The sequence below is a fragment of the Amaricoccus macauensis genome (assembly GCF_014201905.1).
GTDB classification, from domain to species: domain Bacteria; phylum Pseudomonadota; class Alphaproteobacteria; order Rhodobacterales; family Rhodobacteraceae; genus Amaricoccus; species Amaricoccus macauensis.
The window spans coordinates 1124309-1179993 of record NZ_JACHFM010000001.1; the positions used below are offsets into that span (position 1 = coordinate 1124309).

At 68.4% G+C, this 55685-nt stretch carries 58 protein-coding genes (2 of these 58 running past the window's edge); 27 read left to right on the top strand and 31 right to left on the bottom strand.

What is annotated here, in order from left to right; translation table 11 throughout:
• Positions 1-307, top strand: partial view of an ureidoglycolate lyase gene (locus HNP73_RS05370; RefSeq protein WP_184147562.1) — the 3' portion only. 206 nt of this gene lie to the left of the window's left edge; only the last 307 of its 513 coding nucleotides appear in the window; its start codon lies beyond the left edge, outside the window; the stop codon is at positions 305-307.
• Between the two features lie 82 nt (positions 308-389).
• On the opposite strand, the gene HNP73_RS05375 is transcribed toward HNP73_RS05370, so the two are convergent.
• Positions 390-998 (bottom strand): glutathione S-transferase, encoded by a 609-nt coding sequence (locus HNP73_RS05375; protein WP_184147563.1) that lies wholly within the window; start codon positions 996-998, stop codon positions 390-392.
• A complete protein-coding gene (locus HNP73_RS05380) occupies positions 998-1291 on the bottom strand; it encodes a hypothetical protein (protein WP_184147564.1) in 294 nt (97 codons plus the stop codon). The genes HNP73_RS05375 and HNP73_RS05380 overlap by 1 nt, the downstream gene beginning before the upstream one ends.
• A gap of 179 nt (positions 1292-1470) precedes the next feature.
• Between HNP73_RS05380 and HNP73_RS23615 the strand changes: the two genes are divergently transcribed.
• Together HNP73_RS23615 and HNP73_RS05385 are read left to right on the top strand one after the other, a co-directional pair.
• A complete protein-coding gene (locus HNP73_RS23615; protein WP_281379169.1) occupies positions 1471-1596 on the top strand; it encodes a hypothetical protein in 126 nt (41 codons plus the stop codon).
• A gap of 149 nt (positions 1597-1745) precedes the next feature.
• A complete protein-coding gene (locus tag HNP73_RS05385) occupies positions 1746-1886 on the top strand; it encodes an entericidin A/B family lipoprotein (protein ID WP_184147565.1) in 141 nt (46 codons plus the stop codon).
• A gap of 72 nt (positions 1887-1958) precedes the next feature.
• Here HNP73_RS05385 and HNP73_RS05390 read toward each other — a convergent pair whose 3' ends face one another.
• Both HNP73_RS05390 and HNP73_RS05395 read right to left on the bottom strand, forming a co-directional pair.
• Positions 1959-2594: a TetR/AcrR family transcriptional regulator gene (locus tag HNP73_RS05390; protein ID WP_246399533.1), complete on the bottom strand. Its 636-nt coding sequence runs from the start codon at positions 2592-2594 to the stop codon at positions 1959-1961.
• A 142-nt stretch (positions 2595-2736) separates the two neighbouring features.
• Positions 2737-2967 carry a hypothetical protein gene (locus HNP73_RS05395; protein ID WP_184147567.1) on the bottom strand — a complete coding sequence of 77 codons (231 nt, stop codon included), beginning with the start codon at positions 2965-2967 and terminating at the stop codon, positions 2737-2739.
• 206 nt (positions 2968-3173) lie between these two features.
• Here HNP73_RS05395 and leuD point away from each other — a divergent pair, with 206 nt between their 5' ends.
• Positions 3174-3788 (top strand): 3-isopropylmalate dehydratase small subunit, encoded by a 615-nt coding sequence (gene leuD, locus HNP73_RS05400; protein WP_184147568.1) that lies wholly within the window; start codon positions 3174-3176, stop codon positions 3786-3788.
• On the opposite strand, the gene HNP73_RS05405 is transcribed toward leuD, so the two are convergent.
• From HNP73_RS05405 to HNP73_RS05420, 4 genes are all read right to left on the bottom strand, one after another.
• Complete coding sequence (locus HNP73_RS05405; RefSeq protein WP_184147569.1) at positions 3775-4230, bottom strand: GAF domain-containing protein; 456 nt, start codon at positions 4228-4230, stop codon at positions 3775-3777. The genes leuD and HNP73_RS05405 overlap by 14 nt on opposite strands.
• Position 4231: 1 nt before the next feature.
• Complete coding sequence (locus HNP73_RS05410; RefSeq protein ID WP_184147570.1) at positions 4232-4570, bottom strand: P-II family nitrogen regulator; 339 nt, start codon at positions 4568-4570, stop codon at positions 4232-4234.
• 104 nt (positions 4571-4674) lie between these two features.
• The gene (locus tag HNP73_RS05415) at positions 4675-6000 is read right to left on the bottom strand and encodes an ammonium transporter (RefSeq protein ID WP_221288194.1); all 1326 of its coding nucleotides are present in this window, start codon (positions 5998-6000) and stop codon (positions 4675-4677) included.
• 38 nt (positions 6001-6038) lie between these two features.
• Positions 6039-6377: a P-II family nitrogen regulator gene (locus HNP73_RS05420; protein ID WP_184147572.1), complete on the bottom strand. Its 339-nt coding sequence runs from the start codon at positions 6375-6377 to the stop codon at positions 6039-6041.
• 292 nt (positions 6378-6669) lie between these two features.
• On the opposite strand from HNP73_RS05420, the gene HNP73_RS05425 reads away from it, so the two are divergent.
• Positions 6670-8658 (top strand): transglycosylase domain-containing protein, encoded by a 1989-nt coding sequence (locus HNP73_RS05425; protein ID WP_184147573.1) that lies wholly within the window; start codon positions 6670-6672, stop codon positions 8656-8658.
• Between the two features lie 52 nt (positions 8659-8710).
• Here HNP73_RS05425 and rpe read toward each other — a convergent pair whose 3' ends face one another.
• From rpe to HNP73_RS05465, 8 genes are all read right to left on the bottom strand, one after another.
• Positions 8711-9424, bottom strand: a complete 714-nt coding sequence (gene rpe / locus HNP73_RS05430; protein ID WP_184147574.1) for a ribulose-phosphate 3-epimerase — start codon at positions 9422-9424, stop codon at positions 8711-8713.
• Positions 9421-10347: a CbbX protein gene (gene cbbX / locus HNP73_RS05435; protein ID WP_184147575.1), complete on the bottom strand. Its 927-nt coding sequence runs from the start codon at positions 10345-10347 to the stop codon at positions 9421-9423. The genes rpe and cbbX overlap by 4 nt, the downstream gene beginning before the upstream one ends.
• A 388-nt stretch (positions 10348-10735) precedes the next feature.
• Positions 10736-11155 carry a ribulose bisphosphate carboxylase small subunit gene (locus tag HNP73_RS05440; protein ID WP_184147576.1) on the bottom strand — a complete coding sequence of 140 codons (420 nt, stop codon included), beginning with the start codon at positions 11153-11155 and terminating at the stop codon, positions 10736-10738.
• Positions 11156-11169: 14 nt separating this feature from the next.
• The gene (locus HNP73_RS05445; protein ID WP_184147577.1) at positions 11170-12630 is read right to left on the bottom strand and encodes a form I ribulose bisphosphate carboxylase large subunit; all 1461 of its coding nucleotides are present in this window, start codon (positions 12628-12630) and stop codon (positions 11170-11172) included.
• 21 nt (positions 12631-12651) lie between these two features.
• Complete coding sequence (gene fba, locus HNP73_RS05450) at positions 12652-13731, bottom strand: class II fructose-bisphosphate aldolase (RefSeq protein WP_184147578.1); 1080 nt, start codon at positions 13729-13731, stop codon at positions 12652-12654.
• Between the two features lie 13 nt (positions 13732-13744).
• Positions 13745-15724: a transketolase gene (tkt, locus tag HNP73_RS05455; protein WP_184147579.1), complete on the bottom strand. Its 1980-nt coding sequence runs from the start codon at positions 15722-15724 to the stop codon at positions 13745-13747.
• Between the two features lie 14 nt (positions 15725-15738).
• Positions 15739-16611, bottom strand: coding sequence for a phosphoribulokinase (locus tag HNP73_RS05460; protein WP_184147580.1), 873 nt, complete (start codon positions 16609-16611; stop codon positions 15739-15741).
• Between the two features lie 11 nt (positions 16612-16622).
• Positions 16623-17630: a class 1 fructose-bisphosphatase gene (locus HNP73_RS05465; protein ID WP_184147581.1), complete on the bottom strand. Its 1008-nt coding sequence runs from the start codon at positions 17628-17630 to the stop codon at positions 16623-16625.
• Positions 17631-17722: 92 nt separating this feature from the next.
• On the opposite strand from HNP73_RS05465, the gene HNP73_RS05470 reads away from it, so the two are divergent.
• From HNP73_RS05470 to HNP73_RS05485, 4 genes are all read left to right on the top strand, one after another.
• Entirely contained in the window at positions 17723-18658 is a 936-nt protein-coding gene (locus tag HNP73_RS05470; RefSeq protein ID WP_184147582.1) for a LysR family transcriptional regulator, read from the top strand.
• 388 nt (positions 18659-19046) lie between these two features.
• Positions 19047-19724: an ATP-binding cassette domain-containing protein gene (locus HNP73_RS05475; protein WP_184147583.1), complete on the top strand. Its 678-nt coding sequence runs from the start codon at positions 19047-19049 to the stop codon at positions 19722-19724.
• Entirely contained in the window at positions 19721-20629 is a 909-nt protein-coding gene (locus HNP73_RS05480; protein WP_343063204.1) for a cell division protein FtsX, read from the top strand. The genes HNP73_RS05475 and HNP73_RS05480 overlap by 4 nt, the downstream gene beginning before the upstream one ends.
• Before the next feature lie 5 nt (positions 20630-20634).
• Positions 20635-21399, top strand: coding sequence for a lysophospholipid acyltransferase family protein (locus HNP73_RS05485; protein ID WP_184147584.1), 765 nt, complete (start codon positions 20635-20637; stop codon positions 21397-21399).
• A 64-nt stretch (positions 21400-21463) separates the two neighbouring features.
• On the opposite strand, the gene HNP73_RS05490 is transcribed toward HNP73_RS05485, so the two are convergent.
• From HNP73_RS05490 to HNP73_RS05555, 14 genes are all read right to left on the bottom strand, one after another.
• On the bottom strand, positions 21464-22426 hold the full coding sequence (locus HNP73_RS05490; protein ID WP_184147585.1) for an acetyl-CoA carboxylase carboxyltransferase subunit alpha: 963 nt from the start codon (positions 22424-22426) through the stop codon (positions 21464-21466).
• A gap of 122 nt (positions 22427-22548) precedes the next feature.
• Positions 22549-25104 (bottom strand): TIGR02302 family protein, encoded by a 2556-nt coding sequence (locus HNP73_RS05495; protein WP_184147586.1) that lies wholly within the window; start codon positions 25102-25104, stop codon positions 22549-22551.
• A 10-nt stretch (positions 25105-25114) separates the two neighbouring features.
• Complete coding sequence (gene lysA / locus HNP73_RS05500; RefSeq protein ID WP_184147587.1) at positions 25115-26392, bottom strand: diaminopimelate decarboxylase; 1278 nt, start codon at positions 26390-26392, stop codon at positions 25115-25117.
• Positions 26393-26440: 48 nt separating this feature from the next.
• Positions 26441-27106 (bottom strand): hypothetical protein, encoded by a 666-nt coding sequence (locus HNP73_RS05505; RefSeq protein WP_184147588.1) that lies wholly within the window; start codon positions 27104-27106, stop codon positions 26441-26443.
• Positions 27107-27111: 5 nt separating this feature from the next.
• Positions 27112-27945, bottom strand: a complete 834-nt coding sequence (pstB, locus tag HNP73_RS05510) for a phosphate ABC transporter ATP-binding protein PstB (protein WP_184147589.1) — start codon at positions 27943-27945, stop codon at positions 27112-27114.
• A 24-nt stretch (positions 27946-27969) separates the two neighbouring features.
• Positions 27970-28839 carry a phosphate ABC transporter permease PstA gene (gene pstA, locus HNP73_RS05515; protein WP_184147590.1) on the bottom strand — a complete coding sequence of 290 codons (870 nt, stop codon included), beginning with the start codon at positions 28837-28839 and terminating at the stop codon, positions 27970-27972.
• A gap of 13 nt (positions 28840-28852) precedes the next feature.
• Positions 28853-29821, bottom strand: coding sequence for a phosphate ABC transporter permease subunit PstC (pstC, locus tag HNP73_RS05520; RefSeq protein WP_184147591.1), 969 nt, complete (start codon positions 29819-29821; stop codon positions 28853-28855).
• Between the two features lie 73 nt (positions 29822-29894).
• Complete coding sequence (pstS, locus tag HNP73_RS05525) at positions 29895-30929, bottom strand: phosphate ABC transporter substrate-binding protein PstS (protein WP_184147592.1); 1035 nt, start codon at positions 30927-30929, stop codon at positions 29895-29897.
• A gap of 204 nt (positions 30930-31133) precedes the next feature.
• Positions 31134-32081: a bifunctional riboflavin kinase/FAD synthetase gene (locus HNP73_RS05530; RefSeq protein ID WP_184147593.1), complete on the bottom strand. Its 948-nt coding sequence runs from the start codon at positions 32079-32081 to the stop codon at positions 31134-31136.
• Between the two features lie 37 nt (positions 32082-32118).
• Positions 32119-32574: a MaoC family dehydratase gene (locus HNP73_RS05535; protein ID WP_184147594.1), complete on the bottom strand. Its 456-nt coding sequence runs from the start codon at positions 32572-32574 to the stop codon at positions 32119-32121.
• Between the two features lie 119 nt (positions 32575-32693).
• On the bottom strand, positions 32694-33776 hold the full coding sequence (locus tag HNP73_RS05540) for a threonine aldolase family protein (RefSeq protein ID WP_184147595.1): 1083 nt from the start codon (positions 33774-33776) through the stop codon (positions 32694-32696).
• Positions 33776-34234 carry a YcgN family cysteine cluster protein gene (locus HNP73_RS05545; protein ID WP_184148047.1) on the bottom strand — a complete coding sequence of 153 codons (459 nt, stop codon included), beginning with the start codon at positions 34232-34234 and terminating at the stop codon, positions 33776-33778. The genes HNP73_RS05540 and HNP73_RS05545 overlap by 1 nt, the downstream gene beginning before the upstream one ends.
• Before the next feature lie 5 nt (positions 34235-34239).
• Positions 34240-35070, bottom strand: coding sequence for a ChaN family lipoprotein (locus HNP73_RS05550; protein WP_246399535.1), 831 nt, complete (start codon positions 35068-35070; stop codon positions 34240-34242).
• A 71-nt stretch (positions 35071-35141) separates the two neighbouring features.
• Positions 35142-36023: an RNA polymerase factor sigma-32 gene (locus HNP73_RS05555; RefSeq protein ID WP_184147596.1), complete on the bottom strand. Its 882-nt coding sequence runs from the start codon at positions 36021-36023 to the stop codon at positions 35142-35144.
• 293 nt (positions 36024-36316) lie between these two features.
• Here HNP73_RS05555 and HNP73_RS05560 point away from each other — a divergent pair, with 293 nt between their 5' ends.
• The 11 genes from HNP73_RS05560 to HNP73_RS05610 all read left to right on the top strand — a co-directional run bounded on the left by HNP73_RS05560 (position 36317) and on the right by HNP73_RS05610 (position 48971).
• On the top strand, positions 36317-37012 hold the full coding sequence (locus HNP73_RS05560) for a glutathione S-transferase (protein ID WP_184147597.1): 696 nt from the start codon (positions 36317-36319) through the stop codon (positions 37010-37012).
• A 68-nt stretch (positions 37013-37080) separates the two neighbouring features.
• Entirely contained in the window at positions 37081-38583 is a 1503-nt protein-coding gene (locus tag HNP73_RS05565; RefSeq protein ID WP_184147598.1) for a YifB family Mg chelatase-like AAA ATPase, read from the top strand.
• A gap of 255 nt (positions 38584-38838) precedes the next feature.
• A complete protein-coding gene (gene surE, locus HNP73_RS05570; RefSeq protein WP_184147599.1) occupies positions 38839-39624 on the top strand; it encodes a 5'/3'-nucleotidase SurE in 786 nt (261 codons plus the stop codon).
• A gap of 17 nt (positions 39625-39641) precedes the next feature.
• Positions 39642-40289, top strand: coding sequence for a protein-L-isoaspartate(D-aspartate) O-methyltransferase (locus HNP73_RS05575; protein ID WP_246399537.1), 648 nt, complete (start codon positions 39642-39644; stop codon positions 40287-40289).
• Between the two features lie 29 nt (positions 40290-40318).
• Positions 40319-41530, top strand: a complete 1212-nt coding sequence (locus tag HNP73_RS05580) for a M23 family metallopeptidase (protein WP_184147600.1) — start codon at positions 40319-40321, stop codon at positions 41528-41530.
• Positions 41531-41781: 251 nt separating this feature from the next.
• Positions 41782-42237: an OB-fold nucleic acid binding domain-containing protein gene (locus tag HNP73_RS05585; RefSeq protein WP_184147601.1), complete on the top strand. Its 456-nt coding sequence runs from the start codon at positions 41782-41784 to the stop codon at positions 42235-42237.
• A gap of 53 nt (positions 42238-42290) precedes the next feature.
• Positions 42291-42986 carry a zinc-ribbon domain-containing protein gene (locus HNP73_RS23620; RefSeq protein ID WP_184147602.1) on the top strand — a complete coding sequence of 232 codons (696 nt, stop codon included), beginning with the start codon at positions 42291-42293 and terminating at the stop codon, positions 42984-42986.
• Positions 42987-43099: 113 nt separating this feature from the next.
• The gene (locus HNP73_RS05595) at positions 43100-43885 is read left to right on the top strand and encodes a glycoside hydrolase family 25 protein (RefSeq protein WP_343063222.1); all 786 of its coding nucleotides are present in this window, start codon (positions 43100-43102) and stop codon (positions 43883-43885) included.
• Between the two features lie 172 nt (positions 43886-44057).
• Positions 44058-45632 (top strand): Re/Si-specific NAD(P)(+) transhydrogenase subunit alpha, encoded by a 1575-nt coding sequence (locus tag HNP73_RS05600; RefSeq protein ID WP_184147604.1) that lies wholly within the window; start codon positions 44058-44060, stop codon positions 45630-45632.
• 13 nt (positions 45633-45645) lie between these two features.
• A complete protein-coding gene (locus HNP73_RS05605) occupies positions 45646-47079 on the top strand; it encodes an NAD(P)(+) transhydrogenase (Re/Si-specific) subunit beta (protein ID WP_184147605.1) in 1434 nt (477 codons plus the stop codon).
• A gap of 194 nt (positions 47080-47273) precedes the next feature.
• A complete protein-coding gene (locus tag HNP73_RS05610) occupies positions 47274-48971 on the top strand; it encodes a PAS domain S-box protein (protein ID WP_184147606.1) in 1698 nt (565 codons plus the stop codon).
• Here HNP73_RS05610 and HNP73_RS05615 read toward each other — a convergent pair.
• Positions 48949-49407, bottom strand: a complete 459-nt coding sequence (locus HNP73_RS05615) for an invasion associated locus B family protein (protein ID WP_184147607.1) — start codon at positions 49405-49407, stop codon at positions 48949-48951. The two genes, HNP73_RS05610 and HNP73_RS05615, sit on opposite strands and share 23 nt — an antisense overlap.
• A 250-nt stretch (positions 49408-49657) precedes the next feature.
• Between HNP73_RS05615 and HNP73_RS05620 the strand changes: the two genes are divergently transcribed.
• The 7 genes from HNP73_RS05620 to HNP73_RS05650 form a co-directional block, all read left to right on the top strand.
• On the top strand, positions 49658-50872 hold the full coding sequence (locus HNP73_RS05620) for a flagellin (RefSeq protein ID WP_184147608.1): 1215 nt from the start codon (positions 49658-49660) through the stop codon (positions 50870-50872).
• A gap of 83 nt (positions 50873-50955) precedes the next feature.
• Complete coding sequence (gene flaF, locus HNP73_RS05625) at positions 50956-51333, top strand: flagellar biosynthesis regulator FlaF (protein ID WP_184147609.1); 378 nt, start codon at positions 50956-50958, stop codon at positions 51331-51333.
• On the top strand, positions 51330-51734 hold the full coding sequence (flbT, locus tag HNP73_RS05630) for a flagellar biosynthesis repressor FlbT (protein WP_184147610.1): 405 nt from the start codon (positions 51330-51332) through the stop codon (positions 51732-51734). The genes flaF and flbT overlap by 4 nt, the downstream gene beginning before the upstream one ends.
• A gap of 7 nt (positions 51735-51741) precedes the next feature.
• Positions 51742-52566 carry a DUF1217 domain-containing protein gene (locus tag HNP73_RS05635; RefSeq protein ID WP_184147611.1) on the top strand — a complete coding sequence of 275 codons (825 nt, stop codon included), beginning with the start codon at positions 51742-51744 and terminating at the stop codon, positions 52564-52566.
• Positions 52567-52631: 65 nt separating this feature from the next.
• Positions 52632-53456 (top strand): lysozyme family protein, encoded by an 825-nt coding sequence (locus HNP73_RS05640; protein ID WP_184147612.1) that lies wholly within the window; start codon positions 52632-52634, stop codon positions 53454-53456.
• 1 nt (position 53457) lies between these two features.
• Positions 53458-55533, top strand: a complete 2076-nt coding sequence (gene flhA, locus HNP73_RS05645) for a flagellar biosynthesis protein FlhA (RefSeq protein ID WP_184147613.1) — start codon at positions 53458-53460, stop codon at positions 55531-55533.
• A protein-coding gene (locus HNP73_RS05650; RefSeq protein WP_184147614.1) for a flagellar biosynthetic protein FliR crosses the window boundary here: on the top strand, positions 55533-55685 show its 5' portion. The gene runs 627 nt beyond the window's last position; the window shows 153 of its 780 coding nt (coding positions 1-153); its start codon is at positions 55533-55535; its stop codon lies beyond the right edge, outside the window. Before flhA ends, HNP73_RS05650 begins: the two co-directional genes overlap by 1 nt.

The following is a 55685-nucleotide window of genomic DNA, read 5'->3' on the forward strand; positions in this document are numbered from 1 at the left end:
TCCGCTGCCGCTGAATTTCAACCTCGTCGAGCGCCACCCGCTCGGCAGCCAGGCGTTCATGCCCCTGAGCGAGGATCCGTTCCTCGTGGTCGTGGCACCTGACGAGAATGGCCGCCCGGGTCGCCCGCGCGCCTTCATCACGAAGCCCGGTCAGGGCGTGAACTATATCCGCAACGTCTGGCACGGCGTGCTGACGCCGCTCGGCCGCCCCGGCGCCTTCACGATCGTCGATCGCGTGGGCGGCACCGGCAACAATCTCGAGGAATTCCGCTACGACGCGGAATGGACCATCGTCCCGATGAAGTGACGCGCGACGCCGCGTGACTGCGTTGGCGGGCTTCCGGTCAGACGGGCGCCCGCCAGCACTCTCACCCAAGGGAACGCCGCGACTATTCGACCGGCCGGGTCGCCACCATGGACGGCCGCTCGGCGAACTGCTCGAACCAGCGCGCGACGCCCGGCCGGCCCGCCCGCCAGTTCCGGCCCGCGTGACGGAAATCGAGATATCCGAGCGCGCAGCCGACAGCGATCTGCCCGGCGTCGATCCGACCGGCGAGATGCGCCAGCCAGCGATCCTCCAGCGCGTCGAGCGTCCGGGCGATCTTTGTCCACTGCCCCTCGACCCAGGCCGCGCTCTGCGCCGCCTCCTCGCGCAGCTTCCGCTCGTAGACCATGAGAACCGCCGCCTCGTTGATCCCGTCGCCGGCTGCCTCGAGCGTCAGCGTCTCCCAGACGCGCGGTCCGTCCGGATAGAGGCCGCCCCCGACGATCGAGTCGAGATAGCGGGTGATGACCCGGCTGTCGTAGATCGCCGGTCCGTCCGGGCGCTCCAGCGTCGGAACCTTGCCGAGGGGGTTCACCGCCACCGGCATCGTCCCGGGAGCCACCGGGTTGCCCGCCGCCGACACGAGCTTGACCTGCTCGAGCTGTCCGGTCTCGTGCAGCGTCACCATGACCTTGCGCACGAAGGGCGAGGTCGCGCTGTGATGGAGGCGCATCAGCCGACCCGCCGGAGCCGCACCCGTCCGAGCGCCGACGCGTCGATCTCGAGCGCCGGCCCGCCCGGTTTCAGGCGCAGCACCCGGCGCAGACGCCCGTGGCCATGCACGGCACGCTCATCCTCGGCTCGGTGGGCGTGGCCGCCCATACCTTCGGGAATCCCGTCGAGCACCGCCTGATGCTCGGCATCCTTCGGCTGGGTCGCCGCCCGCGAGGCGACGATCGCCACGGCCGCCACCGCGCCGAAACGAAGCGCGGTCCAGGCGAGGGGTGCAAGCGCGGCAGGAATCATCGGCAGAGATCTCCCCGGAAAGGCCCGACGGATGTCGAAACGCCTGACACATATAGTCCATTGCCCGGCCCAACAAAGCCAGCGGCAAAAATTTCGGCAACATCTGACGCGCCGCAGCGACCCCCTTGAAATCGGCCGCGAAAGTGCTTGATGATGTGGGTAAGCATCGGGAGTACACAATGGCCCACCTGACCCCCCTCCTCGGAATCGCTCTCGGGATCGCGATGACCGCCGGGCTGGCATGGGTCGCCGGCCGCAAGCCCACTCCGGTCCCCGTCCGAACCGACGACCGCAAGCGTCGCTGATACACCGACTTTCGCCCGGCGAATCGCGCTGATAGGCTTCGGGTGAACGCTGGCTCCCGTGGAACTTCTCCGGGACGCGAGCGTTCAACGACAGCGAAATCCGAAGTGCGTCCGATCCATCGGGCGCCCGGCCAACCAAGGAGCCTTTCATGATCCGCACTCTGGCGCTCGTGCTCGCCGCCGCCTTTTCGCTTGCTGCCTGCAACACCATGCAGGGCGCAGGCAAGGATATCTCCTCCGCCGGTGACGCGGTGACCGATACCGCGCACGACACTCAGCAGCAGATGTGAGCCCAGGGCCCAAGGGCTCCGCTACGGACTCGGAAGGCCCGGTCGGTTTCCCGACCGGGCCTTTTCCTGACTTCAGGCCAATGCTGGCTGCGGCGCGGCATAGCGCGCGAGGAAAGTCTTCACCGCTTCCTCGGCAAACTGGGTGATCTCGGCCGCGGACTCCGCGTCCGACATCAGGCGCGCGCCAAGCAGGGCGCGCAGAAAGCCGCCGGCCTTGCAGAGCGCGACGAACTGTTCGGCGGCAATGTCAGGGTCGTCGATGACAAGCTCACCCCGTTCCACGGCGCCCTTGAGGAAATCCGACAGCCGTGCGCGGGCCTGCGCCGGGCCGGCCTCGTAGAACGCCCGCCCGAGGTCGGGGAATCGGCCCGACTCGGCGATGCAGACGCGAAACATCTCCTGCGCCGACGGGGAATAGAGAAAACTCGCAAAGGTATGCGCCATCTGCCGGAGCGTCGCCTCGATCGGGCCGCCCGGGTTGCCGCCGCAGATCACCGCGCCCTGCTGGCTGCAGCGGCTCTGTACCACTGCCTCGAAGAGCCGCCGCTTGTCGGGGAAATAGCTGTACAGAGTGGCCTTTGACGCGCCGGCCGCACGGGCGATCTCATCGACGCTCGCCCCCTCGAAGCCGTGCTCCATGAACACCCTGTAAGCACCGTCGATGAGTTGCTGCCGCTTTGGTGTCAGCCGCCCTTCAGTCTCGCCCATCCGCATTCCCTCACGCCACGGAACACGTTCTGGCGCAAAGAAAACCGTAGCAATTGGTCTCGGACTGGGCAAGCGTCCGGAGCGGCGCGGCAAACCGCTCCCGGGCCAGCGTGACGTGCGAGCCCGGGTACGTACGACCGGGTCAGGTATTGTCGCGGTCGATCTTCTTCTTTGCGAGTTCTTCCAGGCTGAGCTTGCCGCAGTCCTCACCACGGATGCCGTGGATCCGCTCAAGCTGGGTACAGACCGGTGCGGCGCCTGTGCCCGAATACGGTGTCTGGTGCTGTTGGCTCGCCTGCTGGGCGAAGGCTGCGGAGGTGATCGAAAGGCCGAAAATCGCAGCCGCGGCGCTGGAGCGCAGGAGGAATGTCATTGGTAGCAGTCTCCCCATGATCTTCGAAGCACGAATCAAACTGAACCGTTCAGTTCTCCCAACTAACTATACCGAACGGTTCAGCCGTCAACCCCGATAGCGGCAACGCGCGGAATTGCTGTACCAGCCCGCATGGGTCAGCCCCCCGCCTTGCGAGACTGCCGGCCATGTGATTAACGAAACCGACTCGCTCGGGAGGGACGACCATGGACAAGTTCACGAAGCTCACCGGTGTCGCGGCGCCGCTGCCGCTTATCAACGTCGACACCGACATGATCATCCCCAAGCAGTTCCTGAAGACGATCCAGCGCTCCGGGCTCGGCAAGAACCTGTTCGACGAGATGCGCTACGATGCCGACGGCAACGAGAACCCGGACTTCGTCCTCAACAAGCCGGCGTATCGCAACGCCGAGATCCTCGTCTCCGGCGAGAACTTCGGCTGCGGCTCCAGCCGCGAGCACGCGCCGTGGGCGCTGCTCGACTTCGGCATCCGCTGTGTCGTGGCGCCGAGCTTCGCGGACATCTTCTACAACAACTGCTTCAAGAACGGCATCCTGCCCATCGCGCTGCCGCAGGAAGACGTGGACAAGCTGATGGACGACGCCGACCGCGGCTCGAACGCGGTCATCACCGTTGATCTCGAGAACCAGGTCATCACCGGGCCGGACGGTGGCTCGATCGCCTTCGAGGTCGATGCCTTCCGCAAGCACTGCCTGCTGAACGGTCTCGACGACATTGGCCTCACCATGGAGAAGGCCAGTGCGATCGACTCCTACGAGGCGAAGCAGGCGTCCAGCACGCCCTGGCTCAAGGCCGGCTGAACACCGCCGCCACCAGCGCTTCGAGCGCCCGGGCGTCTTCCGCATCAAAGGCGCCCGGCGTGTTGCTGTCCACATCCAGCACCGCCATGAGCGCGCCGGCTCCGTCGAACACCGGCACGACGATCTCGGAACGCGTGCTCGACGCACAGGCGATGTGGCCGGGAAACGCATCGACATCCGGCACCACCTGCGTGCGGCCCTCACGCGCCGCGGCGCCACAGACTCCGCGCTCGAACGGGATGACGAGGCAGCCATGCCCGCCCTGGTACGGGCCGATCTTCAGCATTCCCGGTGTCGTCACCCGGTAGAAGCCCACCCAGTCGAAATCCCCGAAGCCGTGGAAGAGCTCGCATGCGACCGTCGCCATCAGCGCGATCGCGTCGGTCTCGCCTTCCACCACAGCCTCGATCCGCTGCCCCACCTCGTGATAGTCGCGACTCATTTCAGAGCGCCTCGTCGCCGGTCTCGCCGGTGCGAATCCGCATGGCTTCGCCGACTTCCACCACGAAAAGCTTGCCGTCGCCGATCTTGCCGGTCCGCGCCGTCGTCGCGAGCACCTCAATCACCTCCGTGGCGATCGAATCCGGCACAACCATTTCAAGGCGCAGTTTCGGCACGAAGTTCACCTGAAACTCCCCGCCACGGTAGACTTCCGTGTGCCCGGACTGCCGTCCGAAGCCGCGCACCTCGTTGACCATCATCCCCTTCACTCCGACGGCCGAGAGCGCGGCGCGCACTTCGTCGAGCTTGAACGGCTTGATGACGGCAATGACGAGCTTCATGGCTGATCCTCCAGAACGCGCGAACGGGCCGGTAGCACCGACCCGTTCAACCTGACCGTAGCGAGACGCCCTGCACCAGTGGGACGCGCGGGACGTCGTTTCCGTCAGTACACGTAAGCCCGTTCGCCGTGCTCCGCCAGATCGAGGCCTTCGCGTTCGATCTCTGGCGTCACGCGCAGGCCGATCAGCACATCGACGAGCTTGTAGAGGATGAGCGACACGATGCCGCACCATGCGATGGTCACGCAGACCGCCTTCACCTGGACGAGGAGCTGCGCGCCCATGGTGACGCCGTCGGCATAGCCGACCCCGCCGAACGTGCTCGACGCCAGCACGCCGGTCAGGATCGCGCCGACAATGCCGCCGACGCCGTGCACGCCGAAGACGTCGAGGCTGTCGTCATAGCCGAGATGCTCCTTCACCACGTTGACGAAGAAGTAGCAGCAGGCCGAGGCGATGAGGCCGAGAGCGATCGCGCCCACCGGCCCGACGAAGCCCGCGGCCGGCGTGACAGCGACGAGACCCGCCACCGCGCCCGACGCCGCACCGAGCATCGAGGCCTTGCTGCGGAGCACCGCTTCCAGCACCGACCAGCCGACCACGGCGCCCGCCGTGGCAACGAAGGTGTTCATCATCGCGAGCGAGGCGAGCCCACCGGCCGAGAGCGCGGACCCCGCGTTGAAGCCGAACCAGCCCACCCACAGGATCGCAGTGCCGACCATGGTGAGCGTCATGGAATGCGGCGCCATGATCTCCTTCCGGTAGCCAATGCGCGGACCGATCACCAGCGCGCCCACCAGTGCGGCGATGCCGGCGTTGATGTGAACCACCGTGCCGCCGGCGAAGTCCATCGCGCCCCAGTTGAAATAGAGCCCGGCCGGATCCCACGCCATGTGGGCGATCGGGAAGTAGACGAGCGTCACCCAGAGGATCGTGAACAGCATCACCGCCGAGAACCTGATCCGCTCGGCGAAGGCGCCGACGATGAGCGCGGGCGTGATCGCCGCGAACGTCATCTGGAAGGCGGCGAACACCAGCTCCGGGATCGTGCCGGAGGCGGAGTCCGGCGTCACGCCGGACAGGAACACCTTGCCGAGACCGCCCCAGTATGGACTGTCCGACCCGCCGAAGCTCATGGAATAGCCGTAGAAGACGTAGAGGATCATCACCACCGAGGCGACGAGCGTGACCTGCATCAGCACCGAAAGCATGTTCTTGCTGCGGACGAGGCCACCGTAGAACAGCGCGAGCCCCGGGATCGTCATGAAGAGAACCAGCAGCGTCGAGGTCAGCATCCACGCAGTATCGCCGCTGTCGATCGCCGAGGCGACCTCGGTGACGACCTCGGGAGCCGCCGTGTCCTGCGCGAAGACCGGACCGGCGGCCAGAAGGGCAAGCGCCACCCAGGGCAGCTTGGGGAACATTCTCATGAAACCGATTCCTTGCATGTATCTCTTGGGTGGATTGCTCAGAGCGCCTCGTCCCCGGTCTCGCCGGTGCGGATCCTGAGGGCCTGCTCGACGGAGAGGACGAAGATCTTGCCGTCGCCGATCTTGCCGGTCCTGGCAGTGGTCCCGAGGGCGTCGACGACGTGGGCGGCCACCGAGTCCGGTACCACCAGCTCGATCTTCACCTTCGGCACGAAATTCACGACGTACTCCGCGCCGCGGTATATCTCGGTGTGGCCCGATTGCCGCCCGTAGCCCTTCACCTCCGAAACCATCAGGCCCTGCACCCCCAGAGCGGTCAGGGCTTCGCGGACTTCCTCGAGCTTGAACGGCTTGATAACGGCGATGATCAGTTTCATCCGGTCCCTCGTCCCCCGTTGCATCTTGCAGCGCAGCAGCGCCTTACCGATGCCAAGCAAGGTCCATGCCATAGACCGGCCGCGCAGGTATCCCGTGGTAAACACGGGACTAATCGCGAGAGTGGGAATCCAGGCGGACTGTTTCTGACTATTTTATGCGCACCAATCCCCGCCCGGTGACCAAGTGGCGCGCAAACAGGCAATTCACGCGCCCCGGCACCGCGGTCTGGTAATCTGGTCAGTTTCCGCGTAGGTTTCCGATCAAAATCAAAATCACGAGCAGAACCCGGGCATGTCGCAGCATCGCAAGAAGAAGGCCGCTCCGCGGCCCCGACTGGCGTCCCGCCTGTTCCGCGGCACGCTGCGCACCGCATGGTGGCTGGGCCTTCGGCTCGCCATCGTGGTTGCCGTGGTCCTCGCCGCCAGCACCGCCTGGTACGCCAGCAAGCTCCCGTCGCTCGACGAGCTGCTCGACCCCCGCGAGAGCGGTTCGGTCACCCTCGTCGACAATGGCGGTCAGACCTTCGCCTGGCGCGGTCAACAGTTCGGCATCGTCAACGCCGAAACCGTGTCGCCGCACCTGCTGAACGCCATCATCGCCACCGAGGATCGCCGCTTTTTTTGGCACTTCGGCGTCGATCTTCGTGGCACCGCACGCGCCGCGCTGACGAACTTCCGCGCCGGCGGCACGGTGCAGGGCGGCTCGTCGATCACCCAGCAGGTGGCGAAGCTCATCTTCTTCGACAACACGCGCACCCTTGAGCGCAAGATCAAGGAAATCCCGGCGGCCCTCGCGCTCGAATGGAAGTTCACCAAGCCCGAAATCCTGTCGATTTACCTCAATCGCGCCTATCTCGGCGCGGGCACCACCGGCTTCGAGGCAGCGACCGAGCGCTATTTCGGCAAACCGGCGTCGGAGGTCACCCCCGCCGAGGCGGCGATGCTCGCGGGCCTTCTGCGCGCGCCCTCGCGCTTCGCCCCGACCAACGACCTGAAGCTCGCCCAGTCCCGCGCCGGTCTCATCATCGGTCTGATGCAGGATCAGGGCTACCTCACCGCGGCGCAGGCCGAGCAGGCCCGGGCGCATCCGGCCGTGCTCTCCTCCGCGGCCGCGGCCCGGGCGGGCGGTTCCTTCGCCGACTGGATCATGTCGACCGGCCCCGACTTCCTCACCCGTCGCACGACCGAGGACATCGAGATCGCCACCACCTTCGACCCCGTGCTCCAGCGCGCTGCCGAGGACGGGCTGAAGGCGGTGTTCTCCGAGAAGCTCAAGGCCGGCTCCAAGGCTCAGGCGGCGATCGTCGTCATGTCGGCGGACGGCGCGGTGCGCGCCATGGTCGGCGGCCGCGAGCTCGGATCCGGTGAGGGCGAGTTCAACCGCGCCACCATGGCGAACCGGCAGATCGGCTCGCTCTTCAAGCCCTTCGTCTATGCCGCAGCACTTCAGACCGGCGCGAGCCCCTACGATCTGGTCGAGGACGCGCCGCTCACCATCTATGTCCCGGGCTCGGGCAACTGGTCGCCGCAGAACTACACGCGCAAGTATCTCGGCGACATCAACCTCGCCCAGGCAATGGCGAACTCGATCAACACCGCCACCATCCGGGTGCAGGAGGCGACGGGCCGCGCCCGGGTCCGTGCCATGGCCGAAGATTTCGGCATCCCCGGGCCACTGCCCGAGGGCCCGGCGCTCGCGCTCGGCGTCTCCGAGGCGTCACTCCTCGAAGTGACCGGCGCCTTCGCCGGATTCCTGAACGACGGGCAGAAGGTCACGCCCTACGGCCTGACCGAACTGCGTCGCAAGGCGGACGGCGGCGTCCTGATGAAGGCGGTGCCACAGCGCCCGGTGCGCGTCCTTGATGACCGCGTCGCGGGCGAACTCATCTGGATGCTGCGGCAGGTGGTCGAGTTCGGCAGCGGCGGGCGCGCGCAACTGCCCGATGGCCGCCCGATCGCCGGCAAGACCGGCACCACCCAGGCCGCCCGTGATGCCTGGTTCGTCGGCTTCAGCGCCGATTACGTCACCGGCGTCTGGATGGGCTACGACGACAACACGCCCCTGACCGGCGTCACCGGCGGCGGTCTGCCCGCGGAGATCTGGCGCGAGACGATGACCAGGGTCGAAGCGGGCCAGCCCATCCGCCCGCTGCCAGAGCGCATCCCGGAGCAGCGCGTTGCCCAGATCATCCCGGAGGTGCCGGTGGCGATCAGCAACGTCGAGAGCACGGTGCGCAACGTGGTGCAGAACGTCATTCAGGGCCTGTTCGGCAACAACTGAAAACGCGCCGGCCACGGGGGCCGGCGCGCCGGAAAGGTCGAAGCCAACAGGATCAGGCGCGGACGCGCGCCGCCTCCGCCGCCTCGCGGATCGCGCGGATGTTCCGCCCGTAGGCGGACGGGTCCGCGACACTGCCGCCCTTGAAGACCGCCGAGCCCGCCACGAGGCAGTTCGCGCCCGCCGCGGTGACGAGGGGCGCGGTCTCCGGCGTCACACCGCCGTCCACCTGAATGTGGATCGGGCGGTCACCGATCATCCGGCGCAGGATCTCGATCTTCGGCACGACCGCCGGAATGAACGACTGGCCTCCGAAGCCCGGATTGACCGACATGACGAGGATGAGGTCGATGCGGTCGAGCACGTACTCGATCGTCTCGGCGGGCGTGCCCGGGTTCAGCGCCACGCCGGCCTTGCAGCCGAGGGCGCGGATCGCCTGAAGGGTCCGGTCGATGTGCGGGCCAGCCTCCACGTGGGCGGTGATGTAGTCGGCACCCGCCTTGGCGAAATCCTCCAACAGCGGATCGACCGGGGCGATCATCAGATGGACGTCCATCACCGTGCGGATGTGCGGCCGGATGCACTTCGCGACCGGGGCACCGAAGGTGAGGTTCGGGACGAAGTGGCCGTCCATGACGTCCACGTGCACCCAGTCGGCGCCCTCCGCCTCCACCGCCCGGCACTCGGCGCCGAGTTCGGCGAAGTCGGCGGAGAGGATAGACGGCGCAATCAGCACCTTGCGGTCGAAATCGGTGGTATCGAGGCTCATGCTCCCCTCCCGTCAATGCCGCCGCTGAAGACGCGGCTCGCCCGGATGTCGGGCGTGTCGATGGTGGAGAGAGCTTCCGCGTCGAGCGGGCTCTCTGCCGTGGCGAAGAGCCGGTTCGCCTGCCGGAGCCGCGCCCGGTCGAGGGCGTTGCGGATCGAACGGGCGTTGGCGAAGTGCGGCTGCCCGCGCCGAAGCTCGATATACTCGGCCATCGCCTGCCGAGCAGGCGGCGTCAAGCTGTAGTGCTGGTCCGTGAGCATCATCTCGGCGATCTTCAGCAGCTCATCGGAGCTGTAGTCCGGGAAGTCGATGTGGTGCGCGATGCGCGACCGGAAGCCCGGGTTCGACTCGAAGAAGCGGTCCATCCGGTCGGAATAGCCGGCGAGGATCACCACGAGGTCGTCGCGGTTGTTCTCCATGACCTGCAGCAGGATCTCGATGGCCTCCTGGCCGTAGTCGCGTTCGTTCTCCGGTCGATAGAGATAGTACGCCTCATCGATGAACAGCACACCGCCCATCGCCTTCTTCAGGATGTCGCGCGTCTTCGGCGCGGTGTGGCCGATGTACTGGCCGACGAGGTCGTCGCGGGTGACGGCGACGAGGTGGCCCTTCCTCACATAGCCGAGCCGGTGGAGCAGGTCGGCCATGCGGAGCGCGACCGTGGTCTTGCCGGTGCCGGGGTTGCCGGTGAAGCTCATGTGAAGCGTCGGGGACTCCTGGGCAATACCCATGGAACGGCGCGCCCGGTCAACGAGCAGGAGGGACGCGGTCTCGCGGATGCGGTTCTTGACCGGCGTGAGACCGATCAGCGACGCATCGAGCTCCTCAAGGATCGCCTTGACGCCCGAGGTCTCGAACTCGGCGCGCAGGTCGACGGTGGTCGGGCGGCTCTCGGTGTCGATCTTGGTGGCATCATCGGGCATGGGTGCCTCGCTTCGGAATGGGGTCAGGTACGGCGGATCGGCCGCGCAAAGTGGAAAAGAGCCTCAGCCGTCAAATTGGTTGCAACGGTGACGCAAGCTGGATTTGGCAGGTGACAAATCCAGCCGCGCACGCCCCTCCCGGGGGCGGGCGCGAGCGCCCGCCAGGGGCGCGCACGGCTGGATGGCATCCTCCCGCAGACATCTTCGCCCCTGCCGGCCTCCGCGCGTCCCGCGCTCCAGCCGGCGGCCCGGCCGAGGCAGTGCCTCGGCTTGTCGGGCCGGGACTCGCGCGCCAGGCGCGCTTCGGTCAGAGTCTGGAACGGAGAGCCTCATGGTCCGACATCCTTGCGGGTGGCCGGGCGGATACTGGTCCGCCCGGCCTCCGGCGTCAGGCGTAGCGCGAGCCTTCCGGCCGGTCGGTGGCGTAGGCGCGGATCGCGTAGGTCTGCTTCCGGCCAGCGCCTTCGGTCCGGGTGAGCTCGAAGCCCGGCTCCTCCGCCGGACGGTTGGCGATGAACGACAGCCGCACCGACTCCCAGCCCGGCGAGGAGTCGAACGCCATCACCCGGATGTACTCGTTGCCATGCGCCTTGCGGCACTCGTTCAACTCGTAGACGAGCGCGGCGGCATCCGGGTTGTCGAACATCGGATGGCCCCACATCTCCCAGTAGCAGTTCCGGGGGTGCGGATCGTCGGTGTATTCGAGGCTCACCGCCCAACCCTTGTCGATGCAGTACTGCACCTGCTCATGGATCTGCTGGTCAGTGAGGTCGGGCAGGAACGAGAAGGCTCCCTGGGTCACACGCATATCAATGGTCTCCCTTAGCTCACGGTCGCGGACGGAACGAAGTCCGGCGCGTCGGTGGAGGCATAGTCGAAGGTCACGTCCTTCCAGGTGTCGAGCGCCTGGCGCAGCGGCGTGCAGGTCCTGGCAGCCTCCGCGAGGATCGCCGGACCTTCGGCGAGGTAGTCGCGCCCGGCGTTGCGGGCGAAGATCATCGCTTCAAGCGCGACGCGGTTCGCGGTGGCGCCAGCGGCGATGCCCTGCGGGTGGCCGATCGTGCCGCCGCCGAACTGGAGCACGACGTCCTCGCCCAGGTGGTCGATGAGCTGGTGCATCTGGCCGGCGTGGATGCCGCCCGAGGCCACCGGCATGAGCTTGTTGAGGCTCGCCCAGTCCTGATCGAAGAAGATACCGTTCTCGAGCTTCATCGGCACCTTGTCCTCGCGGCAGGTGTCATAGAAGCCCCTGGTCGTCGCCGGATCACCCTCGAGCTTGCCGACGACGGTGCCGGCGTGGATGTGGTCGACGCCCGCGAGGCGCATCCACTTGGTGATGACACGGAAGCTGACGCCGTGGTTCCGCTGCCGGGTGTAGGTCGAGTGACCAGCGCGGTGGAGGTGCAGGATCATGTCGTTCCGGCGCGCCCACTTCGCCATGGACTGGATGGCGGTGTAGCCGATCACGAGGTCGATCATGACGATCGTCGATCCGAGCTCCTTGGCGAACTCGGCGCGCTCGTACATGTCTTCCATCGTCGCGGCGGTGACGTTGAGATAGGTCCCCTTCACCTCGCCGGTGGCGGCGGCCGCCTTGTTGACCGCTTCCATGCAGTAGAGGAACCGGTCCCGCCAGTGCATGAACGGCTGCGAGTTGATGTTCTCGTCATCCTTGGTGAAGTCGAGTCCACCCTTCAGCGCCTCATAGACCACGCGGCCGTAGTTCCGGCCCGAGAGGCCGAGCTTCGGCTTCACGGTGGCGCCGAGCAGCGGCCGGCCCCAGACCTGCAGACGCTCGCGCTCGACCACGATGCCGGTCGCCGGGCCCTGGAAGGTCTTCACGTAGGCGACCGGAAGCCGCATGTCCTCGAGCCGCAGCGCCTTCAGCGGCTTGAAGCCGAAGACGTTTCCGATGATCGAGGCCGTCAGGTTCGCAATGGAACCCGGCTCGAAGAGGTCGAGATCGTAGGCGATGTAGGCGAAGTACTGGCCCTCGGCGTTCGGCACCGGATCGACCCGGTAGGCCTTGGCGCGGTACTTCTCGCAAGCGGTCAGCCGGTCGGTCCAGACCACGGTCCAGGTCGCGGTCGAGCTCTCGCCCGCGACGGCGGCTGCCGCCTCGACCGGATCAACGCCATCCTGCGGCGTGATGCGGAAGAGCGCGATGATATCGGTGTCCTTCGGCTCGTAGTCGGGCTCCCAGTAGCCCATCTTGCGGTATTCCATGACACCGGCGCTGTAGCGTCCGCGCGGGGTCTCTTTGACGTCGGCTCCATCGGCCATCGGGCTTCTCCTTTGTTGGGTTCAGGCCGCGCGAGCGGCGGACGAGCGGGTGGTCAGGCTGCCGCTGGCATAGCGGCGGGCCATGTCGGCCATGGGAATGACGCGGATCCGCTGGGCATTGCCCGCGGTGCCGAACGCCTCGAAGCGCTCGGTGCAGACCTTGGTCATTGCCGTCATGGCGGGCTTGAGGAACTTCCGCGGGTCGAACTCGGACTTCGAGCCCTGCGCCACGCGGCGGAACTCGGCGGTGCTGGCGAGGCGGAGGTCGGTGTCGATGTTCACCTTGCGCACCCCGTGACGGATGCCACGGACGATCTCTTCCACCGGCACGCCGTAGGTCTCGCGCATCTCGCCGCCGGAGGCGTTGAAGACGGCCTGCCACTCCTCGGGGACCGAGGAAGAACCGTGCATCACGAGATGGGTGTCCGGCAGCTTCGCGTGCAGGCGCTCGATCAGGTCCATGGCGAGCACTTCGCCGTCCGGGCGCTTCGAGAACTTGTAGGCGCCATGGCTGGTGCCGATCGCCACGGCGAGCGCATCGACCTGGGTCTCGGCGACGAAGCGTGCCGCCTCGTCCGGGTCGGTGAGCAGCATGGCGCGATCGAGCGTACCCTCGAAGCCGTGGCCATCCTCGGCCTCGCCACCGCCGGTCTCAAGGCTGCCGAGGCAGCCAAGCTCGCCCTCGACCGAGGCGCCGACCATGTGGGCGAGACGCGACACCTCGCCGGTGATCCCGGCGTTGTAGGTATAGTCGGCCGGCGTCTTGCCGTCCGCCTCCAGCGAGCCGTCCATCATCACCGAGGTGAAGCCGTTCTGGATCGCAGACAGACAGGTCGCGACGGTGTCGCCGTGGTCCTGATGGATGCAGATCGGGATCTCGGGGTACATGACCTCGAGGGCTTCCATCATCTTCGCCAGCATGATGTCGCCGGCGTAGGAACGGGCACCACGGCTCGCCTGAAGGATGACGGGCGCGTCAGTGGCGCGGGCCGCCTCCAGAATGGCGAGGCCCTGTTCCATGTTGTTGATGTTGAAGGCGGGCACGCCGTAGCTGTGCTCGGCGGCGTCGTCGAGAAGCTGGCGCAGGGTTATGCGGGCCATGTCTTGAGCTCCCTCAGGCGATGAGCGAGCGGGCGGCGGCGGCCACGCGCTCAGGGGTGATTCCGAAGTGGCGGTAGAGGTCGGCAGCCGGCGCCGAGGCGCCGAAGCCGGTCATCCCGACGAAGATCGAGTGGTTGCCGAGAAGCGCGGCCCAGCCCTGCGAGACGGCAGCCTCGACGCCGATGCGCGGCGCGGTTCCGAGAACCTCCGCCCGGTAGGCGGGGGGCTGGCTCGCGAAACGCTCGAAGCAGGGCGCCGAAACCACGGCAGCGGCGATCCCGTCGGCAGCAAGCTGCACCGCGGCCTTGAGCGCGACCTCGACCTCCGACCCGGTGGCGATGATCGTGACGTCGCGGTTGCCCGGGTCGCAGAGCAGGTAGGCGCCGCGGGCGGTCAGGTTCTCCGTCACTGCCCGGTCGAGGGTGGGGAGGTTCTGCCGGCTGAGGCAGAGCACCGACGGCGTCCTCGGCTCGGCCAGCGCACATTCCCAGGCTTCCGCCGTCTCGATCGCGTCCGCCGGACGGAAGACGTTGAGGTTCGGCATGGCCCTGAGCGAGGCGATCGTCTCGACCGGCTGGTGGGTCGGGCCGTCCTCGCCGAGACCGATCGAGTCGTGGGTCATCACGTAGATCACCGGCTTGCCCATGAGCGCCGAGAGGCGGATCGCCGGGCGGCAGTAGTCGGCGAAGGCGAGGAACGTGCCGCCGTAGGGAACGAGCCCGCCGTGCAGCGCGATGCCGTTCATCGCCGCCGCCATGCCGTGCTCGCGGATGCCGTAGTGGATGTAGTCGCCGGAATAGTCGTCGGCGGTCACCGGGCGCATGGACTTGGCACGGGTGTTGTTCGAGCCGGTGAGATCGGCCGATCCGCCGGCGAGGTTCGGCAGTGCTGCGGCCAGCACCTCTATCGCCGCCTCGCTCGCCTTGCGCGTTGCCATCGATGGCCGGGTCTCGGCCAGCATCGTCTTGTGCGCGGCCATGCCGTCACCGAGATCGGGGGCAGAATGCGCAGCGTGGAACTCGGCATCGCGGCCGGAGGCGCCAATCCGGCCCTCCCAGGCGGCACGCGCCCGCGCCCCGCGCCCGGCCGCGGCGCCCCAGGCGGCGCGAATGTCGTCCGGCACCTCGAAGGGCTCGTGCGGCCAGTCGAGCGCCTCGCGCGCGGCCTTGATCTCGTCGGCACCGAGCGGCGCGCCGTGGACGTTGTGACTGCCGGCCTTGGTCGGCGCGCCCTGCCCGATGACCGTGCGGCAGGCGATGAGCGACGGGCGCGGATCAGCCCGCGCGGCGTCGATCGCGGCGGCAATCGCCTCCGGGTCGTGGCCGTCGATGGAGACGGTGTGCCAGCCGGAGGCGTTGAAGCGCGCCGGCTGATCGGTCGACGTGGAGAGCGACGTCGCGCCGTCGATGGTGATCTTGTTGTCGTCCCAGAGAACGATCATCCGCCCGAGCCGCAGGTGGCCCGCAAGGTCGATCGCCTCCTGGCTGATGCCTTCCATCAGGCAGCCGTCACCGGCGATCACGTAGGTCCAGTGATCGACCAGCGGGTCGCCGAAACGGGCGTTCAGCATCCGCTCGGCCAGCGCCATGCCGACGGCGGTGGCGATGCCCTGCCCGAGCGGGCCGGTCGTCGTCTCGATGCCGAGGGCGTGGCCGTACTCCGGATGACCGGCGGTGCGGGCCCCGAGCTGGCGGAAGCGGCGCAGTTCATCGGCCGGCATGTCGGAATAGCCGAGCAGGTGATGCAGCCCGTAGAGCAGCATGGAGCCGTGGCCGGCGGAGAGCACGAAGCGGTCCCGGTCGGGCCACTCGGGCGCGCCCGGATCGATGTTGAGGAAACGGGTGAAGAGCACCGTCGCCACGTCGGCCATGCCCATCGGCATGCCGGGGTGGCCGGAGTTCGCCGCCTCGACCGCATCCATGGCGAGGAAGCGCAACGCGTTCGCCATGCGGGTTTCGGTGACGGCGGGAGGAATGCGAGAGATCGTGTTCATCGACGTGCCTCCGGTCAGGCCCGCTTCGCCGCATCGGCGAGGCGGAGGATCAGGGGGGTGAGGATGAGCTGCATGGCGAGATCGAGCTTGCCGCCCGGGATCACGATGGAATTGGCCCGGCTCATCCAGCTGTTCTGGATCATCGAGGTCAGGTACGGGAAATCGATGCCCCGAGGGTTCTTGAAGCGGATCACCACGAGGCTCTCGTCGGCCGTGGGGATCCAGCGGGCGATGAACGGGTTCGAGGTGTCGACCACCGGCACGCGCTGGAAATTGATGTCGGTCTCGGTGAACTGCGGGCAGATGCAGTGCACGTAGGCGTGCATCCGGCGCAGGATCACGTCAGTCACCGCCTCGGTCGAGTAGCCGCGGCTCGCCCGGTCGCGATGGATCTTCTGCGCCCATTCGAGGTTGATGACCGGCACCACGCCGATCTTCAGGTCCGCGTACTCGGAGATCTTGATGTCGTCGGTCCGCACCGCGCCGTGGAGACCCTCGTAGAAGAGCAGGTCGGTGCCCTCGCCGAAGTCTTCCCAGTCCGTGAACTTGCCCGGCTCGACGCCGTAGCGCTCCGCCTCCTTGTCGTCGTGGACGTAGTGGCGGGTCTTGCCATGCCCGGTCTCGCCGTAGCTGCGAAACACCTCCTCCAGCGCCCCGAGCTCGTTCGCCTCGAGGCTGAAGTGGCTGAAGGTCATGTCTCCGGCGGCGAGCCGGCTCTCGAGTTCGGCCTTCATCTCCGCGCGATCGAAGCGGTGAAAGGCGTCGCCCTCGATCGAGACGGCCTTGATGCCTTCCCGGCGGAAGATCTGGTCGAAGGTGTGCTTGACCGTCGTGGTGCCAGCCCCGGAGGAGCCCGTCACCGAGATGATGGGATGCTTGCGGCTCATGAAACCGGTCCTTACGAGGCGCTGCGGGCGTCGAAGAGGCCGCGCTCACCAAAGAGCGGCGACCGGTCGAGCCTCGGCGTTGCGAGATAGGCCGCGACCTTCTTCACCAGATCCGCCGAGCCGAAGACGAACGGCACGCGGGCGTGAAGCGAGTCGGGCACGATGTCGAGGATCGCGCTCTCGCCGTCGGTGGCGAGCCCGCCCGCCTGCTCCATGAGCATCGCCATCGGCGCGCACTCGTAGACCAGCCGGAGGCGCCCCTTGCTGTAGGACGGCCGCGCATCGGCGGGGTAGAGGTAGATCCCGCCCCGACGCAGGATGCGGTGCGCCTCGACCACCAGCGCCGCGATCCAGCGCATGTTGAAGTCGACTTCCAGCGGCCCGGTGCTGCCGGCGATGCAGTCCTCGATGAAGCTGCGGATCGGCTGCGGCCAGTGGCGGGTGTTCGAGATGTTGATGGCGAACTCGTGGGCCTCGGTCGGAACCTGCACCCCGGCCTCGATCAGCTCGAACTCACCCGTCGTCGGCGACAGCAGGAAGGAGTCGACGCCGTTCCCGGTCGTGAGGACCAGCCCGGTCTGCGGGCCGTAGACCACATAGCCGGCCGCGAGCAGGCCACGGCCCGACGCGAGGAAAGTGCCGGGGCCGGTCAGGCCAGCGGCCCGGATCCCGAAGATCGTGCCGATCGAGACGTTGAGGTCGATGTTGCCCGAACCGTCGAGCGGGTCGATCGCCACCGCGAGCGGCGCGCCCTCGGTCATCGGCGTCGCGGTCTCGCGCTCCTCGGAGGCGAGCCAGCGTACCGGCGCCCGGGACAGCACGTCGGCGAAGATGTCGTCCGCGATGATGTCGAGCGCCTTCTGCCCGTCCCCGTCGGAATTGGTGCCTGCCGCCGCGCCCAGCGCGCCGCCGGCAGCGATCCGCTCCGCCACAAGCACCGATCCCTCGGCGATGGCGAGGAGAGTGGCGGCGAGCGAGGCGTCGCAGGAGCGCAGGTGATCCTTGAGCGTGACAGGCATGACGTTCCTCGGCGTAATTTTGTTGCGCTGAATGTGAGGGCCTGCCGCCGAAAATAAAATTGAAAAATCCCTTTGCTGCATTAAACAAAAGTATGGACCACATAGATGCCATCACCCTGAAGCAGCTCCGCGCCCTCGCCGCGATCGTGCGGAACGGCAGCTTGACCGCCGCCGCGGAAGAGCTTCACGTCACCCCTCCCGCCGTCTCGACTCAGCTCCGTACCCTCGAGTCGAACGTGGGCCGGCCGGTGCTGAACCGCGGCCCCGACGGCAAGGTTTCTCTCACCCCGACAGGGGAGGAACTCCTTGCCGCAGCGCACACAATTGAGACCCGGCTCGGCCTCTCGCGGGAACGTCTGCGGGCACTGGCCGAGGGGCGAAGTGGCCACGTATCGCTCGGAGTCGTGAGCACTGCCAAGTACTTCGCCCCCGGACTTGTCGCGCTCGCGCGCGACGAAATGCCGGAAGTTTCCATCGCGCTTCGCGTGGGCAACCGCGAAGAGACCATCGCGGCGATGATGTCCGGCGAGACCGATCTCGCGGTGATGGGCCGCCCGCCCGTGGCGCCGGATGTCGTCTCCGAGCCCATCGGGCCGAACCCGCACGTTCTCGTCGTGCCGCCCGGCCACCGGTTGCTGAGCGGCTCGGTGACCGCGGAACGGCTCGAAGCGGAAACCTTCCTGCTCCGCGAGCACGGCTCGGGCACGCGCATCCTGACCGAGCGCTTCTTGGACGAAAGTCTGGGGGGGAGACCCTTCGTTTCAATGGAGCTCGGCACCAACGAGACCATCAAGCAGGGGGTGATGGCCGGACTCGGGGTGGCGATCCTCTCCGCCAATACCATCTTCGGAGAGGTGACGACGGGGCGACTCGCCGTGGCGCGGGCTCCCGGACTGCCCATCGTGCGCCAGTGGTTCGTCGTCCATCTGGAGGGCCGCCCGGTGGTGCCGGCGGCCGCGACCCTCGCCCGGTTCATCGTCGAGAATCGCGCCCGGGTCCTCCCCGACGCCGCCGGATTGCTCGGCTGAGCGGCCCCGCCAGCCGACGACCTCGCCCGGTCCCGCGGGCCGGACAAAAAAAACCCTGCGGATCGGTCGATCCGCAGGGAGGAAGCGATGTCCCGAAGGTGCTCACAGGAACATCGGTCCGGACGAAGTCCGGGCACGGGAGTATGCCGCAAGTCGTATGCGACGGTTAGCCCCGGTCGATGAAGTTTCCGTAATCTGGCGGGCGATCGCCGAGCAGTCGTCCCGCTCGGGAAGAGGATCGCCGTTCGCTGGCGCGGATATCGGCCTTCTCGCTTGCAACCGGCGGCAACGCAAGATCTTCCTGTGACCCGCCATCCGATCCAGGGGCCGTTGCACCGTCCGGCTGCGGCTGTATAACAGCACGCGCAGCGACGGAGAGAGCCTTTTCGTGATCGAATTCGACGAGGCGGGGTTCAGCTACGGCGGGACCTCGGTGTTACGAAACGTGTCCCTCACGCTTGCCCCGGGGTCGTTCCATTTCCTGATCGGGCCATCAGGCGTGGGCAAGACCACGCTTCTCCGGCTTTGCTACATGGATCTCGTCCCGACCGAGGGCGCCGTGCGCTTCTTCGGGACCGAGATCGCGCCGTCCGACCGCAACGCCGTCGCGGCACTGCGCCGGGCGGTTGGCGTCGTGCATCAGGACTGCCAGTTCCTCGACCACATGTCGGTCTTCGAGAACATCGCCCTGCCGCTCCGGGTCAGCGGCATTCCGGCTGCCGAGCGGGCGGGCGACATCGAGGCGCTGCTCGAATGGGTCGATCTTGGCGACCGTGTCGACGCCCTGCCGCCGGAACTGTCGGGTGGCGAGCGGCAGCGGGCGGCACTCGCCCGCGCGGTGATCCTCAGCCCCGACGTCATCGTCGCAGACGAGCCGACCGGAAACGTTGACTGGGACATGGCGCAGCGCCTGCTGGCGCTCCTGGTGGAGCTGAACCGCATGGGCAAGACCGTGGTGATCGCCACCCACGACCTGAACCTGATCCGCGCCGCCAAGGGCCGGGTCGCGGCCCGCGTTCTGCGCCTCGCGAACGGACAGGTCCAGCCGGCGGGAGCCGACCTGTGATCGGCCGCCGCTTCCGGGCGATCGGCGGCTGGCTCGCCGACGCGGACGGCGCCGACCGCGTGGTACCGCGCGGCCTTCATGCCGGGCTTTCGGTGGGCTTTCTCTCGGCAATGATGGCGTTTCTCGCGGTGCTTGCCCTCGCCCTCGCCCTCGCCGCCGGCCGGCTGGCGCACTCCTGGGAAAGCGAGATCGCCGACACCGCGACTCTCCAGATCCTCGCCGGCGACGACGGCATCGAGGAACAGGCGCGTGCGGCGCTCAATGTGCTGCGCACGACGCCCGGCATCCAGTCGGTGCGAATGGTCGAACTCGCCGAGCAGGAGCGCCTGCTGGAGCCGTGGCTCGGGCCGGACATTCCGGTGGAGAGCCTGCCGCTGCCGCTCCTGATCGAGGTGCAGACCGACCGGGACATGCTGAACGTGCCGAGCCTCCGGCTCCGGCTCGAAGCCGAAGCGCCCGGCGCGGTCTATGACGACCACGCCGCCTGGCGTCAGCCCCTCGTGGTGACGGCCGAACGGCTCCGGATCTTCGCGATCGCCTGCCTTGCGCTCATGACGCTGGCGCTCGCCGTGGTGCTCGGCCTTGCCGCCACGGCCGCCACGGCCGCGAACGGAAATGCCATCCAGACGCTGCGGCTCGTGGGCGCCCGCGACGACTTCATCGTTCGCGCCTTCACCCGACGCTTCACCTTCGGCGCCGCCGCCGGCGCGGTGCTCGGCACCGCGGTCGGGGTGCTGCTGCTCGCCTTCCTGCCGCAGGCGAGCGAACAGGGCTTCTTCCTCGTGGGCATCGGCCTCACCGGCTGGGGCTGGGCCGCACCCGTCCTCGTACCGGTCACCGCCGCCGTCGTCGCCTGGGCCGCCACGCGGCGCGCGACGAAGGCGAGCCTCTGGCGCTGGAGCTGACCCGGATGCAGCTCGTCCGCTCCGCGATCTTCGAGGTTCTGATCTATCTGGTCATGGCGGTCATGGGCATCCTCGGGGCGCCCTTCGCCCTCTGGTCGGTCAATGGCGCCTATGCGGTCTGCCGGGCTTATGCCCGCGTCGTCTTCTTTCTCGCCCGGGTGATCTGCGGCCTGCGGGTCGAGGTCCGGGGCGAGGTGCCCACCGGCGAGGTGCTCGTCACCGCCAAGCACCAGTCGTTCCTCGACATCCTGATGATCTTCGAGGCGCTGCCGCGCGCGAAGTTCGTCATGAAGAAGGAGCTGAAGTGGACGCCCTTCATCGGGCTCTACGCGCTCCGCATCGGCTCGACGCCGGTCGCGCGCGGCCGCAAGGGCAAGGCGATGACCGAGATGGTCGCCCACGCGGGCCGCGCCACCGAGGCGCGCCAGCTCGTGATCTATCCGCAGGGAACCCGCGTCGCGCCGGGCGCGCGTCCGCCGTTCAAGGTGGGCGCCGGCGTTCTCTACGACCGGCTTGGCGGCGAATGCGTCCCCGTCGCCACCAACGCCGGGGTGTTCTGGGGCCGGCGCACGCTCCGAAAGCGGCCCGGGCTCGCGGTGGTCGAGTTCCTCACGCCGATCGAGCCGGGCCTGCCGATCACCGAGTTCATGGCCCGGATGGAGAACACGGTCGAGGATGCCTCCGACCGGCTGATGCGCGAGGCGGGCTTCGACCCCGGTCCGCGCGCCGAACGCACGCCCGCGGACTACGGCGAGCGCCGGCCGAGGTAGCCGCCGGCCGAGACCTGGGCCTTCGCCGTGGGCTTCGCCCCAGTCGCCACCCCGGTCGCCGCCCTCAGGCGACGAGCGACTTCTGCCCCATGTCGAGGAACTTCTTGCGGCGCGCCTTGCGCAGATCGTTGCGCTTCACCCCGTCGAGCTCGCCGAGAAGCTCGCCGATCGCCGTGCCGACGCGGGCGATCGCCTCGTTCTTGTCGCGCTGCGCACCGCCGCGCGGCTCGGGGATCACCCGGTCGATGATGCCGAGGTTCAGGAGATCCTGCGCGGTCAGGCGCAGCGCCTCGGCGGCCTCCCGCATCTTCTCGGCGTCCTTCCAGAGGATCGACGCGCACCCCTCGGGCGAGATCACCGAATAGATCGAATGCTCCAGCATGGCGATCCGGTCGGCGGTGGCAAAGGCCACCGCGCCGCCCGAGCCACCCTCACCGATGATGACGGCGACGACCGGCACGCCGACCTGCAGGCATTTCTCGGTGCAGCGCGCGATCGCCTCGGCCTGACCGCGCTCCTCGGCGCCCTTGCCCGGATAGGCACCGGGCGTGTCGACCAGCGCCACCACCGGCAGGCCGAACCGGTCGGCCAGATCCATCAGGCGGATCGCCTTGCGATAGCCCTCGGGGCGCGCCATGCCGAAGTTGCGGGCGATGCGCGAGCGGGTGTCGTTGCCCTTCTCGTGGCCGATCACCACCACCGAGCGGCCGTCGAGCCGGGCGAGGCCCCCCATGATGGCGTGATCGTCGGCGAAATTGCGATCACCGGCGAGCGGCGTCCACTCGCTGAACAGCGCCTCGATGTAGTCCTTGCAGTGCGGCCGGTCCGGGTGGCGCGCGACCAGCGTCTTCCGCCAAGGATCGAGGTTGCGATAGAGGTCATCCAGCAGACTGTCGGCCTTGCGATCCAGCGCGGCCGCTTCGTCGGCGACGTTCATCTCGGCGTTCTTGCGGGCGAGGGTCCGCAGATCCTCGGCCTTGCCCTCGATCTCGGCGAGGCCCTTTTCAAAGTCGAGATACGTCTGCATGTCCGCTCCGTCAGTTCGGGCCGTATATTGAGCGGCGAGGGAAGGATTGCAACCCGTGCGGGTGCGCGGGGGCCGGGCGGCGTGATCGACGGCAGACGCCTGAAATCACGACCATTCTCCGATCAGAACATATCGAGAAGCCGGCGGAGGTAGTCGAGTTCGACCTCCGGCCGCTGCATGTCGCCCGACCGGCGGCGGATTTCATCGAGAAGCTGGCGCGCCCGCCCGGCGCTGTCGGCCTCGGGCAGCATGTTCTGGCCGGTGCCGATACCGCCGCGCGAACCGATCGGCCGGCCGAGCGGATCGCGCCCGTTCTCGGCGCTCGACTCGCCCGCGCTCTGCCCCTGTTCGCCCTCGCCCTCCGACGGGTCGCGCCCGGCGCGGCGCATGTCGTCGCCCATCTGGCGCACGCCCTCATGCAGGTTGTCGATGGCGTCGGCCTGCCGGTCGAGCGCGCCGGCGATGTCACCGTCCCGGAGCCCGTCGCGCGCCTCGCCCATGCTGCGCTCGGCATCTTCCAGCGCCTGTCGCGTCGCATCGCTGCTGCCGCCCGGCAGGTTGCGCTGCAATTCCTCCATCAACCCACGCAAGGCCTCCTGCCGCTCGGCGAGGCTGCGCGACTCATCACCCCCCTGCCCCGGCTGGCCTTGACCCGGCTGGCCCTGTCCCTGCTGACCCGGGCGGTTCTGGCCGAACTGGCGCTGAAGCTGCTGGAAACTGTCGTCGGCGAGCCCCTGCTGCTCGCGCAGCGCGTCCGCGAGGCCCTGCATCGACTGCTGGCCCTCGCCCTCCTGACCGGGCTGACCCTGCCCCTGCCCCATCATCATCTGCATGTTGTCGAGCATCTGCTGGAGCATATCGAGAAGCTGCTGCGCCTCGGCCTTCCGGCCCTGATCGGACAGCTCCTGGATGCGGTCCATGAGCTGCTGGATCTGGTCCTGGGTCATGGTCTGGCCCGGCGGGGTCTGCGCCTGCTGCTGATCGCCACGCTCGATCGCGTCGCGGGCCATCTGCTGCATGTAGTCGCGGGTCGCCTCGCGGAGCTCGTCCATCAGCCGGGCGATCTCCTCGTCGCTGGCGCCGTCCTCCAACGCCTGTTCCAGCCGCTCCTTGGCCTTGGCGAGCCGCTCCTTCGCGTCGCCGAGCCGGCCGCCCTCGATCTCGACCGCAGCCTTCCACAGCGCCTCGGCCACCTCGTCGCGGACCTGCGCCACGCTGCCATCGGCGTCGGCGGCATTGAGGCGACGGATTGCGGTGCGCACCACGAGATAGGTCCGCGGGCTCTCGAAGATGCCCTCCGGCAGATAGGTCACGGCACGCAGCACCTGAACCACCCGCCGCGCATTCGTGCTCGACCACAGCAGATCCCGGCGCTGCTCCACGAGCGCGGCGGCCAGCGGATCATAGAACGCCCGCATGGGCAGGATGGTCTCCACGGCCGGGCTCTCGCCGGTCTGGCCGACGGCGTCCTCGGCAGTCAGCCGCACGGTGACCGGCATCCCGGCGAACGGGCTCTTCGAGAAGTCCTCGACCAGCGTCTCGGCAAGATCGGTGGTGCCGCCACTCATCGGCAGCGGCAGATCGGTCGCGAGCGGCGGCCGCGCGTCGGGCACCGCCGCCAGACCGTAGACCCGATCGACGCGCGACAGATCGAGGCTGATCTCCGCATGCGCCGCCGTCACGCCATGATCGTCCGAGGCAGCATAAGCGAGCCGCGTCTCGCCACCCGGCGCCCGCTCGAGCCCACCGCCGGTCAGCCGGATCGACGGCGCCGCGTCCGGCTCCATGGCAAAGGACCACTCGCCGAGCGGGCGACGGCCATCGCTCAGGCTGACGCTCCCGCTCTTCGTCACCTCGAATTCCGCCGACTGGATGCCCGGCGCGGCCTCGACCAGCGCGGCCGGGGAGGAGGACACACCCTCGGTCAGCCCGAAGCTTCCCCCTTCGCCATAGGCGCGGAGCGTGATGCGGGTGCCCTGCGGCACCGCGACCGGCGCCCCGCCAGCCACCTCCGAGAGGTAGAGCGTCGGGCGCCCGGTGTAGGTGGGCGGCTCGGCCCAGCCCTCGAAACTCGGACCGCTCGCCGCCACCGGGTCACCGGCGGAGCCGAGCGCCGCGACCACCGACTCGACCCGTCGGTCGGGCGCGAAGAACAGCGCGGCGATCACCGCGACGAGCGCCCCGAGCCGGAGCGCCCAGGGGTCGAAGCGGGAGAGCCGCAGGTCGGGAACGATCGGCCGGGCCCGGGCCGCGACGGCGCGCATCCGCGCGAGATGCGCGGCCCAGACCGATTGCGCGGCGGGGTCGTCAGCGCCCAGCGCCGGCACGTCGCGCAGGCTCGCGAGCGGGCGGCCGGGGAGCGTCGCGTCCAGCCGCTCGCGGGCGGCGGCGGCACTCGGCCAGCGGAACCTGCGGACTCCGAGTCCGAGAAGCCCGAGGAGCACCAGCCCGACGACACCGGCAACAACCGTCACCTGCCCCCGCGCCAGCACCTCGGCGAGACCGAACGCGAAGGCCGCCCATGCGAGCGCAAGGAGGGAGAAGAACGGCCAGAACGCCCGGGTGAACGATTCGAGCCCCAGTGACAGGCGGCTACGCCGGATCACCCGGGCCAGCGCGTCACCGCTCCGGTCCGTCTCCCGCTGCGCTTTCGGTTCGTTCGGGCCGTCTGCTGGCACGCCGTCTCCCTTACGGGATCTCAGGGATCCACGACGGAATGCTATCGCGCTTCAGCATTTCGTCAAAGCTCGGACGGGCGCGCACCACGTCGAATTGATCACCCCGCACCAGCACCTCGGGAACCAGCGGCCGGGAATTGTACTCCGAGGCCATGACCGCGCCGTAGGCCCCGGCAGAGCGGAACGCCACGAGATCGCCGGAATCGAGCACCGGCAGCGGGCGCTCGCGGGCGAAGGTGTCGCCGGTCTCGCAGACCGGGCCGACCACATCGACGGGCGGCAGCTCGTCCCCCGGGCTCGACTCGGCCACCGGCACGATGTCATGCCATGCGTCGTACATCGCCGGGCGCACCAGATCGTTCATCGCCGCGTCGACGATCAGGAAATCCCGCCCCTCGCCATTCTTGCGCCAGATGACCCGGGTGAGCAGGATCCCGGCGTTGCCGACGATGAGCCGCCCGGGCTCGATCTCGATCTCGCAGCCGAGCGGGCCGACCGTGCGGCGGATGACCTCGCCATAGTCGAACGGCAGCGGCGGCGCCTCGTTGGCGCGGCGGTACGGGATGCCGAGACCGCCGCCGAGATCGACGCGGACGATGTCATGGCCATCGGCCCGGAGCGCGGGCACGAGCTCCGCGACCCGGGTAAAGGCCGTCTCGAACGGCGCTAGCTCGGTGAGCTGGCTGCCGATGTGCACATCGACACCGACGACGGCGATGCCCGGCAGCGCCGCCGCCTCGGCATAGACCTCACGGGCGCGGGCGATCGGGATGCCGAACTTGTTCTCCGACTTGCCGGTCGCGATCTTCGCATGGGTCTTCGCATCCACATCCGGGTTCACCCGGAGCGCGATCGGCGCGCGCAGCCCGAGGCTCGACGCCACCTCCGAGAGGGCGAACAGCTCCGGCTCCGACTCGACGTTGAACTGGCGGATGCCGCCTTCGAGGGCGACGCGCATCTCCTCCCGCGTCTTGCCGACGCCCGAGAAGACGATGCGCTCGCCCGGCACGCCTGCGGCACGGGCGCGGCGGTACTCGCCCTCGCTCACCACGTCCATGCCGGCGCCGAGCGAGCCCATCAGCCGCAGGACGGCGAGGTTCGAGTTCGCCTTCACCGCATAGCAGATCAGATGGTCGAGACCGGCAAGCGCCTCCTCGAACACCCGGAAATGCCGGGTCAGGGTGGCGGTGGAATAGACATAGACCGGCGTGCCCACCGCCTCGGCGATGGTCGTCAGCGGCACGTCCTCGGCGTGGAGAATGCCGTCGCGGTAGGTGAAATGGTCCATTTGCGCCCTCGGGATCGCCGGTTCCCTATCGCGGCGCCGCCGTCGGGATCAAGGGGTGAGGGCGGTCGGCGCGAGGAAGCGACGGTCCGACATGCTCTCGATCAGTGCCTGAGTGCGGTGCACCGCGCCCATGACGGCGATCCGGCTCCGCAGGCCGCCCGTCCGCTCGATGGCACCGGCGGCGTCCATCACCTCGCGGTAGTCCATGATCCGATCCGGGGACACCACGAGAGGCGGCAGGCCACTCCGCGCGAGGACATAGCTCGCGAGCAGTGTGGAGGTCCGGCGGTTGCCCTCGATGAAGAGCTGCGGAGTTGAGACGATTTCGACAATGAGCCCGGCGGCGAAGGCGACGGGGCGCGCGGTGTGGTGGCGCTTCACCCACTCGTTCACCTCGTCGATCCCCTGGCCGGGGCGATCGTAGAACCAGGCGCGCGACGCCTCGACATGATCGGCAAAAGAAACGCGCCGCTCGGGCGTGACACCGCAGAGCACCCGGAGATTGAGCTCCAGCAAATGCGCGCTGCCACCGTAGACAAAGGGCTCGACCCGCTCGGCAAGCAACTCGTCGACATAGCGATACCCGTCGAGCACGCGGCGGCTGACGTCCTCCGCGGTCTCCGGGGTCGGGTCCAGGCCCGCGCGAAGCTTGGCTTCGCGCAGCACCGTGAGTTCCGCCTCGATGGCGTTAAGGTCGAGACGCGCCCAGGGCATTGGCCTCAGCTGAACTCGCCGGAGATGTAACGCTTGGTCAGATCCTGCTTCGGGTCGTGGAAGATCTGCTCGGTGTCGCCCGCCTCGCAGAGGAAGCCGGTGCGCCCGCCGCGGCTGATGTCCACCGAGAAGAAGGCGGTGGTGTCGGCGACGCGCATGGCCTGCTGCATGTTGTGGGTGACGATCGCCACCGTGTAGTCCTTCTTCAGGTCGAGCATCAGCTCCTCGATGATGCGCGTGGCGATCGGATCGAGGGCCGAGCAGGGCTCGTCCATCAGCAGCACGGTCGGCTCGGTGGCGATGGCGCGCGCGATGCAGAGACGCTGCTGCTGGCCACCGGAGAGCGCGAGGCCGTTCTCCTTGAGCTTGTCCTTCACCTCGTCCCAGAGGCCGGCCCGGCGCAGCGCGTACTCGACCCGCTGCTTGTAGTCGCCCTTGTAGCGGTTCAGCCGCAGGCCAAAGGCCACGTTCTCGAAGATCGACATCGAGAACGGGTTCGGCTGCTGGAAAACCATGCCGATGTGACGGCGGACCACCACGGGGTCGATGTTGCGCGCGTAGATGTCCTGACCGAGGAACTGGACCTGACCCTCGAGCCGGAAGCTCGGGATCAGATCGTTCATGCGGTTCAGCGAGCGCAGGACCGTCGACTTGCCGCAACCCGACGGGCCGATGAAGCCGGTGATCTTGTTCTTCTCGATGGCGATGTTCGTATCGCGCACCGCGAGGAACTTGCCGTAGTGGATCTCGCTGATACGGGCGTCGATCGCGGCGGCAGCAACGGTCTTCTGGGGCGCTACGTAGTCGGTGGCGGGGCGGGCGATGTCGAGGACAGACATGGTGGGGAGTCTCCGGGTTCCGGGTTACACGCGACGGGCGCTGATGAGCCGGCTGAGAACGTTGAAGGCGAGCACGATGAGCACGAGGACAAGGGAGGCGGCCCACGCGAGCTCGATCTGGTTCGGGAACGGCATTCCCGAGAAATTGTAGATCAGGATCGCGAGTGAGGCCGTGGGCTCGCCCAGGCTCGAGATCCAGTAATTCGAGAACAGTGCGGTAAAGAGCAGCGGCGCCGAGTTGCCGGCAGCACCGGCGACCGCCAGCATGACGCCGGTGAGGATCCCCGGTGTCGCCGTCGGCAGGACGACGCGAAGCATCGCCTGGGTTTCGGTGCAGCCCATGCCGAAGGCTGCGTCCTTCATCCGCTGCGGCACCATGCGGATCGACTGCTCGGACGTCAGCATGATCGTGGGCAGCATCAGCACCGCGAGCGCCACGCCACCGGCAAGCGCCGAGTAGGTGCCCATCCAGAGCACGAGCGACGCATAGACGAAGACACCCGCGAGGATCGACGGAAAGCCGGTCAGCACCTTGGCAATGAAGCGGGTGGCATCGGCGAGCTTGCTCTCCGGGGCGACGAAGCCGAGGAAGACGCCGCCGAGGATGCCGAAGGGCACGGAGATGAGCGTCGCCAGCGCGACGATGACCAGCGTGCCGACCACCGCATTGCCGAAGCCGCCACCCATCTCCAGCCCGGCGGGCGGCAACTGGGTGAACAGCGCGGTTCCGAGGCGCGCGCCGCCCCGGGTGATGAGCATGTAGAGCACCGAGACAAGCGGCACGGCGGCGCCAACCGCCACGACCCAGAGCAGCACGGTGAGGACGGTGTTCCGCAGCGCCCGGCGATCGCCGAGCGAGTGGCGCAGGTCCGGGGTGCCCGGAAGTTCTGTCATGACCGCAACCACATCAACCGACCTTCTGCTTCGAGGACATGGCCATGATGAGCGTGCCCACCACGTTCACCGCGAGAGAGATGACAAGGAGAACGATCGCCGCGTACATCAGCGCCTGCGTCTCGATCCCGCTGGCTTCGGGGAACTGCGAGGCGAGGAGCGAGGCGAGGGTATTCGCCGGCGAGAACAGCGACCACGAAATCTGGTTCGAGTTGCCGATCAGCATCGCGAGCGCCATCGTCTCGCCGAGCGCGCGGCCGAATCCGAGGACGAGGCTCGCGAAGATGCCCGAGGTCGCGGTCGGGATCATGACCTTGGTGATCGCCTCCCAGCGGGTCGTGCCCATGCCGAAGGCGGCTTCCTTGGTCTTGTAGGGAATGAGCGAGAAGGCGTCCTGGCTGATCGCGGCGACGGTGGGAAGCACCATGATCGCAAGCACGATCACCGCCGGCGCCATGGAGGGGCCGGAAAACGACGACGAGAACATCGGGAACCAGCCGAATGTCTCGTTGAGGAAGCCGGCGACCGGACGAAGCGCCGGGATCACCACATAGATGCCCCAGAGGCCGTAGACCACCGACGGGATCGCCGCCAGCATCTCGATCACCGTGCGGAACACCTGCGCGAGCCGCGCATCGAGAAAGTCCTGGGTCAGGAAGATCGCGACACCGACACCGAAGAAGGCGGCAATGACGAGCGCGAGCACCGAGCTGTAGAGCGTGCCCCAGATCTCTGCGAGAACGCCGAACTTCTCCTGACCGGGATCCCAGACCGCCGACGTCAGAAAGCCGAAACCGTACCGCTCGATCGCGGGCATCGCGCGAAAGCCGATCTCCCAGAGGATGTAGATCAGCAGCAGAACGACGAGCGCCCCGGCGGCATAGGCGCCGCCGCGGAACACACGATCCGCTATGATGTCACCCGTGGTCGGTGGTCGCGACGCCGACCGCCCACTGTCCTGCTTGAAATCAGTCGAACTCATACGCTCCAGCCCCCGGATGAAAACCGGCGCAGCCTCACGGCCGCACCGGCGATAGGTCAGACGTGGCTCTGGCTCAGGAGCCGGCGCCGATCTTCTCCGCAGCCGTCCGGACCTTCTCGATGACCGCTTCCGGCATCTCGATGTAGCCAAGGCTCTCGGCCATCGCCTGACCGTCGGTCAGGCCGTACTCCACCAGCTTCTTCATCGCGTCGGCCTTCACCGGATCGGCGACCGACTTCGGGAAGACCATCCAGGTGAAGGTCGCGATCGGGTAGGCATTCTCGCCGTCCGGATCGGTGATGAAGGCACGCATCTGGTCGTCGAACTGCGCGGAGGCAAGCGCGTTCGAGCCGCCCTCGCCGCCGGCCTTGATGAACTTGCCGGCCTTGTTCTCGAGATCGGCCATCGGAGTGCCGGTCAGCTTGGCATAGCCGTACTCGGTGTAGCCGATCGCGCCCGGGGTCTGCACCACGGTCGCGGTCACGCCGTCATTCTTCGGCGCCTTCACCAGCTTGTCGGTGCTCGGCCACTGGACGGAGTTGCCAAAGCCCGGGCCGTCCTTGAACGCGGCGTCGATCGCCGAGAGGTGGCCCGTGAAGTTGAACGTGGTGCCCGAGCTGTCCGAGCGCACGACGACGGTGATCGGCATGTCGGGCAGCGTGACGCCCGGGTTCGCCTCGGCGATCTTCGGGTCGTTCCAGTTGGTGATGTTCCCGAGGAAGATCTCCGGGTACACGTCGCGCGGCAGCTTCACTTCAGTGACGCCCGGCAGGTTATAGATGAGAACGATCTCACCGGCGGTCATCGGAAGCAGGACGACATTGCCTTCGGCCTTGGCGATATCCTCGTCCTTCATGGCCGAGTCGCTGGCGGCGAAGTCGACGACCTTGTTCAGGTAGTCCTGGATGCCGGCACCCGAACCCTTGGACTGGTAATCGACGGTGATACCGTCGGACTTCGAGGAGAAGTCCTTGAACCAGGCCGAATAGATCGGGAACGGGAAGCTCGCTCCGGAACCCGTGAGACGGGTGTCAGACTGTGCGAGCGCCGGGAAGGCGACGGCGGTGATGGCGGCTGCGAAAGCGGCGCTGACGATGTTAAGACGCATTGGGGCAGTCCCCTCAGTTACTTGCTCGTCGCCGCTTTAACGATTCCATGTGACGCCAACATGACAAGCCGTCACAAAACCCCGGCCGGGAAACGGCCATGCGCCAGACGCATAGCTGAGGACGGTCGAGGCTTCCGTGCAAGGGTGTTCGTGGGGGCGTCAGACGGCGCTTCCGGGTGCACAGGGCGCCCTCAGACGGCGCGCTCAGACGGCGCCCTGCGCCGCGAGACTCGCGCGCGAGTCTTCCACGTCCCGGCCGATCTGCTCCACCAGCGCGTCGATGCTGTCGTAGCGCACTTCCGGCCGCAGGTACTCGACGAGACCGACCGAGACCTCCTCGCCGTAAAGATCGCCCGAGAAGTCCATGAGATAGACCTCAAGATTCGGCTTCTCGCCGTCGAACGTCGGCCTTATCCCGATGGACGCGGCCCCGGGGTAGCGCCCGCTGTGCGGGCCGGTCAGCACGTCCACCGTCGCGGCATAGACCCCGAAGCGCGGCAGGTGCAGCCCGTCGAGGGAGAGGTTGATCGTCGGAAACCCGAGCTGGCGGCCGAGCTTCTTGCCATGCTCCACGGGCCCCTGAATGCGGTGCCAGTGACCGAGGATGCGCGCGGCGCGGCCCGGCTCGCCGGCGGTCAGCGCCGCGCGAATCGCCGTGGAGGAGAAATCCCCCGTCTGATCGCAGACGAGCGGCGCCACGGAGACGCCAAAGCCCGCCGCCGTGCCGAGGGCCTTCAGCGTGTCGCTGTCGCCGCTCCGGGCGCGCCCGAACCGGAAATCGGCGCCAACCGCCACGTAGCGGACGCCCATCCCGTCGACGAGCACGTTCTGGACGAAGTCCAGCGGCTCGAGACTGGCGAGAGCCTGATCAAAGCTGAGTTCATAGAGGACTTCCACGCCGAGCTTCGCCATGCGGCTGGCGCGCGCCTCGGCGGTGGTGAGCCGAAAGGGCGGCGCTCCAGGGGCGAAGAAGGCGCGCGGGTGCGGCTCGAACGTGACGACACCGAACGGGACGCCAAGCTCGCCCGCGGCAGCGTGGGCGAGCGCCAGAACCGACTGGTGTCCGAGATGGACACCGTCGAAGTTCCCCATGGCAACGGCAGCGCCGCGGTCCGATGCAGGCAGCCCACGATAGTCTCGGATCAGCTTCATCGGCTCCCTTGCGGGGCCGCGGACCCGCCCCGTCGCGTCAGTCGAACTTCCGGCTCGGCGCCAACACCAGCGCCTCGCCGTCGAGGACCACCGTATCGCCCACCCGGCAGGCGCAATCAAGCGTCACCCGGCGGCGGGAATGGTCGATCTCCCGGACCGTCACGATGGCCTCCACGCGGTCACCGGGGCGGACCGGCGCGCGGAAGCGCAGGCTCTGCTTCAGGTAGACCGTTCCGTGCCCCGGCAGTTGCTCGCCGATGACGGCGGAGATGAGGGCGGCGGTCAGCATGCCGTGGGCAATGCGGCCCTCGAAGATCGTGTCACGGGCATAGTCGTCATCGAGATGCACGGGATTGTGGTCGGTCGAGAGCTCGGCGAAAAGCGAGATCTCCCGGTCGCCGATGGTCTTGGCCACCGACCGCGTCATCCCGATCTCGATCTCCTCGATGCAGATCGTACCGACCGGCAGATTGTGCTCGCGCATATCCAGCATCGCGCCCTCGCTTGTCACGTTGTGCAGCGCACCATAACCCAGAATCGGGGATGGCGCAACATGCTCGCGCAAGAATGCCACGAAATGACGAGACTGGCCGTAACGATATTACCCGGCGATCACGGCCGTGCCGGTTCCGGTGCCGTCGCGCCGGCCCGGAGCACGTTCAGGAAACCCTCCACCTCGGCCTCGGTCGTCGACCAGTTGCAGACGAGACGGGCGGACAACGGCTCGTCATCCGGCCCCTCGAGGGTCTGGTGCCCGGGCCAGAGATAATACTGTGCGCCCGCGGCCCGCGCGGCGCGATGTCCGGCGCGCGGCCACGCGGCAAAGACGGCGTTCGCTTCGGTCGGATGCACGAGCTTTGCCCCCGGAAGGCTCGCAATGCCCTCGGAAAGCTGGCGCGCGCGCGCATTGGCCTGCCCGGCCAGCGTGCGCCAGAGACCATCACAGAGGTAGCTCTCCATCTGCGCCGAAAGGAAGCGGTGCTTCGAGAACAGATGCCCGCCCCGCTTGCGGCGCAATTCGAACTCCCACGCCCTCGCCGGATCGAACAGGACGACCGCCTCGACCCCCATGCATCCGTTCTTGGTGCCGCCAAGGCTCAGCACGTCGACCCCGGCGCGCCACGTGAGCTCAGCGGAGGTGCAGCCGAGGAACGCCAGCGCATTGGCAAAGCGCGAACCGTCCATGTGCACCGGCAGGTGATACTCCCGCGCGATCGCCGAGAGCCGCGCCACGTCCTCCGGCGAATAGACCGTGCCGGCTTCCGTGGCGTTGGTGAGGCTCACCGCCCCGCGCTGCACGTTGTGCACCCCCGCCCGCGCCGTGAACGCCAGTGCGTCCCGCAGCCCGTCGGGCGCGATCCGCCCGTTCGCCCCGTCGATGAGCGTCAGCTTCGCGCCACCGGTGTAGAACTCCGGCGCGCCGCACTCGTCCTCCTCCACGTGGGAGGTGCGGTGACAATAGATCGTCGCCCACGGCGGGCAGAGGCACGCGAGCGCCAGCGCGTTCGCCGCCGTGCCGGTCGGGACGAGATAGACCGCCGCCTCCGGCGCCTCGAAGACCTCGCGCACCCGCTCGGTCACCCGCGCCATCGCCGCATCGGCGCCATAGGACATGGCATGGCCCTGATTGGCCCGGAGCACCGCCGCCATCACCTCGGGTGCGGCCGGGCTCGTGTTGTCGGAAGCGAACCACATCAGACGTCCTCCTCGATCACGTGGTCCGGCCAGTCGTCTTCGTTGACTGAATACTCGGCCACCATCCGTCCCTTGAACGAAACCCCGGCCCGATGAACGCTCTCGGGGTCACCCGAGATGAGCGGGTGCCACGGCTCAAGATCGTGGCCTTCATGGACCAGCCGGTACGCACAGCTTCGCGGCATCCACGTGAGCACCTCCTCGAGGTTCTCCTGCCCGAGCGTCACGCACCCGGCCACAAGCTGCCGCCGCAGCGCATAGTTGCCGCATCGGCAGGTGTCGAGATCGAGCAGCCGGCAGGCGACGTTGGTATAGACCACGTCGCCGGTCTCATCGTCTTCCAGCTTGACGACGCAGCACTTGGCACAACCGTCGCAAAGCGCCTCCCACTCCGCGCGCGTGAGATCCTCCAGCGGATAGCGCCGCCAGAACTCCGCCCGAAGGCCCTTCCCCGCCAACCCGCTCAAGGCGCCCCCGTCGCAATGCTGAGACAAGGATCGTCCCGCGGCACGGCCGGCGAGACGAGCACCGCGTCGAAATCCCGGGCATCGTCCGGTTCTTCCTCGGCCTGCCCGAGCGCGAAGACGTCGATATGCGGCGCCGCGACGTCGATCAGCGACGGCACCCCGCGGCTGCGGCTGGCATGCCCGGTGCCCGAGATCACCACGACCTGCCCGTCGCCGGTCCTGGTCCGTGCCCAGAGCGCCGCATCGGCGATTTCCGCGTCCCGCAGGCGCTGGGCCTCCACCATGCCGGGCAACATCTCCTGTGGCAGCTTGTCGCAGTGCGCCGCCGCCTGCTCCGCCACGCGGCGGTCCTGTTCCTTGGCCGGCAGCGGCTGGTCCAGTCCATAGGTACTGGCGTCCGGCCCGAAGACACCGGCGGCGCCCTCGACCATCGCCCGCCTCACCTCGGCCCGCGGCTGCTCGGCGCCGAAAATCCGGGCCTCCGGCGCCGCATCGAGGATCGCACTGTAGTACGCAAAATCGGGCCAGCCGCTTTCGTCCCAGTCCAGCGCCTCGGCAATCGCATCCGCGTCCGCGCCCTGTTCGCGCAGTTCGTTCACCCGGCCCTCGGCCTCCTGCGGGATCATCTCGAACACGATGGCCGCAGGCCGAAGGGCCGCGACGATGGCGGCCTGATTCGCGTGATGGCCCGGATTGTCATGGACCTCGCCGAGAATCACCACGTCAGCCTTCTTCGCCGCGGCGATCACGCCCTCGACGCCCGTTGCCTGCACGCCGCCCGGCAGCAGCAGGGCGCACGCCAGCGCTGCATTCCGAACCCGACGCAATCGAGCAACTCCGCGACCTACTGACCGGCGGCACTATGACACGCACCGCCGGGAGGGTCACCCCTTTCCGGTCAGGCGGTTGTCAACAACTCCGCCGCCGAACCCGTCGTCGTCTCAAGCCGCTTGCGCAACTTGTTCAGCGCCTGCGCCTCGAGCTGCCGGATCCGCTCCTTGGAGAGCCCGAGCTCCTGCCCGAGGCTTTCGAGGGTGCGCGGCTCGTCGCGCAGCTTGCGCTCCACGATGATCATCCGCTCGCGGGCATTGAGCGAGGCAAGCGCCTCGGCGAGCCACCCGCGGACCCGGGCGAGATCGGCATTGCGCGTCACCGTCTCGGCCGCCTGCGGCGCGTCATCCTCCAGCGTCTCGAGCCACTCGCGGCCCTCTTCGCCTGCCTGCTGCGCGTTGAGCGAGAAATCCGCCCCGGCGAGGCGCGCGTCCATCATCTCCACGTCACGCAGCGGAACGCCCACCTCTTCGGCGATCTTCTCGCGCAGCTGCTGGCCGTCGAGCACCTCGCCGTTGGCACCGGCTTCGCGCTCCAGCCTGGCACGCACCCGGCGCAGATTGAAGAACAGCGCCTTCTGCGACGAGGTCGAGCCGGTGCGCACCATCGACCAGTTGCGCATCACGTAGTCCTGGATCGACGCCTTGATCCACCACACCGCATAGGTCGAGAACCGCACGCCGCGGTCGGGATCGAACTTTTCCGCCGCCTTCATCAGGCCGACACCGGCCTCCTGAATCAGATCCGGCATCGGCGCACCGTACCGGCGGTAGCGGGATGCCATCGAGATCGCGAGACGCATGTAGGCGTTCACCAGCCGGTGCAACGCCTTTTCGTCCCGCTGGTCCCGCCAGGCGCGGGCCAGTGCCAGCTCGGTATCGACGTCGAGCATCTCCGCGCCCATCGCGCGCCGCGCAACCGTCCGAAGTCCGGGATCCTGGAATGCCATCTCGTGCCCTCCTCCGGCTCGTGAAGCCCGGCCCCCCTGGCCGCGCCCTGTACAGGCCTGTCGATTCAGGCTTGTCTGAAAGCTGATACGCGTCGACTGAACCGTTGGATCACCCCAGAGTTCCATCCGGCCCACGATTTCCTCCCGCCTGCCGCCGGCCGCGGATCGTTCCCGCGGCGCAACTGCCCGGAAAAGGGCCGACTTCAGGCGCGAGACACCGTGACAATCCAGCACGCTTGCGCTGTGGCACGATGACGTGAACTGTGGCATCGTTCATCCAGAGGCTCCCCCCAATGTACACTCTCGCGATCGCCGACCGTGCCTATTCCAGCTGGTCCCTCCGGGGCTGGCTCCTTGTTGTCCGGTTCGGATTGACGGCCACGGTGGAATCCGGGCGCCTATATACCTCTGGACTGAGTGATCTTCTGGAGCACTACGCCCCGGCGACGACGGTTCCGGCGCTGCGGATCGCCGGGGATGGCCCGGAGCGGGTGGTCTGGGACAGCCTCGCCATTGCCGAGACTCTGGCCGAACTGCACCCCGAGGCGGGGCACTGGCCCGCGGAGCCGGTGGCGCGCGGCCTCGCGCGGTCGCTGGCCGCCGAAATGCACGCGGGCTTCCAGAGCCTGCGCACCGCCTGCCCGATGAACCTGCGCCGCGCCTACGTGGGATTCGACCCCTCGCCCGAGGTGCTGAGGGACCTCAAGCGCATCGAGCTGCTGTGGCGGGTGGCCCGGGAGGCCGCACCGAACGACGGACCGTGGCTCTTCGGCGACTACTGCGCCGCCGACGCATTCTTCGCGCCGGTTGCCGCGCGCATCGCCACCTACGACCTGCCAGTCAGCGCCGAGAACGCGACTTACGTGCTGGCCCATCTCGGGGATCGCTGCTTCCTCGACTGGCGCGCCGCCGCGCTCGCCGATCCGGTCGAGCTGGAACGCTACGACCTCGCGCTTCCCGAACTGCCGTGGCCCGGGCCTCTGGTCTGAGCGGTTAACCCTTCCGCAACGCTGGCCCGCCACCGTCTGCCCGTCGCAACGCGGGCAAGGTGAGGGGCATGGTGGCGCGCGCCTACACGGTGGCTTTTCAGGGCGTCGAGGCTCGCCTCGTCGAGGTGCAGTGCGCGATCACCGCCGGCCTGCCGGCCTTCAACCTCGTGGGGCTGCCGGACAAGGCGGTCTCGGAGGCGAAGGAGCGGGTGCGCGCCGCGATGACCGCCATGGGCCTCGCGCTGCCGGCGAAGCGGATCACCGTCAACCTCTCGCCCGCCGACCTGCCGAAGGAGGGCTCGCACTTCGACCTGCCGATCGCGCTGGCGCTGCTCGCGGCGATGGAGGTGCTGCCGAGCGACGAAGTGGCGGCGCAGGTGGCGCTTGGCGAGCTCTCGCTCGACGGCTCGCTCGTGCCGGTGATCGGCGCGCTGCCCGCGGCGCTCGCAGCGGCGGAGGCCGACTGCGGCCTCATCTGTCCGGCGGCCTGCGGCGCCGAGGCGGCGTGGGTCGGCGCCGTGCAGGTCATCGCCCCGAAAACGCTCCTCGCCCTCGTCAACCATTTCACCGGCCGCGGCGCCCTCGCCCCGGCCGAACCCGGCACCGTGCCCGATACCGCCCCGCGCAAGGACTTCGCCGAGGTGAAGGGTCAGGAGAGGGCCAAGCGCGCGCTCGAGATCGCCGCCGCCGGGCGGCATCACCTGCTGATGGTCGGGCCGCCCGGCTCCGGCAAGTCGATGCTCGCCGCGCGCCTGCCCGGCATCCTGCCGCCGCTCGAACCCTCGGAGGCGCTGGAGACCTCGATGATCCACTCCCTCGCCGGCCTGCTGGACGAAGGCGGCATCTCGCGTGCCCGGCCGTTCCGCACCCCGCACCACACCGCGTCGATGGCGGCGATCGTCGGTGGCGGGCGCAGCGCCAAGCCCGGCGAGATCAGCCTCGCCCATCACGGCGTCCTCTTTCTCGACGAGTTGCCCGAGTTCTCCCGGCCCGTGCTCGAAACCCTGCGCCAGCCCATCGAGACCGGCGACGTGGTCGTCGCCCGCGCCAACGCCCACGTGCGCTATCCCTGCCGCTTCATGCTGGTCGCCGCAGCGAACCCCTGCCGCTGCGGGCATCTCGCCGACCCGGGCCGCGCCTGCGCCCGGGTGCCGGACTGCGGGGCGGAGTATCTCGGCCGCATCTCCGGGCCGCTCCTCGACCGCTTCGACCTGCGCATCGAAGTGCCGCCTGTGACAGTGGACGATCTCGCCGGAGCACCCTCCGGCGAGCCGAGCACTGCCATCGCCGCGCGCGTCGCGTCCGCCCGCGCGGTCCAGCGGGCACGCTTCGACGGCATCGACGGTGTCGCGGTCAATGCCGACGCCGAGGGCGAACTGCTCGATGCCATCGTCGCCCCGAGCGAGGCGGCGCGAAAGCTCGTCTCTGACATCGCCGCCCGCTTCCGGCTGAGCGCGCGGGCCTACCACCGCGTCCTCCGCGTCGCCCGCACCGTCGCGGATCTGGAGGCGAGCGCCGGCGTCGAGCGCCGCCACATCGCCGAGGCTGCCGGCTACCGCCTCGCGCTCTGAGCCAACCCGCGCGTCCGCCGGACTGACCCGGTCCGGGCCGAAGACCGGGCGGCTCCGGCGACCGGTTGTCGCCGCCGGCATCCCCCGGAACGACCCGCGTCTCGGGCACCGGTTTCCCGACGGTTAACCGCGAACGACATTTCCTTTATAATCATATATTTGAGCAATGCGCGCAACTTGCGCACCCGCCACCGGCTGGACGTGCCCGATGCTTCTGCCTAGAACATCCGGCAAACGGGGCAGCGGGGCAGCGACATGCGGATACTGGTCACCAACGACGACGGAATCAGCGCGCCCGGCCTTGTCGTCGCCGAGGAGATCGCCAACGCCCTCGCGGGCGCCGACGGCGAGGTCTGGGTCGTCGCCCCCGCCTTCGAACAGTCCGGCGTCGGCCACTGCGTCTCCTACATCCGTCCGATGCGCCTCGAAAAGCTCGGAGAGCGCCGCTTCGCCGTGGAGGGCTCGCCCGCCGACTGCGTGCTCGCCGGCGTCGGCGAGATCATGCGCGACGCGCCGCCCGACCTCATCCTCTCCGGGGTCAACCGCGGCCACAACGTCGCCGAGGACACCGTCTATTCCGGCACCATCGGCGCCGCCATGGAAGGCGCGCTCCACGGCTTCCGCTCCGTGGCCATGTCGCAGTACTACGGCCGTCCGGGCACCGGTCCCTCCGATCCCTTCGCCGCCGCCCGCGCCCACGGCGCCGACGTGGTGGGGCGGCTCCTCGCCGCCGACGTCTGGCCCCGCGAGCGCTACGCCGCCTTTCACAACGTGAACTTCCCCGCCGTCGACGCCGGCGCGGTGCAGGGCGTGAAGGCCACCTTCCAGGGCTGGCGCCCTGCCCCCACCTTCGGCGTGCTGCCGCACGTGGCGCCGAACGGCCGGACCTTCCTCTGGCTCACCAATTCGCCGGGCAACTCCAGCGGAGCGGAAGGCTCGGACTCGCGCGAATGCCATGACGGCTTCATCACCGTGACGCCGCTCACCGCCGACCTGACGGCACACTCCCTCGTTGAACCGCTTGCGCGGGCCCTCGGATAAGGCAAGGCTTACATTCCATGCACCCGGCAGAACAGCAGATGCAGTTCGTCTATACCCTGCGCTCGCGCGGGGTGATGAACGCCGAGGTGCTGAAGGCGATGGAGGCAACGCCCCGCGCCGACTTCCTCGAAGGCATCTTTCGCGAGCGATCGTTCGAGGACACGCCGCTCCCGATCGAATGCGGCCAGACGATCAGCCAGCCGACCGTGGTCGGCCTCATGACCCAGGCGCTCGAGGTGACGCGGCGCTGCAAGGTGCTCGAGATCGGCACTGGCTCGGGATATCAGGCGGCGATCCTCTCGCGCCTCGCCCGACGGGTCTACACCGTCGAGCGCCACCGCCGCCTCGCCCGGCGGGCGAAGGATCTGCTGCTGAAGCTCGCGCTCCACAACATCACCGTCGTGCATGGTGACGGCTCGCTCGGTCTGCCCGAGCAGGCCCCGTTCGACCGGATCCTCCTGACCGCCGCGGCAGAGGATCCGCCGCAGCCGCTCATCGACCAGCTGCGGCCCGGCGGCATCATGGTGCTGCCGGTCGGCCAGAGCAGCGCGGTGCAGACATTGATCCGAATTGAAAAGACCGAGGCGGGGCTTGACTATACCGACCTCGGACCCGTGCGGTTCGTGCCCCTTGTCGAAGGCGTGGCGCACGACGTATTGGAATGACCGGTGTGAGAATGACGGGAGACACGGGCATGCAGCGCACCCCCGACAGCGGCGACACGCCCCCTGGTCCGGTCGCGACCAGAGCGCGTCTGGTGAGACTGCTCGCCCTCTCGGCGGCGGTCGGACTCGCGGGCTGTGCGGGCAACACCTGGAACCCTTGGGGCGGCAACGAAGCTCCCGCCGACGCGGGAGCGACGTCCTCGGTGCAGAACCTGCCGCCGGACTCGCGCGGCGTCATCACCTACGCCAGCTATCAGGTGGCTGTGGCGCGGGACGGCGACACCCTCGACAGCGTTGCGGCCCGGGTGGGCACGACGGCCGAGGCGCTCGCCCGGCGGAACGCGCTGCCGTCGAACTATTTCCTGCGTCAGGGCGAGGTCCTGCTCCTGCCCGACGACGTGGCGCGCCCGGCCTCCGGGCTCGATGGCGGCGGGGTGACGACCCAGCCGCTCGGCGGCGCCTGGTCGACCGAGAGCGCCGCGGCGGCGATCAATGCCAGCCCGACCGGCAGCACGACCTCGATGGCCGCGCCTGCGTCGACGAACCCGTTCCAGAACGGCCAGAAGACGCCGCTGATCGATCCGGTGCGTCACCGGGTCGAGAAGGGCGAGACGGCCTATTCCATCGCCCGGCTCTACGGCGTTTCGGTGACGGCGCTCGCCTCGTGGAACGGACTCGGCCCCGATCTCGGGGTCCGCGAGAACCAGGAACTGCTGGTGCCGATCGTCAGCGACGCGAACCGCATCTCGAGCGGCACCGACACGCAGCCCGGCCAGGGGACGCCGGTGGCGCCGCCACCGCTCGCCGCCGAACCGCTGCCTGAGGACATTGCCGAGGCGCGCGAACCCGCCTCGCCCGAACTCGGGCAGTACCGCACGCCTGCGGGTGGTCGGCTGGGCGCACCGGTGAGCGGCGAGGTAACCCGCAAGTTCAACTCCGCGCATCCGAACGGCATCGCCTTCGCCGCATCGCCCGGAACCTCGGTGCGTGCGTCGGGCTCGGGCGAGGTCGCGGCCGTCACCGACGCTGTTGGCGGGCTCGGCACCATTGTGCTGATCCGGCACCAGGACGACCTCATCACCACCTATTCCACCCTCTCCGACGTCACGGTGAAGGAGGGAGACCGGGTGCAGAGTGGTCAGGTGATCGGCAAGGTCGCCCAGCGCGACAAGCCGGAGCTGCAGTTCGACGTGTTCCGCGGCACCACCAACGTTGACCCGACTCCCTACCTCGGGGGCTGAGGCGACAGCGGGCGCGCGAGCACCGGCCTCGGGGAGCCGTCCCGGCTCCCGCTCGACCGGTGCTTGACGCTTCGCCGCCTTTGCGGCTCCGCTCCGGCGGAACAGGCTTCGCCCGTGAAGAAGGGAGTTCTCCCCGCCTGTTGGCGGGGCCCCTCGTCCCTGCCCGATAGGGTTTCTGCCAGTATGAAAACCGAAACAGAGCCTTCCCATTGGCTTGACCGAGGGCCGGGAAATGTTCCACATTCGTTCTCATGATGGCCGACGATCTCCGCCCACCGGGCTGGCCCCGACCGCCCTATTGCATGACCGCCGCGCAGCTCGCCGAGCCGCCGGGAGGCCGCCGCGTCGCCGTCGCCGGGATCGTCACCTGCCGGCAGCGGCCCGGCACGGCGAAGGGCGTCATCTTCCTGACGCTGGAGGACGAGACCGGCACGGCGAACGTGGTGGTCTGGGCGAAGATCTTCGAGCAATTCCGGCGGGCGGTGATCGCCGGACGCTGCCTCAAGGTGACGGGTCGGCTGCAGCGCGACGGTGACGTGGTGCATGTGGTGGCCGAGCGGATCGAGGACATCTCGCATCTTCTCGACCGGATTGCCGGAATCGTCGCCCTGCCCGCCCCGACGCAATGGCCGCGCGGTGAGGGAGATTCACGCCACGCGCCGGCTGTTGACCGGGCCGCGCTTGGATTGGCGGCGAGCCGCGGCTAGAAGGTGCCGCGGCCAACTCCCTCTCCGGCCCCGGTTCTCACTTCGAGGTGGCAATGCGCCTGACCTGCCCGACCTGCGGTGCCGAATACGAGATCGCCGACGCCATGGTGCCGGCGGCCGGGCGGCACGTGCAGTGCACCGCCTGTCACGCCCGCTGGTTCGTGCGCGGGGCAGTTGCGCGGCAGGACAGCGAGGACGAGATCATGCAGCGGCTGGAAGCGCGCTCGCACCTCCGGGCCGTGCCGACGCCCGCCCGGACACCCGCGCCCGAACCGACGCCCGAGCCGATCGCGAAGACACCGCCCCCGGACGCCATGGAATCGCCATCGCTGCCCGCTGAGCCCTCTCCCCGCGTGGAGACGACAGCGCCCACACCCGCGCCCACCCCGCCATCGGCCCCTTCCGCGCCGGTCGTCCCGGAACTGAAACCGTCGCCAAGGGCGGTTCCGGCAAAACCGGCCGAGCGGCCGATGGTGGCAAGCGACAACCTGGCGTTGCGTCCGGCGCCACGGCTCGACCTCGGTGCCGAGCCGGAGGCGCTGCCCGCACCCGAGACACCACCGAGCCGGTTCGCCCGGGGTCTCGTGGTGGCGCTGGTTCTTGCCGGGCTCGCGCTCTCGATCTACACGTGGCGGGCGGAAATCGCCGCCGGTCTTCCTGCCGCTGCGCCGGCTCTCGACGTTTATGGCCGGGCGGTGGACGATTTGCGAATCGAGCTCGACCGGCAGATCGACGGACTGCGCGACTGAGTCCACGCGGCCTGCTGGCCAGCGAATCGGTAGAACTTGCGTCAAAATCCTGATGACGCGTCTCCGGGCCGATCCTATACTGCGGTAAAACAGGCACAGACCGAGGGCAGATCATCATGCGCGTCGTACTTGCGGCAATTGCCGCGTGCGTGCTCATGTCTTGTGGCGGCGGATCCGGGACAGCGCCGAACGTCAGCCGGGCGGTCGGGATTCCGCGGGCTTTCGGCGATGCGGCACCGCACGAGTGGTCCAGCGTGACGCCGGCGCACTACGCCGTCCACGGTATCGACGTGTCGAAGTATCAGGGAGACATCGACTGGTACCGGGTTCGCAACTCGGGCGTCGGCTTTGCCTTCATCAAGGCGACCGAAGGCGGAGACCACGCCGACGAGCGCTTCCTCGACAACTGGACCCGCGCGCGCTCGGCGGGGATGGCGCGAGGCGCCTACCATTACTTCTATTTCTGCCGGCCGGCCCTCGAACAGGCGGCGTGGTTCATGAACCACGTGCCGCGCGACCCCACGGCGCTGCCGCCGGTCCTCGATCTGGAATGGACGCACAAGTCGAAGACCTGCACCTATCGTCCGGATCCGGCCACCGTGCAGCGCGAGGCGCTGGCCTTCCTGCAGGCCGTCGGAATCTACTACCGCAAGCGACCGGTGATCTACACGACGGTCGACTTCTACCAGGACAACCGGCTCTGGGAGCTTCGGGGCTATCCGTTCTGGCTGAGATCAGTGGCCGGGCATCCGTCGGAAATCTACCCGGGCCAGAGCTGGGCGTTCTGGCAGTATACCGGGACCGGGATCGTCGACGGCATCGAAGGCCTGACGGATCTCAACGTCTTTGCCGGTACGCAAGGACAGCTCGGCGGATGGACCGTCCCCGCGTACCAGTAGCAAGTCCCTGCCGGGACGCGCGACGGAGTCCCGGATAGAAGTCACGCAGGTTTGACTTCGCAGGGGCGCCTCCCTAAAAGGCCCGAGGCGTCCATGCGCCAAAATACGCAATAATATGTCGCGGCCGTCCGATTCTCGGACCCGCGCTCGGTGGAGAGGGGAACAGCCGGCAGTGAAGATTGGAGCGCCGAAGGAACTCTTCGCGGGGGAGAAGCGCGTCGCGTTGACCCCGCAGTCGGCCGCCGGGCTGAAAAAGCTCGGCTACGAGTGCATCGTCGAGAGCGGTGCCGGCGAGGCGGCGCGTTTTTCTGACGCGGCGTACGCGGATGCCGGGGTGAAAGTCGTCCCGACGGCCGCCGATCTCTGGGCCGAGGCCGATGTGGTGGCGAAGGTGCGCCCGCCCGAGGCATCGGAGGTCGACCTCTCGCATCCCGGGCAGATCGTCATCAGCTTCGTCTACCCGGCGCAGAGCACGGAGTTGCTTGAGGCGCTGAAGGCGAAGGACGTGACCACGCTCGCCATGGACATGGTGCCGCGCATCAGCCGGGCGCAGAAGATGGACGCGCTGTCGTCCATGGCCAACATCGCCGGTTACCGTGCGGTGATCGAGGCAAGCAACAACTTCGGTCGGTTCTTCACCGGCCAGGTGACCGCGGCGGGCAAGGTGCCGCCGGCGAAGGTGCTGGTGGTGGGCGCGGGCGTCGCCGGGCTTGCGGCGATCGGTGCCGCGACCTCGCTCGGCGCCATCGTCTACGCCTTCGACGTGCGCCCGGAGGTTGCCGAGCAGATCGAATCGATGGGCGCGGAGTTCGTCTACCTCGATTTCGCCGAAGCGCAGCAGGACGGTGCCGCGACCGGTGGCTATGCTGCGCCGTCCTCGCCCGAGTTCCGCGAAGCACAGCTGAAGAAATTCCGCGAACTCGCGCCCGAGATGGATGTGGTGATCACCACCGCGCTCATCCCCGGCCGTCCGGCGCCGAAGCTCTGGACCGCGGACATGGTCGAGATGATGAAGCCGGGTTCGGTCATCGTCGACCTCGCCGCCGAGCGTGGCGGCAACTGCGACCTCACGGTGCCTGATCAGGCGATCGAGACGCCGAACGGCGTCAAGGTCATCGGCTACACCGACTTCCCCTCGCGGATGGCGACGCAGGCCTCGACGCTCTACGCCAACAACATCCGCCACATGATGGACGACCTGACGCCGGCCAAGGACGGCAAGCCGGTCGTCAACATGGAGGATGACGTCATCCGCGGCGCGACCGTCACCAACGACGGCGCCATCACCTTCCCGCCGCCGCCGCCGAAAATTCAGGCGATCGCCACGCAGAAGCCGAAGCCGAAGGCGGTGGAGGAGACCCCGGAGGCGAAGGCCGCGCGCGAGGCCGCGGAGTTCAGGAAGGCGTCGAACCGTACCACGACGCTTCTCGTCGTCGGCACGTTGCTCCTGCTCCTGATCGGCACCGTGGCGCCGGTCAGCTTCATGCAGCACTTCATCGTGTTCGCGCTGTCGTGCTTCGTCGGCTTCTATGTCATCTGGAACGTCAGTCACGCGCTGCACACGCCGCTGATGGCGATCACCAACGGCATCTCGTCGATCATCATCCTCGGCGCGCTGCTGCAGATCGGCTCGGGCAGCGTCTTCGTGGCGATCCTCGCGGCGCTCGCGACACTGATGGCGTCGGTCAACATCTTTGGCGGCTTCCTGGTGACTCGCCGGATGCTCGCCATGTTCCAGAAGTCCTGAGGAGACCCTGATCATGAGCCTCGGTCTCGTCACCGCCTTCTACATCGCTGCGGCGATCCTCTTCATCCTGGCGCTCGGTGGCCTCTCCAACCAGGAGAAGGCCAAGCGGGCGATCTGGTACGGCATCATCGGCATGGCGCTCGCCGTCATCGCCACGATCTTCGGCGGCTCCGGGCATTACTGGCTGCTCGCGCCGATGGTGATCATCGGCGGCGTGGTCGGCGCCTTTGTCGCCAGCCGGGTGCAGATGACCCAGATGCCGGAGCTCGTCGCCGGCTTCCACAGCCTCGTCGGTCTCGCGGCGGTCTTCATCGGCCTGAACGCTGACGTCGAGGCCGCGCGGGTCGCCGCGCACCTCGCCTCCGGCTCTACCGAAGTCCTGACGGGCTTTGCCGCGACGCTGGCCCACAAGACCCCGGTCGAGCTTTCGATCATGCGGGTCGAGATCTTCCTCGGCATCCTGATCGGTGCGATCACCTTTACCGGCTCGATCGTTGCCTACCTCAAGCTCGCCGGGAAGACCTCCTCGAAGCCGCTGACGCTGCCGGGCCGGCACGCGATCAACCTCGGCGCGGGCGCGCTCTGCCTGATCCTCGGCATCATGTACTTCGCCGGTGCCGGGCTCTGGACGATGATCCTCGTGGCACTGATCGCAGGCTTCATCGGCTGGCACCTGATCATGGCGATCGGTGGCGCCGACATGCCGGTCGTCATCTCGATGCTGAACAGCTACTCGGGCTGGGCGGCGGCGGCGATCGGCTTCACGCTGTCGAACGATCTGCTGATCGTCACCGGCGCGCTGGTCGGCTCCTCGGGTGCGATCCTCTCCTACATCATGTGCCGGGCGATGAACCGGAACTTCGTCTCGGTGATCCTCGGCGGCTTCGGCGGTGCGTCGGGCCCGGCGATGGAGATCGAGGGCGAGATGGTGGCGATCGACACCGATGGCGTCGCGGCGATGCTCGACGATGCCGACTCTGTCATCATTGTCCCGGGCTACGGCATGGCGGTCGCGCAGGCGCAGCAGTCGGTGGCCGAGCTGGTCCGCCGGCTTCGGGCGAAGAAAAAGGAAGTGCGCTTCGGCATCCACCCGGTCGCCGGGCGCCTGCCGGGCCACATGAACGTGCTGCTCGCCGAGGCGAAGGTTCCCTACGACATCGTGCTCGAGATGGACGAGATCAACGAGGACTTCCCCAACACGGACGTCGCGATCATCATCGGCTCGAACGACATCGTGAACCCCGCCGCCCAGGAAGACCCGAACTCGCCGATCGCCGGCATGCCGGTGCTTGAGGTCTGGAAGGCCAAGCACGTCATCGTCATGAAGCGCGGTCAGGGCACCGGCTACTCCGGTATCGAGAACCCGCTCTTCTACAAGGACAACACGCGGATGTTCTACGGCGACGCCAAGAAGTCCCTCGACGAGCTGCTCACCAAGCTCACCTGACCGCGAGCGACAGCATGAAACAGGCGCGGAGGCCAAGCGGCACCCGCGCCTTTATTTCGCGGTCTGAATGGAACGCAGGAGCCTGCTTCCGAGTTGTGCACTCAGTCGCCCTGCGCCCATCGATCGGGCAGCTCTGCACTCCCCCACTCCCCAGTGACAACATGCATGTGACGGACCCAGACGACATACTTGCAATGCTTCCGGCCGCGGTATTCACCCTGCATCGCGGCGGCGTGCCCGAACCGAGCAATGTGGCCGCGAAGGCGCTGGCGGGCGCGCGAACCGCCGCGACACTTGCCGGGCTCCTCGAGCTGACCGGGCGGGATGGCACGCCCGCCGATCCCTGTCCGATGCACCTCGGCCTGAGCGAGGGGCGCGAGGTCGATGCAGAGCGCCTCTGTGCCCGGCGGGGCGATGGCAGCGGAATCGAGGTACTCATCTCCACCCGCGTGCTGCGCGATCTTTCGGGACACCCCGAAACGGCCATCGCCGTCGTCACCGAGGATCGCAGTGGGCGCGCCGCCGCCGGGGAGATCGACCGCGCCCGGCTGGCCGCCATCGTGGCGTCCTCGAACGACGCCATCGTCAGCAAGACGCTCGACGGGCGCATCACCTCCTGGAACAGTTCGGCCGAGCGGATATTCGGCTACGCTGCCAGCGAGATGCTCGGCCAGTCGATCCTTCGGCTCGTTCCCCCATACCTGCACGACGAGGAGGCCGGCATCCTCGACCGTCTGCGGCGTGGCGAGCTCGTGGAGCAGTTCGACACCGTGCGGCTTGCCAAGGACGGGCGACGCGTCGACGTGTCGCTCAGTGTGTCGCCGCTCCGGGACAGTTCCGGCAAGATCATCGGCGCGTCGAAGATCGCGCGGGACGTGACCCGGCGCAAGCGAGCCGAAGTCCTGCAGGCGCAGCTCTTCGACGAGCTGAGCCACAGGGTGAACAACACGCTCGCCACCTTGCAATCAATCACGGCGCTCTCACTCTCGGGCGACGTCGATCCGAAGAGCTTCGCCGCCGGCTTCACCTTGCGCCTGCGCGCCCTCGGCATTGCCCAGGACCTGCTGATGCGCGGCCTGATGCAGGGCGCGGGCCTGCGCGAGCTGGTGCAGACGGTGGTGGTGCGGCCGCAGGTGCGCGTGTCCGGGGCGGACGTGGCGATTGATCACCGCCTTGCCGCTCCCCTCGCCCTCGCGCTCAATGAGCTGTCGATGAACACGCGCAGCCAGAGTGCGCTTCGCGTCGACTGGCAGATCCATGACGACGCCACCCTCGAACTCGACTGGATCGAGACCGGCGGCGACTGCACGGAGACCACCGGGCAGCCCGCGCTGGCGATGGCGGTGGTCGAGCGGGTTCTCCTTGGCGTCGACGGTTCGATGCGGGTTGACCGTCGGACGGACGCGGTCGAGATCCACCTGACCCTTCCCTTGCCGCGCGACGGCCTCAGGCCTGAGGCGCCTGACGCCACGGCCGCGCCACGGGGGCCGGGCGAGGTGCGGGGCGCCCGGCGGGTGCTCATCGTCGAGGACGAGGCGCTGATCGCCATGGACATGGAAGCGCAACTGACCGCGGCGGGCTGGGACGTGATCGGACCGGCGGGAACCATCGACGAGGCGCTGGCGCTGATCGATGCCACGACCTTCGACGTGGCGCTGGTCGATGCCAATGTCCGTGGCCGGCCGGTCGGTGAGATCGCGCTGGCGTTGCAGGCGCGGGGCATCCCGTTCACCTTCGCGACCGGCTACGGCCGATCGGCGCTCCCGGACGGCTTCCGGAATTCGCCCCTGCTTTCGAAGCCCTTCGCGCCCGACGCGCTGACGGCGGCAGCGACGGCGATGCTCGAACTCACGCGCGCCGCGCCCACGGTCACCCCGGCCGCACACTCCTGAGGCCGTCCCGCGCCCGGACCGCGGCGGCCGACCCATGCAGACTGATCGTCAGGCGAACGGGCGTCCCGTCGGCGAGGGTCAGCGTGACGGATCCGCCGCGCTCGTTGCGCAGCGAATCGAACAGCTCGGGGTCGAGCGGGATCTGAGCCTCGCACCCCGTCGGGCCGCAGGTCCGCCACGGCGCGGTCCGCACGGGATGCGCGCCGACCGCGAGAACGATCCCGTCCGGCACGAAGACCGGCAGCACCGTACCGATCTTCAGCGCCGCCCCGTCCCGCGGCAGCGACAGGCGCAGCACCTCGCTGCCGTCCGTGCCGAGCAGCGCCATGTAGGCTGTGCAGGGCGGCACGCCGCAATCCACCCGCCAGTCGTCATAAACCGCGGGTCCCCGGCGACCCGCGCCGGGGGGATCGGCCGTCGCAATGCCGGCGATCACGATAGCGCCCAGAGCAATCGATGAAAATGCAAGCCTTCCCAGACGCTTGTTAAGCATGATCCCCTGCCCCGCTTCACTCTTGGTTCACGGTGTTCGCCGAATGTCCCTGCACGCGGTTGAACGACCGGCGCGGACGGCTCCGAAGCACGGACCCCGGATCGCAAGTGTCAGAAGACGGAACCCCGGCATCGAGACGCGGTGCCGTTCATCCATCGCGACGTCGAAAGCGTCGGAACCACAAGAGGATACCATGACTTCCATCCTGACCAACACCGGCGCCATGGCCGCCCTCCAGACCCTCAAGGCGACCAACTCCAGCCTCGGCAAGGCGCAGAGCGAGATCACCACCGGCCTCAAGATCGCCGGCGCCAAGGACAACGCCTCGACCTGGGCGATCGCCCAGACCATGCGCAGCGACGTCGCCAGCTTCAACCAGGTTTCGGACAGCCTCAACGCCTCGATCGCCGCAGTCGGCACCGGCGTCGCCGCTGCGGAGCAGATTTCCGGCCTTCTCACCCAGATGAAGGCGAAGGTCACGGCCTCCATGGCGGCCGGTGCGGACACCACGACGATCCAGGCCGACATCGACGCCCTGACCGCCCAGATGCAGAGCATCGTCGATGCGGCTTCGATCAACGGCCTGAACTTCGTCGGCTCTACCGGCAGCACCGACGTTCTCTCGTCGCTGACCCGCGACTCCACCGGCGCACAGTCCGCCGCATTCATCGGCGTCGCGGGCTTCGACCTCTCCACCGGCACTGCCGGCACGGCGCGTGGCGCGTTCGAGGGCAGCACCTTCACCGCGGCCGCAGGCGGCGACCTGCTCGCCTTCTCGGTCGATGCCGGCGCGGCCGCGGCCGAGACCGTGACGCTCGATGCGACGGATTTCGTGGCGGGCGACAAGATCTCGATCAGCGTCGGCAACAAGGCCACGACCTATACCGTTACGGCGGAAGACCTTGCCGCGACCACGGCGTCGGACGTGATCGCGGTCAAACTCAAGGCTGCGGTGGATGCGATGGGCATCGCGGGCTTCTCGCTCGACTACAACTCGGCCGCTGCGGGCGATCTCATCGTCAACAATGACGGCACGGGCGCGGCTGATCGCAACGTCGCGTTCTCGCTCACGCCGGCGAATGCCGGTGGTCTCAGCTCCCTCAACAACATTGCCGTGGGCACCGCTGCCGACCGCACGGCCGCGCTCGCCGCGGTCTCGACCGCCGCGGACAGTGTCAATGCCGCCGCTGCATCGCTGGGCTCCGCCCAGGGTCGTCTGGAGGCGCAGGCAGGCTTCATCAGCAAGCTGACCGACAACTTCAAGACCAGCATCGGCGCGATGGTCGACGCGGACATGGAGGAGGCTTCGGCCCGCCTCACCGCGCTGCAGACCCAGCAGCAGCTCGGCATCCAGTCGCTGTCGATCGCCAACCAGACGCCGCAGACGATCCTCTCGCTGTTCCGGTGATCTGACACCGGGCGTGGCGGGCCGATCGGTCCGCCCCGCCTGCCGTCCGGCCAACCCCTACGCCGGCCACGAGAGGAAGAGACATGACCCCCAATGCCAATGCCCGCGCCGCCTACGGCAATACGGTCGCCACGCGCAGCGCGCGCGATGCGGAATATTCCGCCTTTGCCAACGTGACCCGTCGGCTCCGCGACGCCCACGACCTCGGCAAGAGCGATTTTCCCGGTCTGTGCCGGGCGGTGCTCGAGAACTCCAGGCTCTGGGGGATGCTCGAGGACGACCTGATCGACGACCGCAACCAGCTTCCGCCGACGCTGCGCGCGCAGCTCGTCTCGCTCGCGGCGTTCGTGCATCGCCACGGCCGGGCCGTCATCGGCCGCCGGGCGAACGCCGAGGCGCTCATTGATATCAACACCGCGATCATGAAGGGTCTGCGGGGAGACGCGGAGATCGCAGCATGAGCGGCCTGGTGCTGAAACTCGGGCCACGGGAGCGGGTGCTCATCAACGGCGTCGTCATGGAAAACGGCGACCGGCGGGCGCGGTTCAACGTGCTGACGCCGGACGCGAACGTCCTGCGCCTGCGCGACGCGATCCATCCTGACGAGGCGACGACGCCGGTGAAGCGGGTCTGCTACGTGGCCCAGCTGGTGCTCGCGGGCGAGGCCGATCCCGAAGAGGGTGCGCGGCAGCTTTTGCGCGGCATCGAACAGCTCTCGCAGGTGTTCCACGACGCCGACAGCCGCGCCTCGCTCGATGCGGCCACCGAGGCGACGAACGCGCGCCGCTTCTATCAGGCGATGCGGGCGCTCCGCGGCCTGATACCCCGCGAGGCGCGCCTCCTCGGCCTTCGGCCGGAGTGACGCGGCCATGAGCTTCACGCCGGTCATCCCGCTCTCCGGCATCGCCGGCTGGCGTTTCCTTCAGCGCACCGAGGCGGCGCAGAAGGCAGCGTTCGACAAGAGCCCCGAGGTGCGGAAGGACGTTGCCTATTTTGCCGAGAAGATCGGCAAGATCACCTCGGCGGCCGATCTCGTCGCAGACCGGCGGCTTCTCAAGGTGGCGCTCGGCGCCTACGGGCTCGGCGACAAGATCGACGCGAAGGCCTTCATCCGCAAGGCGCTGGAGGAGGGCACCGAGGACAAGGCCGCCTTCGCGAACCGCCTGTCGGATACGACCTATGCGAAGATGGCGCTGGCGTTCGGCTTCGGCAATGCGACGGGCGCTCGGACGGCCGACCCGGGCTTCGCCGCGAAGATCACCGAGGCCTACAAGACCAACGCCTTTCAGGCGGCGGTCGGCAAGGCGAGCGACACCATGCGGCTCGCCATGAACTTCCGCGATCAGATCGGCGATCTGGCGGCCGGTGACGGCAAGAGCTGGTTTTCCGTCCTCGCCTCTAAGCCGCTGCGCGAGGTGTTTCAGGGGGCCTACGGGCTGCCGGCCGCGTTCGTGAACATCGACATCGACAAGCAGCGCGACATGCTCGCTGCGAGGACCGGACAGCTCTTCGGCAAGGACGCTCTCTCGGCGTTCCAGGACCCGCAGGCGGTCGAGAAGGTGCTTCGCCAGTTCCTCGCGACGGCCCAGATCAGGGAAGGCGCCGCGCCGGGCAGTCGCGGCACGGGCGCGCTCGCGCTCCTGCAGGGCGGGTCGAGCGCGGGGCTGCTGAACCTGCTGAACTCCACGCGCTGACAACGCCTTGTTAACCGCGGTTCCCTAGACCGGACGCACAGTCGGCCAGAGGAGAAGCCCCGCCCATGTCGCTCCGCACCGGCCTCGCGCTCGCGCTCGCGGCCGTGCTCGCGTCTGCGGGCACTGCATGGGCCGCTCCCGTCGATGCCGCCCCCTCCGCCGATCCCTCCGCGCTCTGTGATGCCGCGATCGTCGCGGGTGCGCGACGTGGCGGCGTGCCCGTCGAGGTGCTGCATGCCGTGGCGCTGACCGAGACCGGACAGCACCGCGACGGCCTGTTCCGCGCCTGGCCGTGGGCGATCAACCGCGAGGGCAAGGGCCACTGGTTCCAGACCCGCGACGAGGCCATCGCATTCGCCCGCAAGAGCCTCGCGGAGGGCCGGACGAGCTTCGACGTCGGTTGCGTGCAGATCAACTATCGCTGGCACGGCCACGCGTTTCCATCGCTGGAGGACATGTTCGATCCGCAGTGGACGGCGACCTATGCCGCGCAGTTCCTGCGCACGCTCCACGACGAGCGGGGCGACTGGTCCGCGGCGGCGGGCGCCTATCACTCGCTCTCGCCGCAGTTCGCCACCCCCTACCGCGCGCGCTTCGACAAGGTGCTGGCCGGGCTCGACCCCGCTGCGCTGACCGGTGCCGAGGCGCTCGTCGCCGCCACCCAGCCCCGGAGCCGGTTCACCTCGCGGCAGGAGCGGCGCGAGGCGCAGCGCCGCGCCCTCGCCGAGCGGATCCGTGCCGCCGGCCCGCCGCCGCCACCCACGGCCGGCGGCGTCGCCGGCGCGCTCTTCCTGCCCGCGACCGGCGGCCTCATCGCGGGCGGAAGCGGCAGCCTCATCGCGCCCGGCGGTGGCGCGCTCCTGACCGCGCCAAGCGGAGGGCTGTTCTAGGATGCCGATCTCGCTCCGCACGCTCTACCAGCCGACGGTGATGCTCGCGATGGCGCTCATGGCGGTCATCGCCATGATGGTCCTGCCGATGCCGGCGTGGATCCTCGACGCCGGCCTCACGGTCTCGTTCGCGCTGGCGATCCTCATCTTCACCATCACGCTCTTCATCCAGCGGCCGCTCGACTTCTCGTCGTTCCCGACGATCCTGCTCGCCTCGCTGATGCTGCGCCTCGCGCTCAACGTCTCGTCGACCAAGCTCATCATCGGTCAGGGCCATACCGGCACCAAGGCCGCCGGCCACGTGATCGAGGGCTTCGCCATGTTCATCATGGGCGGCTCGGTCGCCATGGGCCTGGTGATCTTCTCGGTGCTGCTCATCGTCAACTTCATCGTCATCACCAAGGGCGCCGGGCGCATGGCCGAGGTCGGCGCCCGCTTCGCGCTCGACGCCATGCCCGGCAAGCAGCTCGCCATCGACAGCGACATGGCGGCGGGTGCGATCTCCCACGCCGAGGCGCGCGAGCGGCGGCGCATCGAGCAGGAGGAGACGACGTTCTTCGGCTCGCTCGACGGCGCGTCGAAGTTCGTCAAGGGCGACGCCATCGCGGGCCTTCTCATCACGCTGCTCAATCTCGTGGTCGGCCTCGCCATGGGCGTGCTGGTGCACGGGATGCCGGTGGGCGAGGCGTTCGAGACCTATTCGATCCTCACCGTGGGCGACGGGCTCGTCACCCAGATCCCGGCGGTCATCATCTCCATCGCCTCGGCGATGCTGCTCTCCAAGGGGGGGCTCGTCGGCTCGACCGACCGGGCGCTGATCCGCCAGCTCGGCGGCTACCCGACGGCACTCGGCACCGTCGCCGTGCTGCTGGCGCTCTTCGCCTTCATCCCCGGCCTGCCGTTCCTGCCGTTCATCCTCGGCGCGAGCTGCCTCGGCGGCGCGGCATGGCTCGCGCGGGAACAGAAGGCAAAGGAGGCATCCGCCGCCGCTGCGCCGCCGGAGCTGAAGACCCCGGCAAGAAAGTCGCTCGGCGACCTGCTCGACATCGACGAAATCCACATGGAGTTCGCCCCCAACCTCGTGCCGGTCGTCATGGACGCCGCGACCGGGCTCGACGCGCGCATCCTCAACATGCGCAACCACATCGCGACGGAATTCGGCCTGATCCTCCCGGAGATCCGCCTCACCGACAATCCCGGGCTCGCGTCCGGCACCTACGCCATCCGCATCCAGGGGGTCGAGGTGGCGAAGAGCCGGATCGAGACAGACCGGGTGCTCGTCCTCCTGCCCGACGAGGGCGCCCGCGCGCCGGAGGGGATCACCGTCGCCGAGCCGGTCTACGGCGCACCCGCGCGCTGGATCGCAACGGCGCATCAGGAGGAAGCCGCGCTCCTCGGGCTCGCGGTCGTGACCCCCACCGAAGTGGTGGCGACCCACCTCCTCGAAATCGTGAAGTCGAACTTCGGCAAGCTCTTCACCCGCCGGAGCCTCAGGAAGCTCCTCGACGAGTTCGTCTCGCTGACCGACACCAGGCGGGCCGAGGCGAACCGGCGGATGCTCGACGAGTTCGTTCCGGACAAGGTGCCGGTCGACCTGCTCCAGTCGGTGCTGCGCCTGCTGCTGGAGGAGCGCGTCTCGATCCGCAACCTGCCGCTGATCCTCGAGGCGATCGCCGAGGCCAACGGGCCGCACGCGAGCCCGGAGGTGGTCTGCGAGCACGTGCGCCACCGCCTCGGCTTCCAGCTCGTCGCCGGCCTTACCGAAGCCGATGGCGCGCTGCCGCTGATCCAGCTCGCACCGGCATGGGAGGAGGCGTTCCAGAAGTACCAGTTGCCCGACGGATCGGGCATTGTCGACGTCGCCCTGCCCCCGGCCGAGTTCAACCGCCTCGCCTCCTCGGTCGCCGAGAAGATCGCCCACGCCGGAACGCAAGGCCGCTATCCGGCGGTCGTCACCTCGACCAGGCGGCGGCGGTTCCTGCACACCGTGCTGCTGGCGAAGGGTATCCGCAATCCGGTGCTCTCCTTCGAGGAGATCGGCGCCGGGGCGAAGCCCGCTGTCCTCGGGCTCGCCTGATGTTCGCGGCCCTCGGCACGATCCTTGACCTTGCCGACGCCGCGCTCGCCGGCGCCATCCTGGTGTTTGCCCGGGTGAGCGGCGTCATGATTCTCCTGCCCGGCTTCGGCGAGCAGGTGATCCCGGCCCGCATCCGCCTCGCCCTCACCCTC

Coding starts and splice junctions, on each gene's coding strand:
- HNP73_RS05375 (WP_184147563.1), bottom strand. CDS start 998: ATGCGCCTCCATCACAGCGCGACCTCGCCCTTCGTGCGCAAGGTCATG.
- HNP73_RS05380 (WP_184147564.1), bottom strand. CDS start 1,291: ATGATTCCTGCCGCGCTTGCACCCCTCGCCTGGACCGCGCTTCGTTTC.
- HNP73_RS23615 (WP_281379169.1), top strand. CDS start 1,471: ATGGCCCACCTGACCCCCCTCCTCGGAATCGCTCTCGGGATCGCGATG.
- HNP73_RS05385 (WP_184147565.1), top strand. CDS start 1,746: ATGATCCGCACTCTGGCGCTCGTGCTCGCCGCCGCCTTTTCGCTTGCT.
- HNP73_RS05390 (WP_246399533.1), bottom strand. CDS start 2,594: ATGGGCGAGACTGAAGGGCGGCTGACACCAAAGCGGCAGCAACTCATC.
- HNP73_RS05395 (WP_184147567.1), bottom strand. CDS start 2,967: ATGACATTCCTCCTGCGCTCCAGCGCCGCGGCTGCGATTTTCGGCCTT.
- leuD (WP_184147568.1), top strand. CDS start 3,174: ATGGACAAGTTCACGAAGCTCACCGGTGTCGCGGCGCCGCTGCCGCTT.
- HNP73_RS05405 (WP_184147569.1), bottom strand. CDS start 4,230: ATGAGTCGCGACTATCACGAGGTGGGGCAGCGGATCGAGGCTGTGGTG.
- HNP73_RS05410 (WP_184147570.1), bottom strand. CDS start 4,570: ATGAAGCTCGTCATTGCCGTCATCAAGCCGTTCAAGCTCGACGAAGTG.
- HNP73_RS05415 (WP_221288194.1), bottom strand. CDS start 6,000: ATGAGAATGTTCCCCAAGCTGCCCTGGGTGGCGCTTGCCCTTCTGGCC.
- HNP73_RS05420 (WP_184147572.1), bottom strand. CDS start 6,377: ATGAAACTGATCATCGCCGTTATCAAGCCGTTCAAGCTCGAGGAAGTC.
- HNP73_RS05425 (WP_184147573.1), top strand. CDS start 6,670: ATGTCGCAGCATCGCAAGAAGAAGGCCGCTCCGCGGCCCCGACTGGCG.
- rpe (WP_184147574.1), bottom strand. CDS start 9,424: ATGAGCCTCGATACCACCGATTTCGACCGCAAGGTGCTGATTGCGCCG.
- cbbX (WP_184147575.1), bottom strand. CDS start 10,347: ATGCCCGATGATGCCACCAAGATCGACACCGAGAGCCGCCCGACCACC.
- HNP73_RS05440 (WP_184147576.1), bottom strand. CDS start 11,155: ATGCGTGTGACCCAGGGAGCCTTCTCGTTCCTGCCCGACCTCACTGAC.
- HNP73_RS05445 (WP_184147577.1), bottom strand. CDS start 12,630: ATGGCCGATGGAGCCGACGTCAAAGAGACCCCGCGCGGACGCTACAGC.
- fba (WP_184147578.1), bottom strand. CDS start 13,731: ATGGCCCGCATAACCCTGCGCCAGCTTCTCGACGACGCCGCCGAGCAC.
- tkt (WP_184147579.1), bottom strand. CDS start 15,724: ATGAACACGATCTCTCGCATTCCTCCCGCCGTCACCGAAACCCGCATG.
- HNP73_RS05460 (WP_184147580.1), bottom strand. CDS start 16,611: ATGAGCCGCAAGCATCCCATCATCTCGGTGACGGGCTCCTCCGGGGCT.
- HNP73_RS05465 (WP_184147581.1), bottom strand. CDS start 17,630: ATGCCTGTCACGCTCAAGGATCACCTGCGCTCCTGCGACGCCTCGCTC.
- HNP73_RS05470 (WP_184147582.1), top strand. CDS start 17,723: ATGGACCACATAGATGCCATCACCCTGAAGCAGCTCCGCGCCCTCGCC.
- HNP73_RS05485 (WP_184147584.1), top strand. CDS start 20,635: ATGCAGCTCGTCCGCTCCGCGATCTTCGAGGTTCTGATCTATCTGGTC.
- HNP73_RS05490 (WP_184147585.1), bottom strand. CDS start 22,426: ATGCAGACGTATCTCGACTTTGAAAAGGGCCTCGCCGAGATCGAGGGC.
- lysA (WP_184147587.1), bottom strand. CDS start 26,392: ATGGACCATTTCACCTACCGCGACGGCATTCTCCACGCCGAGGACGTG.
- HNP73_RS05505 (WP_184147588.1), bottom strand. CDS start 27,106: ATGCCCTGGGCGCGTCTCGACCTTAACGCCATCGAGGCGGAACTCACG.
- pstB (WP_184147589.1), bottom strand. CDS start 27,945: ATGTCTGTCCTCGACATCGCCCGCCCCGCCACCGACTACGTAGCGCCC.
- pstA (WP_184147590.1), bottom strand. CDS start 28,839: ATGACAGAACTTCCGGGCACCCCGGACCTGCGCCACTCGCTCGGCGAT.
- pstC (WP_184147591.1), bottom strand. CDS start 29,821: ATGAGTTCGACTGATTTCAAGCAGGACAGTGGGCGGTCGGCGTCGCGA.
- pstS (WP_184147592.1), bottom strand. CDS start 30,929: ATGCGTCTTAACATCGTCAGCGCCGCTTTCGCAGCCGCCATCACCGCC.
- HNP73_RS05530 (WP_184147593.1), bottom strand. CDS start 32,081: ATGAAGCTGATCCGAGACTATCGTGGGCTGCCTGCATCGGACCGCGGC.
- HNP73_RS05535 (WP_184147594.1), bottom strand. CDS start 32,574: ATGCTGGATATGCGCGAGCACAATCTGCCGGTCGGTACGATCTGCATC.
- HNP73_RS05540 (WP_184147595.1), bottom strand. CDS start 33,776: ATGTGGTTCGCTTCCGACAACACGAGCCCGGCCGCACCCGAGGTGATG.
- HNP73_RS05555 (WP_184147596.1), bottom strand. CDS start 36,023: ATGGCATTCCAGGATCCCGGACTTCGGACGGTTGCGCGGCGCGCGATG.
- HNP73_RS05560 (WP_184147597.1), top strand. CDS start 36,317: ATGTACACTCTCGCGATCGCCGACCGTGCCTATTCCAGCTGGTCCCTC.
- HNP73_RS05565 (WP_184147598.1), top strand. CDS start 37,081: ATGGTGGCGCGCGCCTACACGGTGGCTTTTCAGGGCGTCGAGGCTCGC.
- surE (WP_184147599.1), top strand. CDS start 38,839: ATGCGGATACTGGTCACCAACGACGACGGAATCAGCGCGCCCGGCCTT.
- HNP73_RS05575 (WP_246399537.1), top strand. CDS start 39,642: ATGCACCCGGCAGAACAGCAGATGCAGTTCGTCTATACCCTGCGCTCG.
- HNP73_RS05580 (WP_184147600.1), top strand. CDS start 40,319: ATGCAGCGCACCCCCGACAGCGGCGACACGCCCCCTGGTCCGGTCGCG.
- HNP73_RS05585 (WP_184147601.1), top strand. CDS start 41,782: ATGATGGCCGACGATCTCCGCCCACCGGGCTGGCCCCGACCGCCCTAT.
- HNP73_RS23620 (WP_184147602.1), top strand. CDS start 42,291: ATGCGCCTGACCTGCCCGACCTGCGGTGCCGAATACGAGATCGCCGAC.
- HNP73_RS05605 (WP_184147605.1), top strand. CDS start 45,646: ATGAGCCTCGGTCTCGTCACCGCCTTCTACATCGCTGCGGCGATCCTC.
- HNP73_RS05610 (WP_184147606.1), top strand. CDS start 47,274: ATGCTTCCGGCCGCGGTATTCACCCTGCATCGCGGCGGCGTGCCCGAA.
- HNP73_RS05620 (WP_184147608.1), top strand. CDS start 49,658: ATGACTTCCATCCTGACCAACACCGGCGCCATGGCCGCCCTCCAGACC.
- flaF (WP_184147609.1), top strand. CDS start 50,956: ATGACCCCCAATGCCAATGCCCGCGCCGCCTACGGCAATACGGTCGCC.
- flbT (WP_184147610.1), top strand. CDS start 51,330: ATGAGCGGCCTGGTGCTGAAACTCGGGCCACGGGAGCGGGTGCTCATC.
- HNP73_RS05635 (WP_184147611.1), top strand. CDS start 51,742: ATGAGCTTCACGCCGGTCATCCCGCTCTCCGGCATCGCCGGCTGGCGT.
- HNP73_RS05640 (WP_184147612.1), top strand. CDS start 52,632: ATGTCGCTCCGCACCGGCCTCGCGCTCGCGCTCGCGGCCGTGCTCGCG.
- flhA (WP_184147613.1), top strand. CDS start 53,458: ATGCCGATCTCGCTCCGCACGCTCTACCAGCCGACGGTGATGCTCGCG.